This is a genomic window from Methylobacterium sp. UNCCL125 (genome assembly GCF_900116795.1).
GTDB classification, from domain to species: domain Bacteria; phylum Pseudomonadota; class Alphaproteobacteria; order Rhizobiales; family Beijerinckiaceae; genus Methylobacterium; species Methylobacterium fujisawaense.
In genome coordinates, this window is sequence record NZ_FPBW01000009.1 from 114,316 (window position 1) to 170,790 (window position 56,475).

Consider the following 56,475-nt stretch of genomic DNA (forward strand, 5'->3'; position numbering starts at 1 on the left):
CTCGCCAACGACGTGAATCTGCGCGACTTCGAAGGGCGATCGGCGCTGCTCCTCGGCAAAGCCAAGGACAACAACGCCTCCTGCGCCGTCGGCCCGTTCCTCCGCCTGTTCGACGACACGTTCGGTCTCGACGATGTCCGCCGGACCACGGTGACCCTCGAAGTCTCCGGGACGGATGGCTTCCGGCTTGAGGGCACCTCGCCGCTCGCCGAGATCAGCCGCGATCCGGAGGAACTCGCGGAGGCGCTCATGGGGCGCACGCACAATTACCCGGATGGGGCCCTGCTCCTCCTCGGCACGATGTTCGCGCCGATCCAGGACCGGCACGGGCCCGGCCTCGGCTTCACCCATGCCGAGGGCGACCGCGTCGTGGTGGCGAGCCCGGAGCTCGGCAGCCTCGTCAACCGCATGCGCCCCTGCGATGCCTGCGAGCCCTGGACGTTCGGCGCCCGCGCACTGATGCGAAACCTCGCGGCGCGGAAGATTCTATGAGAGAGCGTCGCGCGGAGTGCCGCCCGACGCGGCGACCAGACCAAGCCTGAGATGATGCCGATGACCGACGCCGCCTTCCTCGACCGCCTCGCCGCGATCGTCGGACCGTCCGGCCTCGTCACGGGCGCGGAGCTCCGCGGGCGCTCGGCCAACTGGACGCGCCCGGCCGAGCCTTGCGCCGCTCTGGCACTGGTTCGACCCCGCAGCACGCAGGAGACCAGCGCGGTCATGGCAGCGTGCCACGAATCCGGCGTCGCCGTGGTGCCCCGCGGCGGAGCCACCGGCCTCGTCGACGGGACGCTCTGCCAGCCTGACGAGATCACGCTGTCGACGGAGCGGATGACCGGCATCGAGCCGGTGGATCCGCTGGGCATGACGGTGGTGGTCGGGACCGGCGCCACCATCGAGAGCGTGCAGGACGCGGCGTCGGCGGCCGGGCTGTTCTTTCCCCTGGACCTCGGCGCCCGCGGCTCGGCGACCATCGGCGGCGCGATCTCGACCAATGCCGGGGGCCTGCGCGTCCTGCGCTACGGCATGATGCGGGAGATGGTGCTCGGCCTGGAGGCCGTGCTCGCCGACGGCACCGTGGTGTCGTCCATGCGCCCCCTCATCAAGAACAACACCGGGCTCGACCTGAAGCAGCTGTTCCTCGGCACCGAAGGCACGCTGGGCATCGTCACGCGGGCCGTCCTGCGCCTGCGCCCCGAGCCGGCCGGCTACGCGACGGCACTCATCGCCTGCCCAGGGGTGGATGACGGCGCGCGGGTGCTGCGGGCAGCCCAAAGCGCCTTTCAGGGACGCGTGTCCTCCTTCGAGGGGCTGTGGCCGGATTTCTACCGCCTGATGACGGCACCCGGACGGGCGACCCCGCCCCTCGGCCATGACTATCCGTTCTACGCGATCATCGAGATCGAGTGCGTCGCCGAGGAATCGGACCGTTTTCTGGGCCTCCTCGAAGGGCTGATGGGCGAAGGCACGATCCTCGACGCCGCCGTCGCCGCCTCGGAGGAGCAGCGCCGGGGCATGTGGCGCATCCGCGACCGCGTGGAGCATCTGAATGCCGACGGGATCGAACGCGCTTTCGACGTCAGCGTGCCGCTGTCGCGGATGGATGGCTACGTCCGCGGAGCGCTCGACCGGCTCGCGGCAATCCCGGGCTGCCGGGCCGTCGTCTATGGGCATATCGGCGACAACAACCTGCACTGGAACACGACCCGCCTCGACGTCGCCGGCAACGCCGCCATCGACGCGGCGATCTACGAGCCTCTCGCGGAGCTGAACGGCTCCGTCTCGGCAGAGCACGGGATCGGGCTGGAGAAGCGGAGCAAGCTGAAACTGTCGCGCTCGCCTGAGGAGATCGCCGTGATGCGGATGGTCAAGCGGGCGCTCGATCCGGACGGGCGGCTGAATCCGGGCAAGATCTTCTGAGAGATCGCCCGTGGTGACCCGGCTGGCTGTCCGCCTTACGCCGCGTGGCGGCCGCGACGTGGCGGAGGGCTGGGCACGGGACGAGAAGGGCCAGCCCTACCTGAAGGCGCGCGTCGCGGCGCCACCGGTGGAGGGTGCCGCCAACGAGGCCCTCGTGGCGATGATCGCCAAGGCGCTCAAGGTCGGACGCCGCTCGGTCCGCATCGTCGCCGGCGATCAGAGCCGGTTGAAGATCCTGGAGATCGACGGCGTCATCGAGGCGGATCTCGAACGGGTGTTCGGTCAGCCTTGAGAGGCTGCCGACCCGGCTTTTGCGCCGAGCGGGAACATCCAGCCGGGCACGCTCGCCGATGGCTCGCTCCGCTGAGCGGCTTTGCCCTGGTCGCCAGGAGGGCCCGGGATCGCGAAACCCCGCGGCGGGGCACAGTGCGCTTCGCCAATCGCGACGCACTGTCCCGATTCGCAGGACGCGCTGTCAGAACGCGACCTTGTCGCCGCCCTTCAGCGCCAGCATCTCGCGCGCCTCATCGGGCGACGCGACGGCGAGGCCGAGCCCCTCGATGATCGACCGGACGCGGCGCACCTGCGCGGCGTTGGTCTCGGCGAGCTTGCCGGGCCCGTCCCACAGGCTGTCCTCGAGGCCGACGCGGACGTTGCCGCCCATCGCGGCCGCCATGGCGGCGATGTTCATCTGGTTGCGGCCCGCCCCGAGCACCGACCAGCGGTACTGATCGCCGAACAGCCGATCGGCGGTGCGCTTCATGTGCATCACGTCGTCGGGATGCGCGCCGATCCCGCCCTGCAGTCCGAACACCGTCTGGATGAACAGCGGCGCCTGCACGAGGCCGCGGTCGAAAAAGTATTTCAGATTGTAGAGATGCGCGGTGTCGTAGCACTCGAACTCGAATTTCGTCCCGTTCGGACCGCAGGTCGTCAGGATGTGCTCGATCTGGCCGAAGGTGTTGCGGAAGATGATGTCCTTGTTGCCGAGATAGTCCCGCTCCCACTGATGCTTCAGGTCCTTGAAGCGGTCGAGCATCCCGAACAGGCCGAAATTCATCGAGCCGAGGTTCAGGGAGGCGACCTCCGGCTGAAAGGTCGCGGCCGGGCGCACCCGCTCCTCGATCGACATGGTCGGCGCGCCGCCGGTGGTGATGTTCACCACGCAGTTCGAGCGCTGCTTGATCACCGGCAGGAACTTGGCGAAGGCCTCGGGTGTCTGGTCGGGCTGGCCGTTCACCGGATTGCGGGCATGCAGATGCACGATGGCGGCGCCGGCCTCGGCGGCGCCGATGGCGGCGTCGGCGATCTCCTCAGGCGTCACGGGCAGGTGCGGCGACATGCTGGGCGTGTGGATCGCGCCCGTCACCGCGCAGGTGATGATGACTTTCCGCTGTGAGGCCATGCTCAGTCCTTCTGTGATGCCTTGTGGGCCCGGAGCGCCGCCAGCCGCGTGTCGCGGCGGTTCATGCGTGCGGGTAGATCGTCCGGCGGCTGCCACTTGGCCAGGATCGCCTCGGTGGCCGGCGCCTCGTAGACCGAAGGCGGCGCCGGATCGTCGGCCAGGTTCTTGTAGAAGCCGGTATAGCGGGCGCAGTAATCGGCGATACCGCCCGGCGCGTTCAGCTCGATCGTCTCGAACGGTCCCATGAAGCTCCAGCGCAGGCCGAGCCCGTCCGCGACGGTCTTGTCGAGATCCTGCGGGGTGACATAGCCCTCCGAGGCCAGACGGAACGCCTCCGCCAGCAGGGCGCCCTGAAGCCGGTTGAGGATGAAGCCCTCGATCTCCTTCAGCACCGTGATGGGGACCTGTCCGATGGCCTCGTACACCGCTCGCGCTCGTGCCAGAGCCGCCGGATCGGTCCAGGGCGCGCCGGAGATCTCCACGAGCGGGATCAGGTGCGGCGGATTCACCGGATGGCCGATGAGGCAGCGCGCCCGGCCCGGCAGATCCTCGGTGAACAGCGAGCAGCGGATGGCCGATGAGGACGACGCGATCACCGCGTCCCGCGGCGCGTGGGCATCGAGCTCGGCAAAGAGGGTCCGCTTGACGTCGAGCCGTTCGGGCCCGTTCTCCTGGACGAAGTCCACACCGTCGAGGGCGGCGGCGAGACTCCCCGCGCTCCGGATGCGCCCGGCAGCTCCCTCCGGATCGGTACAGAGCCCGTTGGCCGCCAGGGTGCGGAGGCCTTCGGCGCAGAGCGGGAGCGCGGCCTCGGCGACGCCTTCGGCGGAATCGAACAGCCGCACGTCCCAGCCGGCACGGGCGAAGATCATCGCCCAGGCCCGGCCGATCAGGCCGGCGCCGACGATTGCGACGCTTTCGGTCATAGCCACAGCACCTTCCGTCTCAACTCCTGATCTTCGCGCAAGAGGCGCGACTCGCCCGCCCACTGCACGCTGCCCCGCTCCAGCGCTACGGTCCGGTCGGACAGGGCCAGCGCCAGATCGAGGTGATGGTCCACCAGGATGATCGCGATCTCGCGGCGCAGCCGGTCGAAGGCCTCGAACAACTCCTCGGTCACGGCCGGCGACAGGCCTTCGAACGGCTCGTCGAGAAGCAGGAGCCGCGTATCGCCCGACAGCGCGCGCGCCACCGCCACCATCTGCTGCTCGCCGCCCGACAGGCGGGCGGCATCCACGGTCCAGCGCTCCTTGAGCCGCGGGAAGAACTCCAGAACCTTCTCCTCGTCCCAATGGATGCCGGCACCGGTGAGCCGCCGCAGACGACCGAGGCCCAGATTCTCGGCGACGCTCATCCCGGCAAACAGCGCCCGCCCCTGCGGCACGTAGCCGATGCCGAGCCGGGCGATCTTGTCGGGCGAGAGGCCCGCGATGTCCCGGTTGGCGAGCACGATCCGGCCGGCGGCCGGTGATGCTGTGCCGATCAACGTCTTGAGCAGGGTCGACTTGCCGGCGCCGTTGCGGCCGAGGAGCGCCACCACCTCACCCCGGTTCACCGTGAGGTTGACCCCGTTGAGGATGTGCGACTTGCCATAGAAGGTATCGACGCCCTCCATGGCGAGCAGCGTCTCGGCCTCGGCGGCGCTGGCGCGCGGCTTCGCGGCGATCGCCGCCGTGCCCGATCCGAGATAAACCGCCTGGACCCGGGCATCGTCCCGGGCATCCGCGACGGAGCCGTCGACCAGCACGGCGCCGTCGGCCATCACGGTGACGCGGTCGGCCAGACGGAACACGCGGTCGATGTCGTGCTCCACGAGCAGGACCGGGATGTCGGCCGAGAGCGCCTTGATCAGCTCGCCGACGCGCTCGCGCTCGGCGGCGGCCAAGCCGGCGAGCGGCTCGTCGAGAAGCAGCACGCGGGGTTGCGTGGCCAGCGCCAGCCCCATGTCGAGGAGCCGCTGGCCGCCGTAGGACAGGCTGCCGGCCTCGGCCCGCTCGATCCCGGCGAGGCCCGTCCAGCGCAGCAGCTCGGCGGTGTCGTCGGCGATCGCGCGGATCGAAAGGGCGTCCCGCCAGGGGCTGAAATGCGCCGCGTGGCGCGCCTGCACCGCCAGGCGGACGTTCTCCTCCACCGAGAGGCCCGGGAACAGGTTGGTGATCTGGAACGAGCGCCCGAGTCCGGCCCGGGTGATCGCGTGCGGTTCCAGGCCGGCGATCTCTTGGCCGTCGAGGCGGATGCTGCCGCCGCTCGGCCGGAACATGCCGGAGAGCAGATTGAACGCCGTGGTCTTGCCGGCACCGTTGGGGCCGATCAGGGCGTGAAGCGTCTTGTCCGCCACCGCGAAGGAGACGCCCCGCACCGCGTTCACCGGGCCGAAGTTCTTCCTGATGGCATCGGCGACGAGAACAGATCCCGTGCCGCGTCCCTCGGCGATGAAGCGCGCCGGGACGCGGCCCGAGGCGCCGGCGCGGCGGGCCGCCATGGCCGCACCTTCGGTCGGCACGCGCCGGAACGGCTTGAGCAGCCGCGCCGCGATGCCGACCAGCCCGTCCGGCGAGAACACGATGAAGGCGACGAACAGCAGCCCGAAATACAGCAGCCAGTCGGCGGTGTAGATCGACAGGAACTCCCGGAACAGGATGTAGAACAGCGCGCCGAGGGCCGGCCCGAGGAACGAGCGCATCCCGCCGATCACCACCATGGCGAGCAGTTCGCCCGAGAACGCGATGGAGATCGGGTCGGCCGAGGTGAAGCGATGACTGTAGGCCGAGAGCGCCCCGGCCAGCCCGGTGATCGTCGCCGAGATCACGAAGGCCGCGAGCTTGTAGCGGTTGGTGGCGTAGCCGAGGAAGCCGGCACGCTGCTCGTTCTCGCGGATCGCCACGAGTACCGTGCCCATCGGCGAGCGCCGGAACCGCCAGAGCGCGACCAGCACCGCGAAGGCGATACCCGACACCGCCGCGTAGTAGGCGCCGGGCTCCTGCAGCACCGCCCAGCGGTGCAGGTTGCCGATGCCGTTCTCGCCGCCGGTCAGGTCGGTCCAGCGGAACGCGATGGCGTAGAGCATCGCCGTGAAGGCGAGCGTCAGCAGCGAGAAGTAGACACCCCGCCGTCGCAGGATCAGGGCTCCGGCCGCCAGGGCCGCGACTCCGGTGATCGCCAGGGCGCCGAGGAGCGGCAGCGCCATGTCGCCGGGGACAAGCCGGGTCTGCAGGATCGCCACCGCGTAGGCGCCGATCCCGAACCACGCCCCGTGGCCGAAGGAGGTGAGCCCGGTCCAGCCGACCAGGATGTTGAGGCCGAGCACGGCCAGGGCGAAGATCACCACGTCTGTGGCGGTGATCAGCGTCAGGCCGATGGCGTCGAGGGCGAAGGGCAGGACGATGAGGGCGGCGAGCGCCGCCCAGAGCTGGCGGCTCTCGCGCAGGATCAGGCCGCGCTGCGGCAGGGCGAGCGGCAGCGGCTCGGCGGTTCCGGACATGGGACGCTCTCCGCTCACTCGAACCGGGCGATGTGCTCGCCGAACAGGCCGCGCGGGCGCAGCAGCAGGACGAGCACCATGAGGGCGTAGACGGCGGCCTCGGTGGCCGGCGGATAGGCGTAGGCGGTGAGGCCCCGGACCACGCCGACGATCAGCGCGGCGAGCACCACCCCCCAGAATGAACCGAGGCCGCCGATCACCACCACCACGAAGGCGAAGGTGAGGATCTCGGCGCCCATGGCGGGCTGGATCCCTGTGACCGGGGCCATCATGGTCCCGGCCAGCGCCGCGAGCCCCACCGCGATGGTGACAACGGCGGTCATGTAGGGCCGGAGCGAGATGCCGAGGGCCGCGACCATGTCGGGGTTCTGCACGCCGGCCCGGACCACGCGCCCGAAGCTGGTGCGGGTCAGGAGCAGCCAAAGGCCGGCCACGCAGGCCACAGCCACCACGAGGATCGAGAGCCGGTAGCGCGAGTAGATCAGGTCGCCGATGAAGACCTGACCGCGCAGCCATGTCGGAATCCCGAACGGCACCGGCGCCGCCCCGAAGGCCATGCGCAGGGCCTGCTCGGCCACCATGGCGAGTCCGAATGTGAGGAGCAGACCGAGGGTCGGATCGCCGCGATAGAAGCGCCGCAACAGGAAGCGCTCGATCACGAGCCCGAGCACCCCCACCGCCAGGGGAGATGCGATGAGGGCGCCGCCGAAACCGATCGAGGGCGTCAGCAGCACGGTCAGGTAGGCGCCGACGGCGTAGAAGGCACCGTGGGCGAGGTTCACGATGCCGCCGAGGCTGAAGATCAGCGACAGGCCGAGCGCGATCAGCAGATATTGCACGCCGATCAGCAGGCCGTTGAGCACCTGCTCCAGGATGAAGACGAGCTGCATGACGGCCTCACGCCGGGAAGGTGCAGGCGTTCTCGTCACGGGTGGTGGCGAGAACCTCCAGGCTCTCGCCGGGACCTGGGAGCGGCCCGGTCGAGGTGAAGATGTCGTAGGGGTTCTTGACCTGATCCGCCGGCAGGGCGGTGATCGCGAACATCTCCTGCATCAATTCGTGGTCCCAGGGGCGGAAATAGCCCTCGCGGACCTTGGCGATGTCGAACTTCGCGCCCGATTCCAAGTGCTCGACGACCTTGATCGACTCGGTCGCCTTCAGCTCGTTCATCGACTGCGCCACGATCTTGAGCGCGGTGTAGTCGCCCCAGCCCTGGTTCTCCGGCGGCTTCTTGTACTTGGCCTTGAAGGCGGCGACGAACGTCTTGGCCGAGGGCGAGTCGATCTGGTGATGCCAGATCACCGGCCAGGTTCCGAGGAAGTTGCCGGGCCCGGCACCCCAGGCGAGCGCCGTGTCGAAGCCGAAGCCGGCGACCGGGAACGGCAGGCCGAACTCGCTGTATTGCTTAAGGAAATTGGTGATCTGCGCGCCCGCGAGGTTGCAGATCACGAGGTCCGGCTTGGCCTGACGGAGCTTGAGCAGGAAGGGCGAGAAGTCCGTGAGCTCGGTGGGGATCAGATCCTCGCCGACGAGCGTCGCGTCGTTGGCCGCGAAGTATTTCTTGGCCTGCTTCAACAGGTCGTGGCCGAAGGCGTAGTCGGCCGTGAGCGCATAGACCTTGCGACCCTTGATCAGGCCCCGGTCGAGCAGCGCCCGCCCGCAGGCGCGCACCATCATGGTGTTCTGCGATTCGACGTGGAACATGAAGCGCTTGCAGTCGGAGCCGCGCAGCGCGTCCGAATTGGCGCCGGTGTTGATGAACAGGATCTTCTCCCGCTGAGCCACTTGGCTGATCGCCAGCGCCGAAGCCGAGTTGATCTCGCCGACGAGGCACGCCACGCGGTCCCGCTGGACCATGCGCTCGGCCTTGGCCGAGGCGGTCTGCGGGTTGACGCTGTCCTCGGAGAGAAGCTCGACCTTCCGACCCGCGATGCCGCCCGCGGCATTGATCTCCTCGACCGCGAGCTGCGCCGCCTGCACGGCGAACTCGCCGAGCGGTCCGAGGAAGCCGGTCCGCGGCGTCAGGTGCCCGATCCGGATCACGTCCGACTGACCCTGCGACAGGGCCGGGCTCGCAAGAGCCGGCGTGAGAAGCGCCGCGCCGCCGGCTTTCAGAAGGCTGCGGCGAGAAAGGGAATCCCCGAACCGGTCCGTCATCGTTCCGCTCCCGTGCGTTTCCTCCAGCCGGGTTGTTGTTGTGGGCTCTGGCGGCCCTCACCCAAACTGTGATCACAGATCACTAGCGCGATAGTGCCGGATCCGTCTAGGGTCGGCATATGAATTCCACATCGGTCCTTGCCGAACTGCCTCTGCTCGAACGGCGGACCCTGTCCGACACCGTCTACGAAGCGCTGTCGGACCTCCTGGCCTCGGGACGGCTGGCGCCGGGCGACCGGCTGTCCCTGCGCCAGAGCGCGGCGGCGCTCGGCGTCTCGGTCATGCCGGTCCGCGAGGCGGTGAGCCGTCTGGCGGCGGACGGCGTGCTGGAAGTGGCTCCGAACCGAGTGATCCGGGTGCCGGTCATGAGCGCGGACGCCTTCCGGGCCCTGGTCGAGACCCGCATCGCCGTGGAGGGCATCGCCGTGGCCCGTGCGGCCGAGCTAAGGACCGCCACGGAACTCGCAGCGATCCGGCGGACCGAGGCCGCGTTCCGGGCGGAAGCGGAGGCGGCAGAGCCCGACCGGGCGCGCGCGGTGCAACTCAACCGCGATCTGCATTTCGCGATCTACGGTGCCTGCGGACTCGGTCCCCTGCAGGAGATCATCGCCCGGCTCTGGCTGAAGGCGGGCCCGGTGATCAATCTGGATCTGCGCGCCCATCCGGAGCGGCTGCGCCAGGGTTTCGCGCTTCGGCGGCACGCCGAGGCCGTGGTGGCGATCGAGAACCGGGACGGCGCGGCCGCCGCCGCCGCGATCGCGGCCGACATCCGGGAAGCCGCGGAGTTCATCTTGACCCGCGGCGGATTGCGGGACGTTCAGGGAGAGGACTGATCATGGATCTGGGGATTGCCGGCCTGCGTGTCCTGGTGACGGCGGGTGCTGCCGGAATCGGCCGCGGGATCGTCGAGGCCTTCCTGGAGGAAGGGGCGCGTGTCTTCGCCTGCGACGTAGACAGCGAGGCCCTGGCCGGTCTGCCGGACGCGGTCGGCCGTATCCGGACCGATGTCGCCGACCGCGATGGCGTCGCCACGATGATGGACCGCGCGGTCGAGTTCCTCGGTGGCCTCGACGTGCTGATCAACAATGCCGGCATCGCCGGCCCGACCGGCCGGGTCGAGGAGATCGCCCCCGAAGAGTGGGACCGATGTCTCACCGTGTGCCTGACCAGCCAGTTCAACTGCGCGCGCCTCGCGGTGCCCCATCTGCGCCAAAGCCCGAATGCCTCGATCGTCAATCTGTCCTCGGCGGCCGGCAAGTTCGGCTTCGCCCTGCGCAGCCCCTACGCGGCGGCCAAATGGGGGGTCATCGGCTTCACCAAGTCTTTGGCGATCGAACTCGGCGGGTCCGGCATCCGGGTGAATGCGATCCTGCCGGGCTTGGTGGCCGGCGACCGGCAGCGCCGGGTGCTCGAATCGAAGGCCCAGCAGCAGGGCACGAGCTTCGCCGAGATGGAAGCCCGCGCCTTCTCGTTCGTTTCGGTCAAGGACTACGTCACCGCCCGGCAGCTCGCCGACCAGATCCTGCTGCTTTGCTCGCCCCGCGGCCGGACCATCTCGGGTCAGGCCATTTCCATCGACGGTGACACGCGGATGCTGTCCTGAAATCAATCCAGCGCCGATGAGGCTGCCCTGCCTGATGCGCCGGAGTATCCCAAGACCGAGTCCGGGGCGCCACGACCGCGGTCGCGCGTCCTGCAGCCGCTGCCGAAGACAGGAGCCGGACCGTCCGCGCCGGCCACAGGATGCGAGGAAGCGACCATGAGCGACAAACGCCGGATCACGCCATCTGACCTGCGCTCCAAGGCGTGGTTCGACAACCCGCACAATCCCGGCATGACCGCGCTCTATCTGGAGCGATACCTCAACTATGGACTGACGCCGGAGGAGTTGCGTTCGGGCAAACCTCTGATCGGCATCGCCCAGACGGGGTCCGACCTGTCTCCCTGCAACCGCCACCATCTCGAACTCGCCAAGCGGGTCCGGGAAGGCATCACGGCGGCCGGCGGCGTTGCCTTCGAATTCCCCTGCCATCCGATTCAGGAAACCGGCAAGCGTCCGACCGCGTCCCTCGACCGAAACCTCGCCTACCTGTCCCTGGTGGAGGTGCTGTACGGCTATCCCCTCGACGGCGTCGTCCTGCTCACCGGCTGCGACAAGACCATGCCGGCCTGTCTGATGGCGGCGGCCACGGTCAACATCCCGGCGATCTCGCTGAATGTCGGGCCGATGCTCAACGGCTACTTCCACAAGGAGCTGACCGGCTCGGGCACGATCGTCTGGAAGGCCCGGGAGCGGCACGCGGCGGGCGACATCGACTTCCAGCAGTTCATGGACATCGTCGGATCCTCGGCGCCGTCCACGGGCCACTGCAACACGATGGGCACGGCCTCCACGATGAACGCGCTCGCCGAGGCGCTCGGTCTCGCCCTGCCCGGCTCGGCGGCGATCCCGGCCCCCTACCGCGAGCGCGGGCAAGCCGCCTACGCCACCGGCCAACGCATCGTCGAGATGGTCTGGGAGGACCTCAAGCCCTCCGACATCCTCACCCGCGAAGCCTTCGAGAACGCCATCGTGGCCAACGCGGCGATCGGCGGCTCGACCAACGCGCCGATCCACATCAACGCGATCGCGAAGCATATCGGTGTATCGCTGACGTGCGACGACTGGGAGCGGGTCGGATTCGAGATCCCTCTCCTGGTGGACATGCAGCCCGCCGGACGCTGGCTCGGCGAGGAGTACTTTCGCGCCGGCGGCCTTCCGGCGGTCTTCGCGGAGCTGATCGACGCCGGGAAGGTCCACGAGGGCGCCCTGACCTGCAACGGCCGAACCGTGGGCGAGAACTACCGCGGCCGGCACAGCTGGAACCGCGACGTGATCCGTGCCTATGGCGCGCCGCTGATGGAGCGCGCGGGCTTCCTGAACCTCAAGGGTACCCTGTTCGATTCGGCGATCATGAAGACCTGCGTGATCTCCGAGGAGTTCGCGGCCCGCTACCTGCGCAATCCGAACGACCCGATGGCCTTCGAGGGGCGCGTCATCGTGTTCGACGGACCGGAGGACTACCACACACGGATCGACGACCCGGCGCTCGACATCGACGAGAACACGATCCTGATCATGCGCGGAGCCGGACCGATCGGCTATCCCGGCGCCGCCGAGGTGGTGAACATGCAGCCGCCGGGATCGCTGATCCGGCGCGGTGTCACCGCACTGCCCTGCATCGGCGACGGCCGGCAATCCGGCACCTCCGGGACGCCCGCCATCCTGAACGCCTCGCCCGAGGCGGCCGCCGGGGGCGGGCTGGCCCTGTTGCAGACCGGCGACCGTATCCGCATCGACCTCAATCGCCGGAGCGCCGACATCCTGCTCCCGGCCGAGGACCTCGCCCGCCGGCGCGCGGATCTGGAGGCGCGCGGCGGCTATCCCTACCCGGCGACCCAGACGCCGTGGCAGGAGATCTATCGCGATCAGGTCGATCAGCTCGATCAGGGCATGGTGCTCAAGGGCGCGGTGAAGTTCCAGAAGGTCGCGCAGGTCTCCGGAGTGCCGCGGGACAACCACTGAGGCCTGTTCCCCGGGTCGGCCGCGGGGTTGAAACATGCGGTGTCCTGAGCAACCCTTGCGACGGCCCTCCGGGCCTACGGCTGCACAGGGCATCGCGAGCCCGCTCTCCAGCGCGACAGCTCGGCCGGTTTGCTCTGCACTGAATTTTGAATACATTTCCCGTCAGGTGGGCATGTCCCATCACGGGAGGGATCGATCGTGACGGAAGCGAGGGCGCATGCCCCGGCGCCGCGGGCCGCGGCGCGCCTGGAAGCCGGATTGCCGCGCAGGCTGGCGGAGCAGCTCCAGGGCGAGGCGCGGTTCGACGCGTTCACGCGTGGACGCTACAGCACGGACGCGTCGATCTACCAGATCATGCCGGCCGGCGTGGTGCTGCCGCGCTCCGCGGCCGACATCGCCGCAACCCTGCGCATCGCCGCCGAATACGGCGCGCCGGTGATCCTGCGCGGCGGCGGCACGTCGCAGAACGGCCAGCCGATCGGGTCGGGCCTGGTGGTCGACTGCTCGCGGTACTTCAACGCCGTCCGGGCCTACGATCCGGAGGCGGGCACGATCACGGTCCAGCCCGGCATGGTGCTGGAGCGGCTGAACGCCCGGGTGAAGGCCGACGGATGGTTCTTCCCCGTCGAGCCCTCGACGGCGACCCGCTGCACCATCGGCGGTATGGCGGGCAACAATTCCTGCGGCGCCCGCTCCCTGCGCTACGGCAAGATGAGCGACAACGTCCTGGCGATGGAGGCGCTGTTCCACGACGGCGAGGCCTTCGGCTTCGGACTGACCGGTGACGTCCGGTCGGGCGTGAACGGCTCGGATCGGGCGGCGGCGCTGGCCGCGAGGATGCGCGGCCTCGCCGAGGATCACCGCGCCGAGATCGAGGCGCGCTTCCCGAAGGTCCAGCGCCGCGTCGGCGGCTACAACCTCGACGCGCTGATCGAAGCGCAGCCGAACCTCGCGCACCTGCTCGTCGGATCCGAGGGCACGCTGGCCGCGACCACGGCGGTGACGCTGAAGCTCTCGCGCCTGCCGACGCACCGGGTGATGGGCGTGTGCCACTTCCCATCCTTCCGGGCCGCCATGGAGACGACCCGGCACATCGTCGGCCTGAACCCGGTGGCGGTCGAGCTCGTCGACAACAACGTCCTCGTGCTCGGCGCCGATATCCCGCTGTTCCGCACAACGCTGGCCGACATCACCCGCGGACAGCCGAACTGCCTGCTGCTCACCGAATTCGCCGGCGACGACCTCGCCGCCGTGACGCGCGACCTGAAGCGCCTCGACGCCTGCATGGCCGATCACGGCTTCCCGGACGCCGTCGTGGAGGTGGTCGAGCCCGCCCGCCAGAAATCGGTGTGGGAGGTTCGCGAGGCCTGCCTCAACATCATGATGTCCATGAAGGGCGACGCCAAGCCGGTCTCCTTCATCGAGGATTGCGCCGTCCCGCTGGAGCACCTCGCCGATTACACAGACGCGGTCACGGCGGTCTTCGCCAAGCACGGCACCCGCGGCACGTGGTACGCCCACGCCTCGGTGGGCTGCCTGCACGTTCGCCCGATCCTCGACATGAAGGAGGCTGGCGACGTCCGCCGGATGCGCGCGATCGCGGAGGAGACCTCCGAGCTGGTGCGCCGCTACAAGGGCTCGTATTCCGGCGAGCATGGCGACGGCATCTCACGCTCGGAATACATCGAGCCGCTGTTCGGCTCGGTCCTGACGCGCGCCTTCGAGGACGTGAAGGACGCGTTCGATCCCGAGAACCGCCTCAACCCCGGCAAGATCGTGCGTCCGCTCGCGATGGATGACCGGTCTCTGTTCCGCTTCAAGCCCGACTACACGGTGACGGAGCCGATGAAGCCGGCGCTCGACTGGTCGGATTGGGGCGGCTTCGGCTCCGCCGTCGAGATGTGCAACAACAACGGCACCTGCCGGAAGCTCGCCGGCGGCGCCATGTGCCCGTCCTACCGGGTGACGGGGGAGGAACAGCACCTCACGCGCGGCCGCGCCAATTCCCTGCGGCTCGCCATCTCCGGCCAGCTCGGTAAGGAGGCCTTCACCAGCCCGGAGATGAAGCGGACTCTCGATCTCTGCGTCTCCTGCAAGGCCTGCCGCCGGGAATGCCCGACCGGCGTGGACATGGCCAAGATGAAGATCGAGTTCCTGCACCATTACCACGCCCGCCACGGGCTGCCGCTCCGCGAACGGCTCATCGCCATGATGCCGCTCTATGCCGGGGCGGCCGCGAAGCTCGCGCCGTTCCTCAACCTGCGCGACCGGTACCCGGCCCTCGCGGCCCTGTCGGAGCGCGTCGCCGGCCTGTCGGCTAGGCGCTCGTTGCCGCGCTGGCGTAGGCCCTGGAGCGAGCAGGGCGAACCCGCGCATACCCACGACGTCGCGGGGGATTTCCGCGACGTGATCCTCTTCGGCGACACCTTCAACCGTGCCTTCGAGCGGGAGAATCTCGAGGCGGCCGAGCGCGTGCTGCTGGCCGCGGGCTACCGGCTGCATCGGGTCTATCCGGCCCGCGGCCGGCGCCCGCTCTGCTGCGGCCGGACGTGGCTCTCCGCCGGCCAGACGGACCGGGCCCGGCTGGAGGCGCGCCGAACCCTCGACGCGCTTCTGCCCTTCGTCCGCGCGGGCGCGCGGGTCGTCGGCCTGGAACCATCCTGCCTGCTCACGTTCCGGGACGAGTTCACAGCGCTCCTCCCCGGTGCGGATTCGGCGCTTCTGGCGCGGCAGTCCGTCCTGTTCGAGGAGCTGCTGGCGGCAGACCTGACGGCGGGCCGGATCGCGCTACCGTTCGCGGATCAGGGCGGGCGCGTCGCGCACCTGCACGGCCATTGCCACCAGAAGTCGTTCGGCGTGATGGGCTCGGTGGAGACGGTGCTCCGGGCCGTGCCGGGGCTCGACCTACGGGTCGTCGAGTCGAGCTGCTGCGGCATGGCCGGCGCCTTCGGCTATCGGCCGGAATCCATCGAGACATCCTTCGCCATGGCAGAGCTGTCGCTGTTCCCGACCCTGCGCGCCGCCGGGCCGGACGATCTCGTGATCGCCGACGGGACGAGCTGCCGACATCAGATTCACGATGGCCTCGGTCTCGAGGCGGAACATGTGGCTCGCGTTCTCGATCGGGCCCTCGTGCCTCGACACTCCATTGCCGGAGACTTACACATACACAACAGGTCGCACTGATCTGGTTTGTGTCGGGGGACCATGAACAAGATCGAGCCCGGGATCGGCATCAGCCGCCGCTACCTCCACGACGAGGTCGCGGACCGGATGCGGGAGCTGATCCGGTCCGGGGAGATGGAGCCGAAGGCCCGGATCAACGAGAGCGAGCTGACGGAGCGCTTCGGGATCTCGCGGACCCCGCTCCGCGAGGCGATCAAGATCCTGGCGACGGAAGGGCTGCTCGAACTGCTTCCGAACCGCGGAGCGCGGGTCGCCAGCATCTCGGAGACCGAGCTCGAGGAAATGATGGAGGTGATCGCCGGGCTCGAGGCGACCGCCGGGGACCTGGCCTGCCGCACCATCACCGACGCCGAGATCGACGCCCTCGCGGTCGACCATAACGCGATGGTGGCGGCCTGGCAGTCGGGCGACGAGGCGGGCTACTTCAGCCATAACCGCCGGATCCACGAAGGCATCATGGCGGCCAGTCGCAACGTCATTCTGGCGAATATCTATGAGAGCCTGTCCGGCCGGATCCAAAGGTCGCGGTATTCCGCGCACCAGACCCCGGATCAGTGGGCCCGCGCGGTCTCCGAGCACGAACGGATGATCGAACTCCTCCGTGCCCGGGACGGCGCTGCCCTGGCCGTCCTGATGCGCGAGCATATCCGCGGGAAGAAGTCCGTCATCGCCGCCAATTACGGCGCGGCGGAGGTTGCCTGAAGGCTCAGCCCGGCATCCCCGTCATCTCGAACCAGAACGACGCGCCCGGGGTGCGGGAATCGTTCGCGTAGAGGAACGGAATGTCCGGTCCGGTCGCGCGGGCGGCAAAGACCGTCTTCACCCGGGCGCTCATCGCCGGGTCCTGACAGATATACATCACCGGCACGGTCACGCGGAACGGCGGAGCGCCGCACAGCAGCATCGCGGCCAGAAGATACTGCTCGTTGTACAGGCGGCAATTCCAGGCTGACGGATAATCGTCCGGAATGAAGATGTCGTGGATCTGTACGATCACGCCCGGCGCGAGGCGCGGCATCACCTCGAAGAAGAACACCGTGACGTCGGAGTTCGCGAAGGACCGATGCGATCCATCGAAGAACAGGATGTCCCCGGCCTTCAGTTCCTCGAAGATCTTCAGGTCGCAGGATTCCAGCGGGCTGCGGACGGTCCAGTCGCACAGGGCGTCGATCTCGTGGCGTGGCATCGGATCGATGGAGGTGATCCGCGTCGGCAGCTTCAGCGTGTCGATCGCGTGGCGCGCGAAGCACGTCGAGCACCCGGAGCCGATCTCGAAGTATCGTTCAGGGCGCTTCCAGGCCAGCATCGTCAGCAGGGCGGCGCCGTCGAGGGCGGTGAACCACGTGTTGTTCCAGTGCGGTGCAGCCGAACCCGCAGCGTGCGCGTCGTGCGGGACGCTGTGGAGCAGGTCGGCCTGCGCTTCCAGGGCGGTGAGGAACGCCTCGTAGGCCGCATGGTTCTGGCCGAGGACGGCTTTGAGCCGGCCGTGCGGCGCCTGGCCCGGCTTCCACCGCGCGGACGGCACGACCGGGTAGTAATCGTGGACCGTATGACTCCAGCGGAAGGCTTCGCCGCTCGCCCGGAAGATATCCACCCCCGCGCGTCGGCCGGCAGTCCTGACAACGTCCTTCAGCATGGTGCCTCCCGGGTTCCGGGTGAAGGATGCCGGGATCGCAACTTCTGGTCGAGTTCGGTGGACCACCTACGCAGTCCGACCTGATTTCACGGTTAGGAGGCGATGAAGACGCACCGGCTTCGCGGCCCGCTGCGGGCGGTCTGCGCCGCGGGATGATCGTCAGGCACCCGGAAAGGTCGAAGCTTTCAGGCCGCGCTCTGCGCCCGCAACCCCGCGACCAGATCGGTGAACCGGTCACCCTGGACGATGACGTGGCTCCGGAGCGCCTCGGCCGCCCCGACTTCGTCTCCGGCGATGATGGCAGCGACGATCGCTTCGTGTTCGGCGAGCGATTGCGGCAAGCGCTGGCGCACGCGCAGCTGCAGACGCCGATACGGCGCGAGACGGCGGTGCAGGGACAGCGCCTGCTCCGCCAGGAAGGCGTTGCGGCTGGCCCGATACACCACCGTATGGAACACGTAATTCTCGGCATAATAGGCCTCGGTATCCTCCGTCGACAGGGCCCCGCGGCAGCCTTCGAGGGCGGCGCGCAGCGCGGCGGCATCCTCGGCCACGAGGCGGCGTGCGGCGAGGCGACCGCACGCTGCCTCGATTTCCGCCATCGTCTCGAACATGGCCAGCAGCAAGTGTGGCTCGGGTGCGCTGACGATGGCGCCGCGCCGGGGCTTCGTCTGGACGAGTCCGGTCACGGCGAGCTGCAGCAGCGCCTCGCGGATCGGCGTGCGCGAGACCCCGAAACGGGCCGCGAGCTGATTCTCATCGAGCCGCGATCCCAGCGCGAGTTCGCCCGCCACGATCTCGTCCTCGATTCGCTGCCGTAGCCGTTGCGCGTGGCTCATGCGCCTGGTTCCTCCCCCGATCGTCGGGCCGCGCGTCGTCCCGCCCGTTGAGGCCGGCGGATGTCCAACGCACGCGAACATTATGCTGGAGCATTGACAAAATATACAAGGCGGTTTTCCATGCATACAACGAAGCGCCCCACTATTGCGGCGCACAAAACTTTACCGCGTTGTTTGCGGTGCGGGAGAAATCCATGACGCCAACTCGTCGCTCGCTGATCGCGGCCACGCTCGCGGCTCCGGCGGTCCTGCGGTTCGGGCTGGGCTCGGCCCAGGCCGCCACCACGCTGAAGCTGTCCCACCAGTTCCCGGGCGGCACCATCGACGAGGGCGACTTCCGCGACCGCATGTGCCGGAAGTTCGCCAAGATGGTCGGCGAGCGCTCGAAGGGCGCCCTGGACGTCCAAGTCTATCCCGGCTCCTCGCTGATGAAGACGAACGCCCAGTTCGGCGCGATGCGCAAGGGCGCCCTCGACATGTCGCTCTATCCGAGCCCCTATGCCGGCGGCGAGGTGCCGGAGCTGAATATCGGCCTGATGCCGGCGCTGGTGACGTCCTATGCCCAGGCGGTGGCCTGGAAGGCGGCGCCGGTCGGGCGCAAGCTCTCGGAAATCCTCGACGCCAAGGGGATCGTCTTGGTCTCGTGGGTCTGGCAGGCCGGCGGCGTCGCGAGCCGCGAGCGCGCCCTCGTTTCGCCGGCCGACGCCAAGGGCATGAAGGTCCGGGGCGGTTCGCGCGAGATGGACATGATGATGAAAGAGGCCGGCGCAGCCACCCTCTCCATCCCGTCGAACGAATCCTACGCGGCGATGCAGACCGGCGCCTGCGATGCGGTGATCACATCGTCCACCAGCCTGATCTCCTTCCGCCTGGAAGAGCTGTCCAAGGCCCTCACCTCGGGCCGCGAGCGCTCCTACTGGTTCATGCTCGAGCCGATCATGATGTCGAAGATCGTGTTCTCGGGCCTGCCGAAGGAGCAGCAGGACCTGATCATGGCAGTGGGCACCGAGCTGGAAGCCTTCGGCCAAGCTGGCGCCAAGGAGGATGACACCCGGGTCGAGGAGATCTTCTCCAAGGCCGGGGCCAAGGTCGTCCAGGTTGACGAGAAGTCGCTGGGTCAGTGGCGGGACCTCGCCCGCAACACGGCCTGGAAGGATTACGCCGCCAAGAACGCGAACTGCGCGGAACTGCTGAAGCTCGCGGAGCAGGTCGCGTGAGTCACGGCTTCGACGCGGCTACGGCCGCTCCGGAGGCGCGGGGCGCGGCCGAGCCGCGTCTACCCGGCCTGCTCGGCGCCTTCGACCGGACGATGCGCCTGCTGAATCAAGTGATCCTGGCGGTCGGCGGCCTCTGCCTGGTGGCGGCCTGCCTCGTCCTGACCCACAGCGTGGTCGTCCGCTATCTCCTGAAGGAACCGACGGAGTGGCAGGACGAGATGGCGGTGTTCCTGATCATCGGGGCCACCTTCCTGTCGGCCGCCGGCGTCCAGGCCAAGCGCGGCCACGTCGCGATCGAGGCCCTGACCGGTCTCCTGCCGCCGGCCGCCAACCGCGTGCGCCTTCTGCTGGCCGACATCGTCAGCCTCGCCTTCTGCCTGTTCTTCGCTTGGAAGAGCTGGTCGCTGGATCACGAGGCCTGGGTCGACGGGCAGGTCTCGCAATCGACCTGGGGGCCGCCCCTCTGGATCCCCTATACGCTGATGTCCGTCGGGATGAGCCTGCTGTGCATCCAGTTCGTCCTCCAGATTGCCGAGGGCCTGGCCTACGGGCCGCGGGCCGCCGGCTGGGCACAGCCCAAGATCGGGCTCGGGGCCGACGTCAACCGCGACATGCACGGGGCGCCCGAGGTTGCGCCTCGAGGACCGGATCCGATGGGTCAGACCGTTTCCGCGAAGGTTGAACGATGAGCACGGCCGCGATCGGCTTCCTGTACGCGGGCGCGACCCTGGGTGCGATGCTCTCGGGCATCCCCATCGCCTTCGCCCTCGGCTTCGTGGCGCTCGCCTTCATGGTGGCGTTCATGCCCGGCGCCTCTCTCGATACGGTGGCGCAGAACGTCTACGAGGAGATGGCCTCCATCACCCTGCTGTCGATCCCGCTCTTCATCCTGAAGGGTGCGGCCATCGGCCGGTCCAAGGCCGGGCAGGACCTCTACTCGGCCATGCACGCCTGGATGCACCGCATCCCGGGCGGTCTCGGCATCGCCAACGTGTTCGCCTGTGCGCTGTTCGCCGCTATGGCGGGCTCGAGCCCGGCAACCTGCTCGGCGATCGGCTCGGCCGGCATCCCGGAGATGCGCAAGCGCGGCTACTCGCCGGGTTTCGCCGCCGGGATCATCGCGGCGGGCGGCACGCTCGGAATCCTGCTGCCGCCTTCGATCACCATGATCCTGTACGCGGTGGCGGCCGAGCAGTCGCTCGGACGCCTGTTCCTCGCCGGCATCGGACCCGGGCTGCTGCTCGTGGCCCTGTTCGCGGCGTGGTCGATCGTGCGCTTCCGCTCGGAATACGCCGCGGCCAAGGCCGTGATGGAGCGTGGCGGACCGGCCTCGCCGATCCTGGCCGACGATCAGTACAGCATGGCGCAGCGCTTCTCGACGCTGCCGCGGGTCCTGCCCTTCGTGGTCCTGCTCACCGGCGTGATGGTGGCGCTCTACGGCGGCTACGCCACGCCCTCGGAAACCGCGGGTCTCGGCGGCCTGATGGCGCTGGCGCTCATCGCCGCGATCTACGGCGTCTGGCGGTTCCGCGACGTCACGCCGATCCTGACCGCGACCCTGCGGGAATCGACCATGCTGATGCTGATCATCGGCATGTCGCTGCTCTACGCCTACGTGATGAGCTACCTGCACATCTCGCAATCGGCCGCCGCAGCGATCGTCGCGATGCAGCTCTCGCCCTGGCTGCTGCTGCTGACCATCCTGGCATTGGTGATCGCCCTGGGCTTCTTCCTGCCGCCGGTCTCGATCATCCTGATGACGGCGCCGATCATCCTGCCGCCGCTCAAGGCCGCCGGCTTCGACCTCGTGTGGTTCGGCGTGGTGATGACCATCACCATGGAGATGGGCCTGATCCACCCGCCGGTGGGCCTGAACATCTTCGTCATCAAGAACATCGCCCCCGACATCCCGCTGTCGGACATCATCTGGGGGACGCTGCCCTTCGTGATCCTGATGGCGGTGGCGATCCTGATCCTGTGCCTCGTCCCGGGCATCGCCCTGTGGCTCCCGGACCTGCTGCTGGCGACCACACGGTAGGCGGACCGAAGCATCGATTCCTCAGGCAGGCCCTTCTCCGTCCGGGGAAGGGCCTGCCGCATGCCGGGGTGCAGCCGCGCGAGCGCCGCCTCCCACGCACCGGCGGGTCGCGTCCAGGCGATGGCTGAAGCGTGCCGGTGCGCCTATGGCAGCGGGCTTCCCGCACTGCCCTGATCGAAGCTTCGGAACGAATCATGAGTCTCGCATCCGTGCGCGCCTTCTTCGCCGAGAAGGCGCCCGACATCGCGGTCATCGAGCTCGAGGCCAGCACCGCGACCGTCGCCGAGGCGGCCGAGGGCCATGGCGTCGCCCCGGCGCAGATCGCCAAAACCCTGTCGATCCGCGTGGGCGATCATGTCGCTCTCGTCGTCACCCGTGGCGACGCGCGTCTCGACAACAGGAAGGCCAAGGCCGTCTTCGGCGGCAAGGTGAGGATGCTCGATCTCGGCGAGGTCGAAGCGGTCACCGGCCACCCGGTGGGCGGCGTCTGCCCGTTCGGCCTGGCCACGCCCCTGCCCGTCTACTGCGACGTCTCGCTCCAAGCGTTCGACGAGGTGGTGCCGGCCGCCGGCGGCACCCACAGCTCCGTGCGGATCGCGCCGACGCGGATGGCCGCGTTGACGGATGCCGCGTGGGTCGATGTCTGCGCGCTGCCGACCTGAGGGCTGCCCTCAGCGCCCGGTCCAGTTGGGCGAGCGCTTGCCCAGGAAGGCCTCCATGCCTTCGCGGAAATCCTGGCTCATGTAGCACATAAGGATCAGGTCATCGCCGGGATGTGGCGCGCCCTCGGCGACCGCCTCCTCCTCCGCCAGCCGCCGGAGCCCTTCCTTGGTCGCCTGCATGGTCAGCGGCGCGTGGTTGGCGAGGAGCTGCGCCAGGGTATCGACCCGCTCGGTGAGCGCGGCGCAATCGGCGACCACTTCGCCGACGAGGCCGATGGCCAGCGCCTCCTCGGCCCCGACCAGGCGGGCGGTGAAGATGATGTCCTTCACCCGCGCCGGCCCGATCAGACCGGAAAGCCGCTTCAGATTGCCCTGGCTCAGGCAATTGCCCAGCGTCCGGGCGATGGGGAAGCCGAAGCGGGCATCGCGGGTGGCGATGCGGAGGTCGCAGGCCGCCGCGATGGCCGCGCCGCCGCCCGTGCACGCACCCGCGATGGCCGCGATGGTCGGAACCCGCAGCCGCTCCAGGGAGCCCAGCACCTTGTCCATGAACCGCTCGTAGCCCAGCGCATCCTCCGCCGTGCTGAAGCTGCGGAACTGGGCGATGTCGGTGCCGGCCGCAAAAGCCTTCTCGCCGGCACCGGTGATGATCAGCGCCTTGATGGCCGGATTGCCGGCGATCGCCTCGCAGCAGGTGATCAGGCCCTGATACATCGCGAAGGTGAGCGCGTTGCGGGCCTGCGGCCGATTCAGGACGATGCGGGCGATGCCGGCCTCATCGGTCGTGAACAGCAGTTCGTCGGTGGCGGGCGTGGCACTCATGCGCGGGGTCTCCGGGTGGCGGGGTCAGGCCGCGGTCTCGCGGACCACGCCGCGCGCAATCAGCGCGTCGATCTCGGCCGAGGCGTATCCGGCCTCCGCCAGGATCGCCCGGGAATGCTCGCCAAGCAACGGGGCCGGCCCATGCACGCGCCCCGGGGTCTCCGAGAACTTGACCGGCAGGCCGAGGGTCTTCATGCGGCCGACCCGCGGGTGTTCGACCTCCACCACCATCTCGCGGGCGAGGGCCTGCGGATCCCGGTGCATGGCGTTGACGTCGAGCACCGGCCCGGCCGGGACGCCGCCGGCTTCGAGCCGGGCGAGCCATTCGGCCGAGCTGTGGGCCCGGAAGATCGGCGCGAGGGTACCGGCGAGGTCCTGCCGGTTGATCATCCGGTCGCGGTTGACGGCGAAGCGCGGATCATCGGCGAGGGCCTCGGCGCCGATCGCCTTCAGCAGGCGCAGCCAGTTGGTCTGGTTGGCCGCCCCGATCGTGATCCAGCCATCGGCGGTCTCGAAGGCCTCGTAGGGCGCGTTCAGCGGATGGGCCGAGCCCATCGGTCCCGGCGCGATCCCGGTCGCCATGGCGATGGCCGATTGCCAGTAGGTGTGGGTGATGCCGGCCTCGAACAGCGAGGTGTCGACAGCCTGGCCCTTTCCGGTCCGGAGCCGGTTCGAGTAGGCCGCCAGAACGCCCATGGCGGCCAGGATGCCGGCGGTGATGTCGGTGACCGGAGGTCCGCACTTCATCGGGGGGCGCCCCGGGCCCTCCCCCGTGATCGACATGAGCCCGCTCATGCCCTGCGCCACGAGGTCGAAGCCGGCCCGCTCCGCATAAGGACCGGTGCGGCCGAAGCCGGAGAGCGAGCAGTAGACGAGGGCCGGGAATTCCTCGCGCAGCGTCTCGTAGCCGATCCCGAGGCGCTCCATCGTGCCGCCGCGGTAGTTCTCGATCAGCGCGTCGGCCCCCTTGAGCAGGCGGCGCAGGACCGCGACACCGTCCGGATCCTTCAGGTCGAGACTGATGCCGCGCTTGCCGCGGTTCATCATCATGTAGGCGGCGCTCTCGCCTTCCAGGGCCGGCGGAACGGTGCGACGCGTGTCGTCGCCGTCCATCTTCTCGACCTTGATCACCTCCGCGCCCATGTCGGCGAGCATCAGCCCGCAGACCGGACCGGCCATGATGTGGGCGAGTTCGATCACCCGCATCCCGGCGAGCGGACCGGACCGTTTCATCGCTTCCGCCATCGCGCGCTACTCCCCGGCCGCCACGGAGCCCACGCGACCATCGAGTGGCGGGGCGGGATCCACGAATTCCCGCTCGGGGTGCATCGTGAAGGCCAGCGCCGCACCGAGCAGGCACAGGCCGATCGAACCGACGAAGGGCAGCGTCCAGCTCCCCGTCATGTCGACGATCACGCCGAAGACGATCGGCGAGACGATCGCGGCCACGGCCGAGCCGGTATTCATCAACCCGCTGGCGGTGCCGGCATATTTCGGCGCGATATCCATCGGCACGGACCAGATCGGCCCGATGACCAGCTCGGCGAAGAAGAAACCTGAGGACAGGAGCAGCGCCACCAGGGTCAGATCCCGCGTCATGAAAACGCCGGCGAGGCTCGCAGCGGCGCCGAGGAACCCGACGACGATCACCGACAGGCGGGCGAGCTTCACCTTGCCGGTCCGGTGCAGGATGGCGTCGCTCATCATGCCGCCAACCGTGTCGCCCACCACGCCGGCGAAGAACACGCCCGAAGCGAACAGCGCCGAGTTCTTCAGGTCGAGGCTGTAGTTCTCCTTGAAGAAGCTCGGCAGCCAGCCGAGGAACAGCCACAGGGTCCAGCCGTAGCAGAAATACGTGATGGTGACCGGCAGCATGCGGCGGGTCAGAGCGCCCCACGGGACGCTCTGCTTCGCCCCGACCTTGCGGGGCGGCGGCAGCGTGTCGAGTTCGGCCCGGGTGATCGCCGGATGGTCGGAGGGATCGTCGCGGAAATACAGCCACCAGATCGCCACCCAGATAAAGCTCACGGCGCCGAGGATCACGAAGCTGGTCCGCCACCCGAAATGGAAGATCAGGAAGGCGACGATCGGCGGCGCCACCGCGTTGCCGAGGCGCGCGAAGGCGTGGGTGATGCCCTGGGCGAAGCCGCGGCGGCCGGGCGCGGTCCAGTTCTGCATCGCGCGGGTGGCGGTGGGGAAGGTCGCGCCTTCGCCGAAGCCGAGCAGGACCCGGGCCAGGAACAGGCTCACTAAGCCGCCGACCATTCCGGTCAGGATCGTCGCGGCGGCCCAGATCACGCCGCAGGCCAGCAGCGTGCGTCGGGCGCCGAACTTGTCGCCGACCGACCCGCCGATCACTTGGAAGATCGCGTAGGGATACGCGAAGGCAGACAGAATCAGACCGAAATCGGTCTTCGACATCCCGAAATCGCGCATGATCTCTGCGCCGGCGGTCGCGATGTTCACCCGGTCCAGATAGGTGATGAAATACATCACGCAGAGCAGGCCGAGCACGCCGTTCGTGGCGCTGATGCGCTTCGACATCGACCGTTCCTCCCATCGGGGCGCCGCCGCTGGCGGTCGCCGGGCGCCTCGGCTGATGGACCGGACGCTCTTTCATAATGCATTATTCAAACGCGTCGCGCGGCAGAACGCAACCGCCGACTTGTATCCGGCGCGCGATCGATCCGGTCGCCCCAACGGAAAACGGGGGCCGCCCGGGCCCCCGTTCTGGGTGATCGCGTTCGCGACGCGGGCTGTCAGGCCGTGACGGGCTGCAGCTGGTTCTGTTCGGCTTCGGTCGCTGTGCCCAGGGCCTTGCCGCGAGGCCCGACCCAGCTTCCGACCCACTTCCGCTGCCAGAGGGCGAGGCAGCCGAGCACGACCGCCGTGAAGGCGGCGTAGCCGATGAAGCCGATGGAGAACGACCCGGTATACTGCTTGGACAGGCCCATGACGTTCGGAAGGATGGCGCCTCCGAGGGCCCCGATCTCGCCGATCATCGAGCCGGCGACGGCGGTGTTGTTGGGCCACCGCAGGGGAACGAGCTGGAAGAGGGCGCCGTTGCCGGCCCCAAGCGCCGCGAAGCACAGCATGAACAGGATCGTGGTCAATGCCAGCGACGGGGTCGCCGTCAGGGACAGGAGCGTGGCGATCGCCGCGAGCAGCACCACCGACAGCACGGCGATCCCGCCCATCCGATCGGCGAAGTAGCCGCCGACGATCCGAATCCCCGAGCCCATGAAGGCCGCCAGCATGGTCAGGCGCCCGGCCTCGACCTTCGTCACGGCGAACTGCTCGTAGAAGAAGGTCGGCAGGAAGTTCGACAGGCCGATGAAGCCGCCGAAGGTGATGACGTAAATCAGCGAGAACGCCCAGCCGTCCTTGGTGAAGAGGCAGGAGACGTGTTCCTTGAACGACTGGTGCTCGCAATCCGGCGGCTCCTTGGCGAGCACGATCATGATCGCCAGCGGCAGGAGCATGACGATGCCGGCGAAGGCGTAGGTGGTCTGCCAGCCATAGGCCTGCGCCAGCGGCGGGGCGAACAGCACGGCCAGCACGGTGCCGGAATTGCCGGCGCCCGCGATGCCCATCGCCAAGCCCTTGTGCTCCGGTGGGAACCATCCGGATCCGAGGGACAGTGCAACGCCGAAGGACGCGCCGGCGATGCCCAGCAGGACGCCCATGGCGAGCACGTCGTTGTAGGACGAGACGAAGAGATATCCGTAGGCCATCGCCAGCATGATCACGCTCATCTCGGTGATCGCGGCATTCTTGCGGCCGATATACTGGGCCAGAATTCCAAGCGGGAAGCGCATCAGCGCCCCGGCGAGGATCGGAAGGGAGATCATGAAGCCGGTCTGGGCCGGCGTGAGCTTGAAGGTCTCGGTGATGAACGGGCCCATGGCGCCGTTCAGGACCCAGATGGCGAAGCAGAAATCGAAATAGAGGAATGCCGCGAACAGCGTCGGGGGGTGACCCGACTTCATCACCGTTTTGAAGCTGGCCATAGCTGGTGCTCGTCGAAAGGAGGCGAACCGCTGCGCGGTCGCTCATGCCGGGGATCCGGACTCACACCGTCCGCTGTTTGGAGCGCCGTTGCTCCGCCGCCGCAGCAGGCGCGGCTGATCCGGCAATGCAGCATGCGTGCCACGTTGTGTTTGATGCGCGACGCGCCGATCGCCCCAAACGGTCGGACCCGGGATCGGTTCGGAATCGATCCAACCGCTGCCGTTCATCGAGGCAGGCCTGCCGAGTAAACGGGCGGCCGGACGGCGCCATCACGGATCGGTGAGCGCCGCAGCCGTAATGGTTGCTGCATGCGGGCAACACAGGGGCGGAGAAACGGTCCGGAAGACCCTGTAAATTGCCTTCGATCACGGTCGGCAACTTGGCGGCAAAGCGTGAGTTTTGCTAAGCCCCGGGACGAGCTCCGCCGCGACTTCGTGCAGGCCCGCTCGATTGCGCGCCGCGGCAAGTCCCGGTGTCGCCTCCCGAGGAATTTCGATCCATGTCCGCCTCGATCCGTCGCCTTCTCCTGGCCGGCTTCACAGTCCTCGCCTTCGCCTCGACCGTTCACGCCCAGGGCCGCGGCCCGGTCGGCGATGCCGGCATCGACGGGTTCGGCGATGACGGCCAGCTCTATCAGGATCAGAGCGGTGCGCTCTATGTGCGTCGCGGCGGCCGCTACCTGCCCTATACGGGCCGCACGGATTTGGTGCGCCCCGCCCCGGCGGTCCAGGCGCCCGTCGCGCCGCCAGCCGCCAGCTTCGATCCCGACGCGACCGTCCCGGCCCGTCCGGGCGGGGCACCGCCCGCCGAAGGTCTTTCGCCCCTGGAGGCCGCGAAGGCGAAGGCCATCCTGCGCGCGCCCGACAACGAGCCGATCGATTACGCCAAGATCTATGGCCCGATCACCGACGACGTGTTCCCGGTGCAGGCGTTCAACTACAAGAAAATGAACCCGGCCTTCTTGCGCCAGGAGATCGCCTATCACGGGCCCTACGAGCCGGGGACGATCATCGTCGACCCGCGGGCCCACCAACTGACCCTGGTGGAGGGCAACGGCCGGGCCCGCCGCTACGGCGTCGGTGTCGGCAAGCAAGGCTTCTCGTGGTCGGGCACCGCGACGGTCAATTCCAAGCAGGCCTGGCCGGATTGGTATCCGCCCAAGGAGATGATCGCCCGCAGCCCGAAGCTCGCGAGCGAGGTCGACAAGCTGCAGAGCGGCCTCGGCGTCTCGGGCGGCCTGCGCAATCCCCTCGGCGCCCGGGCCATGTACCTCTGGCAGGGCAACAAGGACACGCTGTTCCGCATCCACGGGACTCTGGAGCCCTTCTCCATCGGCAAGAGCGTGTCGTCGGGCTGCATCCGCATGATCAACCAAGACGCGATCGACCTGTTCAGCCGCGTCAATGTCGGCACCAAGGTGGTCGTGCTGAATTGATGCCCGGCTGAACCGCGATCAGCCGCGCCGCCGGTAGAACCGGCGGCAGCGGCCTGCGGCTTCAGGTCAAGCCGCGGCGGTGCTCGCCGAGGATTCGCCGGACCGTGCCGGCCTCGGAACGGTAGACCAGCGTCTCGGTCTGGATCCGGTCCGGTCGAAATCGGACGCCCCGCAGAAGCGCCCCGTCCGTGATGCCCGTGGCGGCCACGATGACGTCGCCGCTCGCGAGGTCGGTCAGATCGTATTTCCGGTCGAGATCCTCGATGCCCATCTCGGCGGCCCGGCGCCGCCGGTCGGGGGTGTCGAGGATCAGGCGTCCCTGCATCTGGCCGCCGATGCAGCGCATCGCCGCGGCGGCCAGGACGCCTTCGGGAGCCGCCCCGGTTCCGAGATAGATGTCGATGCCCGTCTCTTCGGGGCTCGCGGTGAAGATGATCCCCGCGATGTCGCCGTCCGAGATCAGGCGGACCGCCGCGCCGGCCGCCCGCACCTCGGCCACGAGGGCGGCGTGCCGGGGCCGGTCGAGGATCAGGGCCGTGATCTGCTTCGGCTCGACCCCCTTGGCCCGGGCCAGGGCAGCGATGTTGTCGGTGGGACTGGCGTCGAGATCGACGAGACCCGGCGGATAGCCCGGCCCGATGGCGATCTTCTGCATGTAGACGTCGGGGGCCGCGAGGAGCGAGCCGCGCTCGGCCATCGCCATGACCGCGATCGCCCCGGGCATGTCCTTGGCGCAGAGGGTCGTTCCCTCCAGCGGATCCACCGCGATGTCGACCTCCGGCCCCTCGCCGAGACCGAGCTGCTCCCCGATGAACAACATCGGCGCCTGGTCGCGCTCCCCCTCGCCGATCACCACGGTTCCGCGGATGGGCAGGCTGTTCAGCTCGTCGCGCATCGCGTCGACCGCCGCCTGGTCCGCCGCCTTCTCGTCGCCCTGACCGCGCAATCGCGCGGCGGCGATGGCGGCGCGCTCCGTGACCCGGGCGAGTTCGAGGGCGAGCGTGCGCGGGACGCCGCGCGATGCCGACTTGGGGGCCTCAGCCATGGTTTCCTGCCTTTGTCCGAGCCCGATCTTGAGGTCGGATCCCGGGTGGACGCCGTCGAGTGACGGCCGCCAAGCCTATACCCCTGTTCGCGGGCGCCCACTATCCTGCATCAAGGCCTCGCGGATCACCGTCCGGCATGCACTGTTATTCGCGCTCGATCCGGATCACCTGCGGCGGCTCCGACAGCAGGCCGTCGGCGCCGATCGCGTCGAGGGCGTCCCGGATGTTACCCTCGGTCGCGGCATAGGTGATCAGCACCAGCGGCACGGGCCGTCCGGAGCGGCCGTGCGGATCCGTCTCCGCGCCCTCGATGCGGCGTTGCAGGATGCTCTCCAGGGATATCTCCCGCTCGGCCATCCGCTGAGCGACACCCGCCGCGACGCCCGGGCGATCATGGACGGTGAGGCGGATGTAGTAGCCGCCCTCGTGCCGCTGCATCTCCACGCGCTCACTGGGGCGCATCGCGGCGGCCGGAATGCCGAAGGTCGGGCGGATCACGCCGCGCGCCACGTCGGCGATGTCGGCCACGACCGCGGAGGCCGTCGCCTCGCCGCCGGCACCGGGACCGATCAGCGTCAGTTCGCCCACCGCATCCGCGTCGATCGTCACGGCGTTGGTCACGCCCATGACCTGCGCGATGGCGGAGGATTTCGGCACCATCGTCGGGTGGACCCGCTGCTCGATGCCCGCCTCGGCCGCCTGCGCGACGCCGAGGAGCTTGATCCGGTAGCCGAGCTCGTCCGCCATGCGCAGGTCGAGAGGCTGCACCCGGGAGATGCCCTCCACCGACACGCCCTCGGCGTCGACTGCGGTCCCGAAGGCCAGGCTCGTCAGAATCGCGAGCTTGTGGGCCGTGTCGAAACCTTCGACGTCGAAGGTTGGATCGGCCTCGGCGTAGCCCAGGGCCTGCGCATCCTTCAGGCAGGCCTCGAAGGTCAGGCCCTCGCGCTCCATGCGGCTGAGGATGTAGTTGCAGGTGCCGTTGAGAATTCCGTAGACGCGGGAGATCGTGTTGCCCGGCAGGCCCTCGCGGAGGGTCTTGATCACCGGGATGCCGCCGGCCACCGCCGCCTCGAAGGCGAGGGCTACGCCCTTGTCCTCGGCGCGCGTGGCGAGGGCGGCACCGTGGCGGGCAAGCAGCGCCTTGTTGGCGGTCACCACCGGCTTGCCGGCATCCAGCGCCGCCTCGACCACCGCCTTGGCCGGTCCTTCGGCGCCGCCGATCAGCTCGACCACGCAGTCCACGGAACCGGACCGGGCGAGCGCCACCGGATCGTCGAACCATTCGATGCCGGCGAGGTCGAGGCCGCGGTCCCGGGTGCGGTCGCGCGAGGACACCGCCGTGACGCGGAGATCGAGGCCCGCGGCGGTGAAGGCGGCGCGGCGGCGCTCGACCATCCGGACCACGGACGCACCGACGGTCCCGAGTCCGGCGATCCCGAGGCGAAAGCTCACTGTCATGACCCCTTCCGTACCCGGGCGACCATGATGGGCCGGGCGCCCGATGCGGCGCACTTCTGCAAGAATTCCGCACCGCCCGCAAGGAAACGGCCCCGGATCGCCGGACGGCTCACCCGGCGGACTCGCGGTGCCGCACCGCCGTCGCCACCAGGGCGTAGAGGATGACGGCGTTCAGCACGTGCCAGAGCGGATGGGTGCCGGTCGGCAGAAGCGTGCAGGCGGCCTGATCGGCGGTCCGCGCGGCGAGCGAGATCAGGAACAGGAGGCCGATCCCGGCGAGTCGCCGCCCGGTCCCGAGAAAGCGCTCCTCCGGCCGACGCGTGACCGCGCCCGCAATCCCGAACAGCGCCAGTAGGGCGGGCAGGTAGTCGACCGATCCGTTGGTGAGCCGCGCGACGTCGAGGCCGGTAAGCCCGTCGAGCACGGGCGTGAGGGCGAAGCCGAGGAGCGCGAAGCCCCCCGTCGCCGCAGCGACCCGGATCGGCGCCAGCCTCAGGAATCGCCGCAGGGCGAGCGCGAGATACGCGTAGATGAACAGGGCGATCGGGATCACGTCGGCCAGCATCGACCAGTAGACCGCCAGCGTGTGAAACAGGAACGAGCCGATGCCCACCACCGCGACCAGGGCGGATAGGGCGAGGCCGGCTCGGTCCGGCGGTTCGGCTGCGGAGGCGCATCGTGCAGCAGCGGCAGCCGCCGCGAGGAAAGCCGCGTTCGACAGGGCGTTGGCCGGCTCGGCCCAGAATTGCGGACCGCCGCGCTCGCAATAGGCTCTCACCGGCTCGAACCAGTCCATCCGCCGACCCTAGATCCCCGTCCTTGCGCCGGGATGGCCTTGTCAGCGCGACGCGAAGCGCGGATGACGGCCCGGCGGCGACCGGAAGCGAGGCGATGCGGATCACCACCTGGAACGTCAATTCGATCAAGCAGCGGCTCCCGCATCTTCTCGCCTTCCTCGAGGAAGCGCGGCCCGACGTGATCTGCCTGCAGGAACTCAAGTGCCAGGACGAGGCCTTTCCGCGGGCCGACATCGAGGCGGCGGGCTACGCGGTCGAGACGCTGGGCCAGAAGGCCTATAACGGCGTGGCGCTCCTCGTCCGGGAACCGCTCACCCTCTCCGAGATCCGGCGCGGGCTTCCGGGCGATGCGTCGGACGAGCAGGCCCGCTACATCGAGGCGCTCATTTCCGGCGCGGAGACGCGCCCGGTCCGCGTGGCGTCGATCTATCTGCCGAACGGCAATCCGGTGGACAGCCCGAAATACGCCTACAAGCTCGCCTTCATGGAGCGGCTGCGGCTCCACGCCCGGGCACTCCTGCGGGACGAGATCGCGGTGGTGCTGGCGGGCGACTACAACGTCATCCCGGAACCTGCCGACGCGGCCGATCCGGAGGCTTGGCGCTCCGACGCGCTCTTTCTCGGAACGACCCGCGCGGCGTTCCGGGCGCTTCTCGCCGAGGGCTATACCGATGCGCTGCGCGCCTGCGACCCGCGCGATGGGCTCTACACCTTCTGGGATTACCAGGCCGGCTGCTGGCAGCGAAATGCCGGGATCCGCATCGATCACGTGCTGCTGTCGCCCCAGGCCGGCGACCGCCTGGTCTCGGCCTCGGTCCAGAAGCATCTGCGCGGGCTCGACAAGCCGTCGGATCATGTGCCGGTGACGGTGGAACTGACGGCCGGCTGAAAAGATAACCCATGTTGGCGGGCGCAGCGACCAGACCGGTCGCCGCCCGTCTTTCAGCTCAGGAGCCACGCTTGATCGTCTACGGTACCGGCTATTCGCCCTACGTCCGCAAGGTCCTGGTCTCGCTTGCCGAGAAGGGCATCGCCTACGAGCACAGGCCTGTGATGTTCCACGCGCCGGATGCCGACTTCCAGGCGGCCAGCCCGCTCGGGAAGATCCCAGCCATCGAGGACGACGGTTTCCGCCTTGCCGATTCCTCGGCGATCCTCTGGTATCTGGAGCGGAAGCACCCGACGCCGGCCCTCGTTCCGACCGAACCGAAGGCGCTCGGCCGCGCCGTCTGGTTCGACAAGTTCGGCGACACCGAACTGTTCGCGAAGCTGATCGTGCCTTTCGTCCAGCGGGTGCTGAAACCCAACATGATGAAGCAGCCGACCGACGAAGGTGCGGTCGCCCAGGCGCTCGACACGGACCTGCCGCCGCTGTTCGACTATCTGGAGCGCGAGATCTCGGGCCCGTATCTGGTCGGTGACGCGTTCAGCATCGCCGACATTTCCATCGCGACCAGCTTCTACAATCTGCACTTGGCGCAGGCGAAGGTCGATGCCGACCGCTGGCCCAAGCTTGCGGCCTATGTCGACGCCACGCTGGCGCGGCCGTCGTTCAAGGCCGCACTCGAGGCCAAGAAGGGCTGAACCAGCCGGGCGATCCGGCGGCGGCGCTCAGCGCCGCCGCCGGATCGAGCCCACGGTTTGCAGTTGCGTTTGCGCCTCGGCGCGGTCGTCCTCGCTCGCGGCCGCCCAGTTCTTGTCGTAGAGCGCGACGATCCAATCGTCCTTCCGCGCTTCGGCCCCTTCCCGCGCGAGGGAGAGCCACATCAGGCCCCTCACCCGCTGGATCGGGATCCCGCCGAGACCGTTGACCAGCATGTCCCCGAGCAGTGCCTGCGCCGGATGGTGGCCCTTCTCGGCCGCGAGGTTGAACCAGCGCGCCGCCTGCTTCGGATCGGCCTCGACGCCCGTGCCGTCGAGGTAGAGCCGGGCGAGATTGTACTGCGCGTTGGGATCTCCGTAGTACGACGCGGCGTAGTTGAACATGTCGTAAGCACGTTCGGGATTCGGGCGCACGTAGGTGCCCTTGATCCCTTCCAGGAAGTAGGTGCCCAGAGCCGTGAAGGCGCTCCCCAGAACCGCCGAGTTCTGCGGGTCGGGGCCGTCATCGGTGCTGGCATCGGCGATCCGGGAGAAGAACTCGAACGCCTTCAAGTCGTCATGGGGCACGCCGTCGCCGTCGGCATACATCCGGCCGAGCTTCCACAGAGCCAGGGCGTGGCCCTGGCCGGCCGCGTATTCGAGGGCGCGGGCCGCGCCCTGCTTGTCGCCGGCATTGTACTCCCGCATGCCGGCCCGGAGCGCGTCCTTGGCCGAGCGATAGCTCTTGTCGGCGACCGGCACCTGAACGGGCGTGCGGACATTGGCGTCGAGCGCACGCGAGGTCTCGACCGGGAGCGCAAGCAAAGCGAGCGCCCAGGTCGCGACGGCGAGGCCGCGGGCGAACCGGAACCGACCGGGATCGGCCCCGACCGGCGCCCTGCGCCGGCTGAGGTCAGTCCTAGACGTCCGCATAGCTCTGCGTCTCCTTGGCACCTCCCGGATGGGTCACGGCGCCGTAAAGCGCCGGGCCGACGCCTTGCGCGTATTTCCAGAGGTAGCCGGAGGTCGCGGAGTTCGGACGCGGCGTCCAGGCCTTCCGCCGCTCGGCGAGTTCCTCGTCCGAGAGAGCGACGCTGAGCGTGCCCTGGATGGCATCGAGGGTGATGACGTCGCCGTCGCGGATCAGGCCGATCGGACCGCCCACGGCGGCTTCGGGTCCCACATGGCCGACGCAGAAGCCGCGTGTCGCGCCCGAGAAACGCCCGTCGGTGATCAGCGCCACCTTGTCGCCCATGCCCTGCCCGTAGAGCGCCGCGGTGGTCGACAGCATCTCGCGCATGCCGGGACCGCCCCGGGGCCCCTCGTAGCGGATGACGAGAACCTCACCCTCCTTGTAGCCGCGCGACTGCACGGCGGCGAAGCAGGCCTCCTCGCCGTCGAACACCCGGGCCGGGCCGGTGAAGACCTGCTTCTCGGCCGGGATGCCCGCGACCTTCACGATCGCGCCCTCGGGGGCGAGGTTGCCCTTGAGGCCCACGACGCCCCCGGTCGGGGTGATCGGCCGGTTGGCCGGGTAGACGACGTCCTGGTCCGGGTTCCAGGTCACCCGGTCCATGTTCTCGGCGATGGTGCGGCCGGTGACCGTCATGCAGTCGCCGTGCATGAAGCCGTGGTCGAGGAGCGTCTTCATCAGCAGCGGGATGCCGCCGACCTCGAACATGTCCTTCGCGACGTATCGGCCACCGGGCTTCAGGTCGGCGATGTAGGGCGTGCGGCGGAAGATCTCCGCCACGTCGAACAGCGTGAATTCGATGCCGCATTCATGCGCGATGGCCGGCAGGTGCAGGGCGGCGTTCGTGGAGCCGCCGGAGGCGGCCACCACGGTGGCGGCGTTCTCCAGCGCCTTGCGGGTGACGATGTCCCGCGGGCGGATCCGATTCGCGAGAAGCTCCATCACCTTCTCGCCGGCGGTGGCGCAGAACTTGTCGCGGATCTCGTAGGGGGCCGGGGCGCCGGCCGAGTAAGGCAGCGCGAGGCCGATCGCCTCGGAGACGGTTGCCATCGTGTTGGCGGTGAACTGCGCGCCGCAGGCGCCGGCCGACGGACAGGCGACCTGCTCCAGCTCGTCCAGATCCTCCAGGCTCATGTCGCCGACGGCGACCTTGCCGACAGCCTCGAACAGATCCTGGACGGTCACGGGCTTGCCGCGGAACGAGCCCGGCAGGATCGAGCCGCCGTAGATGAAGATCGAGGGGACGTTGAGGCGCACCATGGCCATCATCATCCCCGGCAGGGACTTGTCGCAGCCGGCAAGTCCCACCAGGGCATCGTAGGCATGGCCCCGCATGGTCAGCTCGACCGAATCGGCGATGACCTCGCGGGACGGCAGCGACGCGCGCATGCCGCCATGGCCCATGGCGATCCCGTCGGTCACCGTGATGGTGCAGAATTCGCGCGGCGTGCCGTTGGCGGCGGCGACGCCCTTCTTCACCGCCTGCGCTTGGCGCATCAGCGAGATGTTGCAGGGCGCGGCCTCGTTCCAGCAGGAGGCGACGCCGACCAGCGGCTGGTGGATCTGCTCGCGCGTCAGACCCATGGCATAGAGATAGGAGCGGTGCGGGGCGCGGTCGGGCCCCTCTGTGACGTGGCGGCTCGGCAGCTTCGACTTGTCGTTCAAACGCGTCACCATGACTTCAGACCAAGCCTTCGCACAGCCGATCCCGAGGGTGCGCTGAACCGCGGCGCGTCGCCGTTCGCGAAGCGCCGGGATATTCATCCGCGTGCTCGGGAAGTCCTCGTTTCCGATCGGTAAATCGTTGTCGAGATTGCCGTTTACCGCGGATCTTGAGGTGGGCCCGGACTATGGCGGGATCGCGGCGTTTACAGGCAGGTCTCGGGGCGGAGCCGGGATCGTTTTACGGTGTTGCGACCCCGCCACAGCCACGCTTGCAGCCATTTCGCTCGCCAGGACCAAAGAAAGGACAATCGCGACGGCACCGCCCGGTGATCCGCCTCGATCCGTCTAGTCTTCAGGATCAGCGCGGATCTCCGCAGAGGAATCCACCCGCGCCGCGGCAAAACCGGCCGGAGATCGTCGGCGCAGCATTATCGCCGTGCGCGGTCTGCGCCGGAAAGACCTGAGCGGATCGGGAAATAACCCGTGGGACCGGATCCGCGGCTCGCTCGGGCGCGGGCCCTGCAGGACCGCACTATAGCCCGCCCGGGACAGGGCGTATGTCCAGGCGCCCCCCCCCCGGTGGGCACGCTTTCCGATGCGGGAAGACGATCCCGTGACGGCGTCCGCGGGCGGCCGGCCGGACGGGATCACAGGATCACGGGATGGCCTGATCCCAGGCGGGTCGCGGCTCAGGCCGCCCCGCTCTGCGGCGCCGGGATCTCGGTGGAGATGGCGTCGACCGTGCGCGGCATCGGGCTGCCCTGCCCGTCTGCGCGCTGAATCCGCACCTGCTGGTTGACCGGCTGCATGTTGCCGAAGGGCGTCGAGAAGGCGATCTCGGCGGCATCGCGTCCGACGCCGATCCGCACCAGCCCGTCGAGGTCGGCTTGCCGTGTGGCGTCGAACAGCCACCAGCGGCCGTCGAGATAGGCTTCGAACACGGCGTGGAAGTCGCTCGGAACGAGCCCGTGGGCGTAGCAGCTCACGAACCGGGCCGGGATGCCGAGAGCCCGGCAGAAGGCGGCGCCGAGATGCGCGAAATCGCGGCATACGCCGGCGCGCTTGAGCAGCGACTCATGCGCGGTGGTCTCGCCGTCGCTGGAGCCCGGCTGATAGGCGATGTGGTCGTGGATCCAGTTGCAGATCTGGTTCACGCGGGCATAGCCCTTGGGCAGCGCGCCGAATTCGGCCAGAGCGAACGGCGTCAGCCGGTCCGAGGACACGAACCGGCTCGGCAGCAGGAAGGGCAGGATGTCGAGGGGCAATTGCCCGATCGGCGTCTCGTTGATCGTCGCGGGATCGGCCCGATGCACCGTGAGATCGACCTCGGCATTGTACTCCAGCGCGAACTGGCCGGTCGGCACGTTGACCGCGAGATAGCGGTTCTGGTGGTCGGGCGTGGTGTAGAGGTCGCGCTTGAGGTTCGGCGTCAGGACCAAGCTCTCGGTCAGGATCTCGACGCTCTTCAGCTTCGCCACCTCCAGATTGAAGATGAAGGTGGTGTCCGACAGGATATTGTAGGACAGGCTGCAACCGAGGATGTAGCGCATCGGATCTCCTTGCCGGATGACGGCCTATCCGCCGCCCAAGCAAGGGGCGCGCCCGATCGTGGGTTCCGGATCAGGCGCGCCGCGGCAGCATCAGCACCGTGAGCGAGCGCACGCCCTGCGCGCCGTGGATCAGCACGCCCTCGATGTCGGCGGTCGCCGACGGTCCGGTGTGCAGAACCGCGTAGGCCGAGCGGCCGAATTCCGGCCGGCGATAGGCGGCCTGCACGTTGGGCACGATATCGGCGGGATCGAGCAGAACGACGAGGTGCTGCGCGAGATAGGCGACCGCGTTGACGATCAGCTGATCCTCCGTGAACAGCACCGATCCCGTCTCGGCGATGCCGAACACAGCGCGCACCACCGCCACGTCCACGTCCTCGACCTCCTGCGGGGCGCGAACGCTCCGAAGGTCCCGGTTGCCGGTCAGTTCCGGTACCGCGGAGGCAATCACCTTGGCCGCATCGAGTCGCTCGCGGACCCCCGCGAAGACATCACTGGCGCCGGGCTCCGCCACCCGGCCGCCCATCCGCTTCAGCCGCTCGCCGAACTCGGCCACATGGTCGTCGCCGACGAGGGGCGTGAACAGCGGCACCTCCGGCAGCGGGAAATCGCCGGCTGGCCGGTTCCTGCGGATGCCGTCCAGGATCGCGTCGCGGGCGCTCATCGACGCGTGTCCTTCATGCGGTTCTGCTTGTACCAGGCGTGGAAGGTCTGGCGCGGTGCGTCGGGCATCTCGCGCTTCTTCCCCCAGGTGTTGAGCGGATTGTAGACGGCGAAACGCGGCAGGACCTTCAGGGCGGAGTCCGCCGCGCCGATCGCGGCCCGGTAGGCGGCCGGGCGCGACAGGACCGCGCCGGCGGCCTTCATCATGCCCTGCTTGAGCGCCGGGATCTGGTGCTCCTCGACCAGCACCTTGCGCCACGCGAAGATCTGCTCGTGGATGTTGATCTTCACCGGGCAGACGTTGGTGCACGAGCCGTTCATCGTCGAGGAGAACGGCAGCGTCGAGTATTTGCGCTTGTTGAAGGTCGGATCGATGATCAGCCCGATCGGCCCCGAATAGGTCGCCCCGTAGGAGAGGCCGCCCGAGCGCCGGTAGACCGGGCAGGTGTTCATGCAGGCGCCGCAGCGGATGCATTTCAGGGAGGTCCAGAACTCCTCCATGCCGAGGCGCTCGGAGCGGCCGTTGTCGACCAGCACCATGTGCATCTCGGTGCCCGCCCGCGGTGCGCGGAAATGCGAGGTGTACTGGGTGATCGGCGAGCCGAGCGCCGAGCGCGACAGCAGGCGGATGAAGACGCCGAGATGCTCGACCTTCGGGATGATCTTCTCGATGCCGATGGAGTGGATCTGCAGCGGCGGCACGTTGCCGGAGAGGTCGGCATTGCCCTCGTTGGTGCAGGTGACGACCGAGCCGGTCTCCGCGATCGCGAAGTTGCAGCCGGTCATGCCGGCATCGGCCTTCAGGATATAGGGGCGGGTCGTCTCCCGCTGGCTCTCGGCGAGATAGTGGGCGTCGTCGTTGTCCGGGTCCGTCCCGAGCGTCTTGGCGAAGACCTCGGCCACGTCCATCCGGGTCTTGTGGACCGCCGGCGCGACGACGTGGCTCGGCTCCTCGTTGTCGAGCTGCTGGATCCGCTCGCCGAGGTCGGTCTCGATCACCTCGATCCCGTTCGCCGCCATGTGGTGGCGGAAGCCGCACTCCTCGGTGAGCATCGACTTCGACTTCACCAGCGTCTTGGCGCCGTGGCTCCGCAGGATCTCCAGGACGATCCGGTTGTGGTCGGCCCCGTCCTTGGCCCAGTGGACATGGACGCCGTTGGCTTTCGCGGCTGCCTCGAACTGCTCGAGATAGCGGTCGAGATGGCTCAGCGTGTGCGTCTTGATCTGCGAGGCGAGCTCGCGGAGCTCCTCCCATTCGGGAATGCCGTGGGCCGAGACGTCGCGCTTCTTGCGCAGGTCCCACAGCCGCTCGTCGTGGGCGGCCTGGTGCAGCGGCGCGGCGAGGAAGCGCTCGGCGGCCTCGGACTGATTGATCGGACGGTCACCCCGGATCTTCGCGCCGCGGGGCTGCGGCTCACGGACCTGGGGCGCGCGGATCGGCTTCGAGGCCGCCTCGGCGTGCTGGAGGCGCCGTCCGTCCTGCGCGCGTTCACTCTCGTCGTGGCTGGCGCGCACCTCCGGGTGGATGACGCCGTCGCGCTCGCGGGGATTCAGATCCTCGGCGCTCATGCGGTGGCTCCGTTCAGCACCTGGGCGATGTGGATGTACTTGAGGGGCAGGCCCAGGCGCTCGGCGCAGCCCTTCTGATGCATGAGACAGGAGGAATCCGCCGAGACGACATATTGGGCGCCGGCGCGGTTCTGGTCGGCCACCTTGTCGTAGCCCATCTTGGCCGAGACGGCGGGCTCGAACACCGAAAAGGTCCCGCCGAAGCCGCAGCACTCGTCCGGCCGGGCGAGATCGACGAGCTCGACACCCTTGACGAGGCGCAGCAGGTCGAGGGGCTTCGAATAGTAGGGCTTCACCAACTCGGATGGTCGCGCGTGATGGATGCCGCGCAAGGCGTTGCAGTTGGTGTGATAGGCGACCTTGTGGGGGAAGTTCGTCCAGGGCAGGTCCTCGACCTTCAGCACGTCGTGCAGGAATTCCACCAGCTCGTAGGTGCTGGCACGGACGTGGCGCACCGCGTCGGTCTGGGGGATCGCGGTGAGATGCTCGCGGACTTGGTGGACGCAGGATCCCGACGGCGCGACGACATAGTCGAAGCCGGAAAAGTTCTTCACGAACAGCGCTTCGGTGGCGGCGGCTTCGGCGTGGCAACCGGTATTGGCCATCGGCTGACCACAGCACGTCTGGTCGTAAGGGTATTCCACCGTGCAGCCGAGCCGCTCCAGCAGCTCGAGGGTGGCGATCCCCACCTCGGGCTCGAAGGCGTCGACGTAGCACGGCACGAACAGGCCGACCCGCATGGTGCGACAACTCCCTGAAGATCGGCCGCGCGGCGATCTGGAACGGTTCAAGATTGGTGGTGGGTCTACCGGATGTCGCTGATCTTGGCGAGATCGGACACTGCGTCACCGGGCCCGATGTAACGCAGCGCGCCGTTGATGCGGGGTCCGCCGCCCCTCCGTCTTCCAGGCCGTGGATCCGCGGTCAGGGGACGTCGTTCCCGGGGCTTGGCGGTCGGCGTCCTCGATCCGGTCGAGGGGTGACGCTCCTCCGTGCGCAGCCGGAGAGTTTCCCGAGGATGCTGGGCCGCGCGCTTGATTTCCGACGCCTCAGAGTCGAATGACGTCTGGAAGCGTTCCGAAGAGATCATCACCATGGAAGAACTGCTCGCCCGCGTCACCACCCGCACCGGGCTCGACGCCGCGACCGCTCAGACCGCCATCGGGCACATCCTGGCCTTCCTGCAGAAGGAAGGGCCGGCGACCGAGGTCGGTCAACTCCTGGCTGCCCTGCCGGGCTCCGAGTCCCTGATCGCCGAGTCGAATGCCGGCGAGAGCGGCGGCGGCGGTCTGATGGGCATGCTCGGCGGCATGATGGGCGGCGGCGGCGTCATGGCTTTGGGTCAGAAGCTGATGGCCGCCGGTGTCCCGATGGGTCAGATGCAGCCCCTCGGCCAGGAGCTGTTCGCTTTCGGTCGCGAGAAGGTGGGCGAGGACGCGATGGGCCCGATCATCGGCTCGATCCCCGGCTTGAACCAATTCGTCTGACGCCCATCGATGTGCGCGGTCGCACTGCATTCGGGTGCCGCCTGGACGAAGGTAAAAAAGTGGTTTCGAGGCGAAAGCTTGACGGAACCTGTCCACGCGATCCCCGTTATTAGGGATGCGGGCTGGATCGACGCCTTTGGCAGTGTCCAGTTCCGCTCTCAAGCAGGCCGGCCATGCCCGTCTTCGAAGCCAAAAACCTGGACAGCGAGTTTGAAGGGCAGACCCTGCTCGCTGCCATCCTGCATCCGACCCGCGCGGCGCAGACCCGCGCTCTGAGGCACGGGCGCCAACGGGCGGAGCGCGCGGCGGCCTTGGCCGATCCGATGACGATCGAGCCGCGTTTCCCGATTGCGCCCGGCGAACTGGCCCCGACCGGCTGTCCCAGCCGCTGAGGTTGTTCGGATTCGGTCAGCCTACCAGGGCTGCGACGTGACGAGACCCTGGCGCGTCACGACCACCCATTCCCGTCCATGTCGCTCGACGCCTTCCACGCGACCGACGCCCGGAAGGATGTCGCCGGGCGAGACCTCGACCAGGCGGCGACGGCGATTCTCCAAAACCGCCGTGCCCTCGTAGACGTCCCGCAGAGCCCAACCTTCGATCACCGGGGGCCTGTCGAAGGCCGCCGGTTTCGGCTTGGTCTCGCCAATCTTGGCCTCGCCAGTCTTAGCCTCGCCTGCCTTGGCCTCGCCTGCCTTGGCGTCCGCCACCTTGACCTCGGGCTTCCCCTCGCTGGCGCGGGCGGGCTCGCCGATGCTTCCCGTCTGGGTCGGCTCTGCCTTCGCGGCGACCGGTGTCGCGGCTGTCCGGCGCTCCAGCTGCGCGGCAAGGCCGGTGAGCCGGGCGGTGTGCTCGCGCTCGACCTGCTCGAGGCGCTCGCCGAGAGCCGCGACCTTGGCATTGAGACTCTTGTCGACCTGCGCCAGACGCTCGCCGAGGGCGCTGCTGCGGGTCGCGGCCTCCTTCCGCGCGGCGTCCGTTGAGGCGCGAAGGTCGGCGAGGACGGTGTGGAGCTGCGCGATGTCGCCGGCCAGCCGAACGGTTTCGGTCCGACCGGCATCGAGCGTGGTTTCGAGAGCCGCAATCGCATCGGGCCGCACGGCTGCCGGGCGGGAGAGCACCATCACGCTCCCGCCCAGAATTGCGCCGACGGCCAAAGCCGCGCCCGGGAATGCGAGCCGCTTATGATCGAGGCGCGACAGGAACGGACGAGCGAAGCCCTTGCCCGCGGCAGGCTCCACGGACGCGGTCGCCGCCGGGGCAACTTCCGCCTTTCCGGTCACCACAGCTTTGAGCAGATCCGCCGGCGAGATGCCCTCGGAAACGGCCTGCTTGGCTTGGATCTTCGTCATCGCCCCGAACTCCGCACGCGGCCTCGCGCTGCAAGCGTTCGTTAAGGACGTTTGTTTACGAAACCCTTACCGCGGGCGCGCGGCTCAGGCTGCCAGACCACGCTTCTTCAAAAGCGGCTCGATGCTGGGCATCCGCCCGCGGAAGGCCGTGTAGGCCTCGCGCGGATCGCGCAGGTTGCCGGCACCGTACACGAAGGTCCGCAGCCGCTTGGCCGTCTCCGGATCGAAGATGTCGCCCGCTTCGCGGAACGCGTCGAACGCGTCCGCATCGAGCACCTCCGACCAGAGATAGCTGTAGTACCCGGCCGCGTAGCCATCCCCCGAGAAGATGTGGGCGAAGTGCGGTGTCCGGTGCCGCATGCTGATCTCGGCGGGCATGCTGATCCGCCGCAACGCTTCGGACTCGAAGACGGGGACGTCGAGCCCGGCCTCGCCCTCCGCCGAGAGGTGCAGCGTCATGTCGACGATGGCCGAGGCGGTGTACTCCACCGTGGCGAAACCCTGGTTGAAGGTCCGTGCCGCCAGCAGCTTCTGCAGCAGGGCGTCGGGCATGGGCTCGCCGGTCCGATGATGCCGCGCGTGGGCGCGTAGGACCTCCGGCTGCTCCAGCCAATGTTCGTAGAGCTGCGAGGGCAGTTCGACGAAGTCCCGCGACACGGCCGTCCCGGACAGGAGCGGGTAGGTCACGTCCGATAGCAGACCATGCAGGGCGTGGCCGAATTCGTGGAACAGGGTGCGTGCGTCGTCGAAGGACAGCAGCGTGCTCTCGCCGTTCGGGGCCTTGGCGAAGTTCATCACGTTGACGATGATCGGCGTGATCGGGCCGTTCAGGCGCTCCTGCGAGCGGAAGGCGCTCATCCAGGCGCCGGACCGCTTCGAGGCCCGGGCGAAATAATCGCCGAGGAAGAGGCCCACCTCGGACCCGTCGGGATTGCCGACCCGCCAGACCCGGACATCGGGATGATACCGGGGGACGTCGGAGAGTTCCGTGAAGGTCAGGCCGAACAGCCGCGAGGCCGTGTCGAACGCCGCCTCGATCATCCGCTCCAACGGCAGGTAGGCCTTGATCTCACTCTCGTCGAGGTCGTGCTCGGCCCGACGCACCTTCTCGGCGTAGTGCCGCCAATCGTGCGCCTGGAGCGCGAAGTTGTGGCCTTCGGCCTGGATCGTCGCCTGGAGGCGGTCCCGCTCTTCGGCCGCCCGCGCCCGGGCGGGCGTCCAGACGTCGCGCAAGAGCCCGGTCGCCGCTTCGGGACTCGCCGCCATCGTGTCGTCGAGGGCGAAATGGGCGAAGCTCGCGAACCCGAGAAGCCGCGCCCGCTCCGCGCGCAACCGGATGATCTCGGCGAGAATCGCACGGTTGTCGGTCTCGCCGCCGTTCTCGCCGCGCCGGGTCCAGGCCGCATAGGCGCGCTCGCGCAGGTCGCGCCGGGTCGAGAAGACCAGGAAAGGCTCGATCAGCGAGCGCGACAGAGTGATGACGTGCCCGTCGAGGCCGCGCTCCTTGGCGGCGTTCTCGGCGGCGGCCCGCAGGAACGGCGGCAGGCCGGCCAGATCCTCCTCGCCCCGAAGCGGCAGGATGAAGCTGCTCTCGTCGGCCAGGAGATTCTGGCTGAACCGCGTGCCGAGTTCCGACAGGCGTGCCGCGATCTCCGCCATGCGGGCCTTGTCCTGGGGCCCGAGATCGGCCCCCGACCGACGGAAGCGGATCCGGTATCGGTCGAGGACCCGGCGCTCCTCCGGCTCCAGACCCTCGGGGGCGATCGCCGAGATCCGGGCCCAAAGCTCGGGATTCAGGTAGATGGCGCTTCCATGCCGGGCGAGCTTGGGGCCGATCTCGCGCTCGATGGCCTGAAGCTCCGGGTTCGTATGGCTGCCGGTCAGATTGTAGAAGACGCCGGCGACGCGCTCGAGGGCGAGGCCGGCCCGCTCCATGGCCTCCACGGTGTTGCCGAAGGTGGCCGGAGCGTCCTGGCTCGCGATCACGCGGATCTCGGAAGCGTGGGCCTCTAGCGCCGCTGCGAAGGCCGGCCCGTAGTGCTCCGGTCGGATCCGCTCGAACGGCGGAAGGCCGTGCGGGGTGCTCCAATGCGCCTCGCGGAAGGGATTGTCCTGCGGCAGGCTCGGGAGCCCGGCATCAGCTGCGTCCGACATGCGGTCCTCAACGATACGTCCACGCGACGCCGCGTCTGTCCGCGCCGCCGGTGCGCCGACATGGGGTCTGCCGGCGCGATCGGAAAGACAGTGGCCCGTTCGACGGGTCCGTCAACCACATGGGCGCGATCCGAATGGCGTCTCGTCCGTTGTAGAGGCCAACGCCCACGCTTCGAGGCCCCATGCCGGGACGCACTCTGTCGATCCGCCCTCCGTCCGTCATGCGCGCCGGGGTGGCCCTTGCATTGGCGCTCGGCCTGCTCGCCGCCGATCCGGTCGGGGCTGCCGAAACGCCCGCCGCCTCGGTGCCGACGCCCCCGCCCCTGCCGCCCGAACGCCCTGAGACGCTGAAGCCACCCGTTGCGGAGCCGGCACCCCCGACCCCGCCGGCCCGGCCTCCGGAACTCAAGCCTGCCGTCGCGGAGCCGGCGAAGGAGCCGGTCAAGGATCCCGGCCGGGAAAAGGCCTCCGAATCCGCGAAGGAAGGCTCGAAGGAATCCGCGAAGGAGGCGTCCAAACCCGAGATCCCGACGCCGCCACCCGCGCCGCCCGAGCGCCCGCCGGAACTGTCCGGCGGGGCGGCCCTGGCCCTTAAGGTCTCGCCGCCGGACGATACGGCCTGCCGGACGCGCCTGAAGCGACTCGGCGTCGATTTCGAGCCGCTGGCGCCCATCGCGGAAGGGCAATGCACCGCTCCGCTGCCGCTCAAGGTGACGAAATTCGCCGACGGCGTGGCGCTGCCGCAGGGCGCGACCTTGACCTGCCGGGCCGCCGAAGCCCTGGCGCGCTGGGTCACCGAGGTGCAGGTCGAGGCCGAGCGGACGTTGAAGCATCCCCTGACCGCCCTTGAACTGGGCGGCTCCTATGTCTGCCGAGGCCAGAATCACGACATCGATGCCAAGCTGAGCGAACATGCCTTCGCCAATGCCGCCGACATCATGGGCTTCGCCTTCGCCGGACGCGCAAGCATCTCCGTGAAGGCAATGCCGGACGGCTCCGAGGAGGCGCAGTTCCTGGGCGCGGTGCGCACGAAGGCCTGCGGCTTCTTCCGCACGGTCCTGGGGCCGGGTTCGAACGCCGCCCACGCCAACCATCTTCATGTGGACCAGCGGGAGCGCAATGCCGGCCACCGGCTGTGCGAGTAGCCTCGCGTGGAACGTTCCGGCCGGCTCGGCGCTTTTTGGCACGGGAGCGCCTCCGCTCTCCGGAATTGCGACGTCGATGATCCCAAAATCCTGGCGGCCCGTTGGCGCGGCTCTCGTGGCGAGCTGTCTCGTCGTGCAAGGCGCGGCGGCCAAGCCCGAGAAAGACCGGAAGACCGAAGCGGCGCAGCCGCCGGCGCTCACCGCCGACACCGTGAACGCCGCCGCCCTGGCGCCCCCGGAAGCGGGCAAGGATCGGGATGCCAAGCCGAACACGAAGGCGCGCCGGGCCGCTGCGTCCGCGGAGAAGCCCGACCCGCTGGTCGTCAAGGCGCAGGTGCTGCTCGACCGGGCGCATTTCTATCCCGGCGCGATCGACGGCCGGACCGGCGAAAATTATAAACGCGCGCTCTCCGCCTTCGCTGTGGCGCAGGGGCTTCCGGCGACGCAGAGCCTGAATCCTGAGGTTTGGGACAAGCTCCAGGCGACGAGCGATAAGCCCGTCGTCACGGACTATACGATCACCGAATCCGACGCCTCGGGGCCCTATGTCGAGCGGATCCCGCCCAAGATGGAGCAGCAGGCCGATCTCAAGACGTTGGGGTACACCAATGCCCGGGAGATGCTCGCAGAGCGCTTCCACATGGGCCGTGACCTCGTCAGCGCGCTCAATCCCGGCAAGTCCCTGGACAAGGCCGGCACGGTCATCGCCGTGGCGGCCGTCGAGCCGATGGGGACCGACAAGCCGAAGGCCAAGGACCTCCCCGAAAGTCCGAAGGTCGAGCGCATCGAGGTCGGCAAGGCGAGCCGCGACGTCCGGGCCTTCGGCGCCGACGGAAAGCTGCTGGCCTACTACCCCGCCTCGATCGGCAGCTCCGAGAAGCCAGCGCCGAGCGGCGACACCAAGGTGAAGGGCGTCGCGTTCGATCCCGACTACACGTACAATCCGAAATACGCATTCAAGGGCGTGAAAGCGCAGCACAAGTTCACCATCCAATCCGGTCCCAACAACCCGGTCGGTCTGGTCTGGATCGATCTGGCGATCCCGAGCTACGGCATCCACGGAACGCCTGAGCCCGAGAAGGTCGGCAAGACCGAATCCCATGGGTGCATCCGGCTGACCAATTGGAATGCCCGCGACCTTGCCGCGCATGTCACGCGCGGTGCTGAGGTCGTCTTCAAGGAAGACTGATCACCCGGCTTCGATCCGCCCGGCTGCCGGGCGGACAAAAATGTATCAGGCGTTAACATAGCGCGCGGTCGTGCCATCGGAACGGGCCGGGAACGCTTGACACGTTGCGGAATACGGGCGACGCCACAGGTTGTCTCGCGGGCCATCCTTCGGGCCGCGCTCGTTCATACGAGCGCTGCTGTCGCGGTGCGCGGGGCTCGACCGACCGCACGGCATAATCCCCGGAAACGGGGCGTTCGAAGGGAAGACGGCCCGGCGTGATTGCTGACTCCAACGACGACGTTCTCAACGGTGTCCGCGTTCTCGTCGTCGAGGACGAGGCCGCGATCTCCATGCTTCTGGAGGACATGCTCCTCGATTTCGGCTGTGCCGTAGTCGGGCCGGCCGCACGGCTCTCCTCCGCGCTGGAAATGGCGTCGCAGGAAGCGTTCGAGGTCGCCATCCTCGACGTGAACGTGGCGGGCGAGCCGATCTATCCCGTGGCCGAGGCCATCGCCAAGCGCGACCTGCCGCTGGTCTTCTCCACCGGGTACGGCGGCGCGGGCATCCGCGAGCCGTTCCGCGACCGGCCCGTCGTTCAGAAGCCCTTCAGCCAAGCCGATCTCAAGCGCACGCTGATCGGCGCGATCCGGGCCGCCCGCGCCTGACGCACGCCGGGTAACCGGCGCGTCCCCAGCACGGCGGCTGTCGGGTGAGGCGAGACGCCGCGGTTCCTGACCGCGGCTTCAGAGCCCTTCGATCGTGAAGACCTGCTCGACATGGGCCGGCCACCCGCGGGCCCCGACGAAAACGGCGTCGGCACGGAACGTCGCACCGGCACACCACGCGTTGCGCCCGATCCACGCCCTGACCGCGCGGGAGAAGCGCCGCCGCTTGGCGGCATCGATCGCTTCCCGCGCGTCGTCACGCTTGGCACGCGCCTTCACCTCCACGAACACGATGGTGTTCCAGCGCTGGACGACGAGGTCGATCTCGCCCCCGGCCATGCTCACGCGCCGGCCGATCGGCCAGTAGCCCTTGAGCATCAGTGCGGCCAGCGCCAGCCATTCGGCGTGGTGGCCGCGCCGATAGGCGGCGCGGCGCCGGCCGGTCCGGTCCGGCACAGCCCCGTTCATCCCTGGCCCCGCGCCAAAGCCAGCGCCCGCGAATAGACCTGACGCCGCGGCTGTCCGGTCTCGTCAGCGACGAGGCTGGCGGCATCCTTGATCGAGTGCCGCTCCAGCGCCGACAGGATCAGCGCGTCGAGGGCGGCATCCGCATCAATCGTTCGCTCCGGCGTCGTCGCCGCACCGATGATCACCACGATCTCACCCTTGGGCGGTCCTTCCTGGGCGAAGCGCTCGCTCAGGCTGCCCAAGGTATCGCGTCGGATGGTTTCGTAGAGCTTGGTCAATTCCCGTGTCACGGCGGCCGGGCGCTCCGGGCCGAGCACCGCAGCGGCATCGGCCAGCATGTCGGGCAGGCGATGCGGCGATTCGAACAGGACCAGCGTGCCGGGAACCTGAACCAGTGCCTCCAGGCGGTTGCGCCGGGCGCCGGCCTTCTGCGGAAGGAAGCCCTCAAAGAAGAAACGATCGGTCGGCAGACCTGCCGCGACCAAGGCCGTCATCACCGCCGACGGGCCCGGAACCGGCGTGATGGCGATCCCCGCCTCGATCGCGGCCTGGACCAACTTGTAGCCGGGATCCGAGACCAGCGGCGTCCCGGCATCCGAGACGAGAGCCAGGGCTTCGCCGGCGCGCAGCCGCGCGATCATCCGCTCCCGCACGGCATCGTTTGAATGCTCGTGATAGGCGAGCAGCGGTGTCGTGATCCCGTAATGCGCCAGCAGGTTCCGGGTGACGCGGGTGTCCTCGGCCAGGACCGCATCCGCGGCCGCCAGGGTGGACAGGGCCCGGATGGTGATGTCGCGCAGGTTCCCGATGGGAGTCGCCACAATGTGCAGGCCCGGCGACAGGGGCTCGGTCTCGCTCGCCAGACCGAAGGCCGTGAAGGTGGTGTTGCGCGGCCGATCGGGGGCGAGCTTCGGGGACGGAGCTCGGGGCGGGGCGGCGGGCCCCGGGGCATCGAATCGGCGTGTCATCATCGGTGATCTTGCCACACCGGCCGTCTCCCGTCGCGGTGAAGGCGTCCGACCGGGGGCAACTCTGCCGCTCCGCGTTTACAATTCGGATTCCGATCGTCAGGCTGCGGTGCCTGCCGAGAGGAGTCCGCGCGATGGCGCGCCCGACGAGCATGCGGGACCGTCTCGTGCGCGTCACCGCCCCGACCGCTGCGCTGTGCGCCGTCCTGCTGTCACTGGGCGGCTGCCTCGGCACCGACATCGCTCGGCGCGCGACGGCGCCACAGGCCGAGCTGACGCCGCCAGCGGCCGTTCCCGGGGCACCGCTGCCCGCACCCGCAGGGCCGCCGATGCCGGCGGCGGGTGGCACCGGGCGCATCGGCTCCGGAGCCGTCAAGGTCGCCCTCGTGCTGCCGCTGACCGGCCAGGGGGCAACGGTGGGTGCCGCCATGCGCAACGCGGCACAACTCGCCTACGACGAGGCAGAGCAACCCGACCTGACGCTCCTGGTGGAAGATGACCGAGGCAGCCCGGACGGCGCCCGGGACGCGACGCAGGAGGCGCTGCGCCAGGGGGCCGAGATCGTGCTCGGTCCGCTCTTCGCCGGCAATGTTCAGACGGCTGCGGCCGCGGCCAGAGCGGCGGGCAAGCCGGTGGTCGGCTTCTCGACCGACGTGACCGTGGCCAGCCGGGGCGTCTACCTCCTGAGCTTCCTGCCGCAACCGGAGGTGGACCGCGTGGTCGAGGATTCCGTCGCCGGCGGAAAACGCTCCTTCGCGGCTCTGATCCCCGAGACGGCCTACGGCAATGCCGTGGAGGCGGAGTTCCGGGAGGCCGTTGCCCGGAAGGGCGCGCGGGTCGCCGCCGTCGAACGCTACCCGGCCGGCGCGCCGGGTCCGGCGGTGGAACGGCTGACCCGGGTCATCGCAGGGCCGGGCGCCACCGCCGACGCGCTGTTCATCCCCGAAACCGCCGATGCGCTGCCGGGCGTGGCCGCGGCGCTGACCAAGGCGGGGTTCTCGCCCGCCCGGATACGCCCCATCGGCACCGCCCTCTGGAACGAGCCGTCGCTCTTCGCCCTTCCCGCCTTGCAGGGCGGCCGCTTCGCCTCGCCGGACCGCACCGGGTTCTCGAATTTCAGCGGCCGCTACCAAGCCCGGTTCGGCGCCGTTCCGCCGCGCGTCGCATCCCTGGCCTATGATGCGGTGATGCTCGCGGCCGCCCTGTCCCGACGCTACGGCTCGCAGCGCTTCGCGGAGACCACCCTCACGAATGGCTCCGGCTTCGCCGGCATCGACGGGACCTTCCGCTTCCGGCCGGATGGGCAGAGCGAGCGGTCCCTGGCGGTCTATGAGATCCGCAACAATGCCGCGATACCCGTCAGCCCCGCGCCGCGGGTGCTGGCAAAGCCCGGGATCTGATCAGGCCGCAAGTTCGGCAACCAGGGCATTGAGCACCGGCGCCCCCTTGGCGGTCGCGGCGATGCGGCCGCCGGGAAGCCGCTCCAGCACGCCATCGCCGATCAGCATGCCGATGCGGTTGCCGTTCAGCGGCCGGCCCTTGAGGGCAGCGTAGCGATCCGGATCGATGCCCTCGCGAAGGCGAAGCCCCATCACCAAGAACTCGTCGGCCTGGTCGGCGGCCGTGAGCGTTTCGGTCTCGACGACGGCATGTCCTTCGCGCTCGACCCGGGCCAGCCAGGCTTCCGGCGACCGCTCGGTGACGGTCCCGATCCGTCCCCCCGCCGTCACGAGCCGCCCGTGCGCGCCGGGACCGATGCCGGCATACTCGCCGTAGCGCCAATAGAGCAGGTTGTGCCGCGACTCCGCCCCGGGCCGGGCGTGGTTCGAGATTTCATAAGCCGGCAGGCCGGCCTCTGCACAAAGTTCCTGGGTGACGTCGTAGAGGGCGCGTCCGACCTCGTCGTCCGGCGTCACCAGTTTGCCGGCGGCGGCGAGGCCGTAGAACGGCGTCCCCGGCTCGATGGTGAGCTGGTAGAGCGAGAGATGCTCTGCGGCCCGCGCCAGCGCCGCTTTCAGCTCCGCCCGCCACAGCGCCGGAGTCTGTCCGGGCCGGGCATAGATCAGGTCGAAGGAGGTCCGCTCGAAGGCCGACTGCGCCAGCGTGATCGCCTCCAGGGCCTGTGCGGCGTCGTGCAGGCGCCCGAGGGTCCGAAGCGACGCGTCGTCGAGGGCCTGGATGCCGAGGGAAACCCGGTTGACCCCGGCGGCGCGGTAACCCCGGAAGCGCCCGGCCTCGACACTCGACGGATTGGCCTCGAGGGTGACCTCGGCGCCTTGAGCCACCGGCCAGTGTTCCGCGACGGCGTCGAGCAGGCCCGCCACGGTCGCGGGCTGCATCAGCGAGGGTGTCCCGCCGCCGAGGAAGATGCTGGTGACGGTCCGCCCCGGGGTGCGGGCGGCCGTGTGGGCGATCTCGGCCCGGAATGCCGCGAGGAAGCGCGGCTCGTCCACGCCCGCGTGGCGGACGTGGCTGTTGAAGTCGCAATACGGGCACTTCGCCGCGCAGAAGGGCCAGTGCAGGTAGATTCCGAAACCCACGTCGCGGGTCGGATGGTCCGGGCCGGTCGATACCATGATGACCGGGATGTGAGCGCGACCGCGCCGTTTGGCAATCAGGAACCGGAGGCCAGACAGGCCCGGCTCAACGCCACGAAGGCCCGGGCCCGGTGCGAGAGCCCCTGACCCTTCTGCCAGTCGACGCCGTGCTTCTCCTCGGCGCTCATCTCGCCGAAGGTGCGCGCGTGCCCGTCCGGCCGGAAGATCGGGTCGTAACCGAAGCCGGCGGTGCCCCGCCCCGCCACGAGGTCGCCGAACACCCGCCCTTCGAACAGCTCGGTATGGCCGTCCGGCCAAGCCAGGACCAGGGCCGAGACGAAATGGGCCCGGCGGTCGGCCGCGCCACGGTCGTCGAGCTCGGCGAAGATCCGCGCCATCGCGGCGGCGAAATCCTTGTTCGGGCCGGCCCAGCGGGCCGAGAAGATGCCCGGCGCTCCGTCGAGGGCGTCGACGCACAGGCCGGAATCGTCCGCGAAGGCGGGCAGTCCGGTGGCGTCGGCCGCCGCCTTCGCCTTGATGGCGGCATTCTCGGCGAACATCGTGCCGGTTTCCTCGGGCTCGGGCAGCCCGAGTTCGCCGGCCGACACCGCCTCGACCCCGAACGGCGCGAGCAGCTCGCGCATCTCGGTGAGCTTGCCGGCATTGTGCGTGGCGATGACCACCTTCCCGGTCAGGCGGCGGCTCACGCGATGGCCTCCTTCTGCAGGGCGACCAGCCGCTCGGTGCCGGCGCGGGCGAGGCCGAGAAGTTCGAGAAGCTGCTCCTGGGTGAAGGGCTCCATCTCGGCGGTGCCCTGCACCTCCACGATGCCGCCGCGCCCGGTGAGCACGAAATTGGCGTCGGTCTCGGCGGCGGAATCCTCGGCGTAATCGAGATCGAGGACCGGCATGCCCTTGTACAGGCCGCACGAGACGGCAGCGACATGGTCGCGCAGGGGATCGACCGAGATGATCGAGCGCGTCCGCATCCATGCGAAGCAATCGTGCAGCGCAACCCAGGCGCCGGTGATGGCGGCCGTCCGGGTGCCGCCATCGGCCTGGATGACGTCGCAATCGATCGTCACCTGACGCTCGCCCATGGCCGGCAGGTTCGTGACGGCCCGGAGGGACCGGCCGATCAGCCGCTGGATTTCCTGCGTTCGACCCGACGGCTTCCCGGAACCAACCTCGCGGCGGGTGCGTTCGTGCGTCGCACGCGGGAGCATGGCGTACTCCGCCGTGACCCAGCCCTTGCCCGAGCCGCGCAGCCACGGGGGCGAACGCTCTTCGAGCGACGCGGTGCAGAGCACCCGGGTATTTCCGAAGCTGACGAGGCACGAGCCCTCTGCGTAGCGCGAGACCGCGCGCTCCAGGCTCACGGGCCGCAACTCGTCGGCGGCACGCTTGGAAGGCCGCATCGCGGGCCCCTTCTGTCGAGAGTGTCGAGGGCCGGGCTCTTAGGCCGCCGCGACATCACGGGCAAGCATCGCCGTACGGATTGATCCGCGCGGGTCGGTTGCGCATGATCGGACCACAGGATGACCGCGTGACACACCCCAGTCCCAACTTTGCCAACGGCCAATCCATGCAGGCCCTCGCCGCCCTCAATGAGCGCGCCCGCGAGATCTTCCGGCAGATCGTCGAGAGCTATCTCACGACCGGCGAGCCGGTGGGCTCCCGGAATCTCGCTCGGATCCTCCCGATGGCGCTGTCGCCGGCCTCGATCCGGAACGTGATGGCGGATCTGGAGCATTCCGGCCTGATCTTCGCGCCGCATACCTCGGCCGGACGCCTCCCGACCGAACTCGGGCTGCGGTTCTTCGTCGACGCGATGCTGGAACTCGGCGACGTCAGCCAGGACGAGCAGGCGCGCATCGAGGCACAGATGCGGGCCGCAGCCTCGGGCCACACGTTCGATTCCGCCTTGGCCGAGGCCTCGACCATGCTGTCGGGCGTCTCGCGGGGGGCCGGCGTGGTGCTGACTACGAAGGCCAACGTCAATCTGAAGCACATCGAGTTCGTACGACTCGATCCGGCCCGCGCCCTCGTCATCCTCGTCTCGGATGACGGCTCCGTCGAGAACCGCATCGTTGATCTGCCGCCCGGACTTCCGGCGGGTGCGCTTCAGGAGGCCACGAACTTCCTCAACGCGCGCCTGCAGGGCCGCACCCTGGGGTCGCTGCGCGCCGAGATCGAGGCCGGCCGCAAGGCCATGAAGCGCGAGCTCGACGCGATCACCGAACGCCTCGTCGATGCGGGGCTCGCAACGCCGGTGGGGCCGACGGAAGCGCGCCAATTGATCGTTCGCGGCCAGGCCAACCTGCTCGACGACCTGCGCGCGGTCGAGGATCTGGAGCGGATCCGCCTGCTGTTCAACGACCTGGAGACCCAGAAGGACGTCATCGACCTGCTGGCCCGTGCCGAGGGCGGCGAGGGCGTGCGTATCTTCATCGGCTCCGAGAACAAGCTGTTCTCCCTCTCGGGGTCATCGCTGATCGCGGCGCCGTTCCGCGACGGATCGCAGAAGATCGTCGGCGTGGTCGGGGTCATCGGTCCGACCCGCCTCAACTACGCGCGAATCGTGCCGATGGTGGATTATACGGCGCGGGTGGTGTCGAAGCTTCTGGACGGCGGCCGGTAGGTCCTGTCGGGCCTCAGGCCGCCCGAACCGAATCCAGGAATCGTGCGACCTCGACACCGAGGCGCGCGGAGTGCTGCGACAGATCCGATGCGGAGCCCAGGACCTGTCGCGCGGCCTCGCCCGTTTGCGCGGCGGCTCCGGCCACCCCGGCGATATTCACCGTCACGTCCGCGGTCCCGTCTGACGCCTGGGTCACGTTGCGGACGATCTCCTGCGTGGCCGCCCCCTGCTCCTCGATCGAGGCGGCGACGGCCGCAGCGACCGCGTTGATGTCCCGGATCCGCGTGACGATACCGTCGAGTGCCCGGGTGGCTTCGCCGGTGGAGCCCTGGACGCGCGCGATATGATCGTTGATCTCCTCGGTGGCGCGGGCGGTCTGCGCAGCCAGATCCTTCACTTCGGCCGCCACCACGGCGAAGCCGAGCCCGGCCTCGCCGGCCCGCGCGGCCTCGATGGTGGCGTTGAGGGCCAGCAGGTTGGTCTGCGCGGCGATCGAGGCGATCAACCCGGCGGCGTCGCTGATCCGGGATACCGCCTCCGACAGCGCCTGCACGCGGTGTCCCGTCTCGTCGGCCTCGTCCACGGCCGTCCGGGCGAGGCGTGACGAGCCTGCGACCTGCCCGGCGATCTCGCGCACGCTCGCGCCGAGCTCCTCGGCCGCAACCGCGACGGTGCGGACGCTGGTCGAGGCTTGGTCGGCGGCCGCAGCGACGCTGCTGGATCGTGCCGCGGCCTGCGTGGCGGTGTTTGTCAGGGCTTGGGCGGTGGCGTGAAGCTCGGACGCCGCGGACGACACCGAACCGACGATCGTGCCCACGGCCTCTTCGAAACCATCGGCGAGCGCCGTCATGGCCCGCTTGCGCTCCGCTGCGGCCGCCGCCTCGGCCGAGCGCCGAGTCTCTTCCTGCTCACGTGCCTTCTGCGCCACAACGGCCTTGATACCCTCGACCGCCCGCCCGACCATCCCGATCTCGTCCCGGCGCCTGGCCTCGGCGATCTCGGTATCGAGGTCGCCGAGGCTCATGCGCTGAAGGACTTCCACAAGTCGGTCTAGGGGATGTGCGACAGTCGCGGCCATCATCCGGCTGACAGTGACGGCCAGCAGAAGCAGCGTGATCGCGGTTGCGATGGCCAAGTTCTGCGCGAGATGCGTGATGGGTGCGAACGCGGTGGCGTGGTCGACCGAAAGCGCGATGTACCAGTCGAGCGCCGGCGGCAGGTTTGGGACGCGCGCGAAGACCGTGCGGACGGACCGTCCCGCCTCGCGCGTGTCCACCGCCCGACCGGCGGCGATGCCGGGAACCGGACGGTCGATCAGCTCCGACAGGGGCTTGCCGATGAACGCGGCCCGCGGGTGGATCAGGATCGTGCCCGCGCCCGACACCAGATAGGCATAACCGCCGTCACCCGGCGCGACCTCGGTGATCATCCGGGCAAGAACCGAGACGTCGAAATCGCTTCCGACCACGCCGCCGAGACCGTGCGCCGCATCCTTCACCGGCGCCGCCGCCGTGATGATGAAGGTGCCGCGACTGGCGGAGATGTACGGCTCGGTCAGGATCGGGCCGTCCGTCGCGGCGGCCTCCTTGTACCACGGACGCTGACGCGGATCGTAACCCGGCGGAATCTCGGCCTTGGGCATCTTGGTGTAGAACCCGTCCGGACGCCCGAAGAAGCTGACGTAAAACGAGTCGCGGATGATGGGCGCGTCGAGCACCCGATCCGTGTCCGACTCGCGGCCGCCAGCGGTGATCTGCTGAGCCATCATCTGCGTCAGATCGAGCTTGCCGCGCAGCCAGTTGCCGACACTACGGGCGGCAGATCCGCTCAGGCTCGACATGCTGGCGTCGACGTCGCCCTGCAGGGTGCTGGACTGGGACAGGTACAGATAGGACGAACAGGCGACGAGGGCCGCCGATACGATCGCGAGAATCAGGAGTGTCGCGCGACCCGATATCCCGACGCGTCCACGGCGTGCCGCTCCAGAAAAGCCACCGATTTCAATCGACATGCACACCCCGATCTTCTGGAGTCGCGCCTGACGAGGCCTAATTCAAACCTAAACCGCGACCTGTGGCGTCTGTGTTCTTTTTATCAGATCGTGGATGGCATGGATCAGGACGTCGATCGGGCGCGACACCATTTCCCGCGCAAAGCCGGTCCGCGCCTTGTCGGGCGCGGACCGGATCGACGGTGATGATCGTGTGCT

50 protein-coding genes (1 of these 50 only partly in view) are annotated in these 56,475 nt (G+C 68.9%); 22 read left to right on the forward strand and 28 right to left on the reverse strand.

Annotated elements, in window-relative coordinates; all coding sequences use genetic code 11:
- The 3 genes in view from BM396_RS10970 to BM396_RS10980 are tightly spaced (at most 60 nt apart) and all read left to right on the forward strand, a layout consistent with a single transcriptional unit that may run on beyond the window.
- Positions 1-492, forward strand: the 3' end of a protein-coding gene (locus tag BM396_RS10970) for a fumarylacetoacetate hydrolase family protein (RefSeq protein ID WP_043380021.1). 702 nt of this gene lie to the left of the window's left edge; the window shows 492 of its 1,194 coding nt (coding positions 703-1,194); its start codon lies off the left edge, out of view; it ends in the stop codon at positions 490-492.
- Positions 493-552: 60 nt separating this feature from the next.
- Positions 553-1,920 (forward strand): FAD-binding oxidoreductase, encoded by a 1,368-nt coding sequence (locus BM396_RS10975; RefSeq protein ID WP_244538859.1) that lies wholly within the window; start codon positions 553-555, stop codon positions 1,918-1,920.
- 10 nt (positions 1,921-1,930) lie between these two features.
- Positions 1,931-2,212 (forward strand): DUF167 family protein, encoded by a 282-nt coding sequence (locus BM396_RS10980; protein ID WP_043380025.1) that lies wholly within the window; start codon positions 1,931-1,933, stop codon positions 2,210-2,212.
- A gap of 183 nt (positions 2,213-2,395) precedes the next feature.
- Here BM396_RS10980 and BM396_RS10985 read toward each other — a convergent pair whose 3' ends face one another.
- Genes BM396_RS10985 through BM396_RS11005 form a run of 5 tightly spaced genes read right to left on the reverse strand, consistent with a single transcriptional unit; the run spans position 2,396 to position 8,963 of the window.
- Positions 2,396-3,325 (reverse strand): 3,5-dioxohexanoate:acetyl-CoA acetone transferase, encoded by a 930-nt coding sequence (locus tag BM396_RS10985; protein ID WP_043380028.1) that lies wholly within the window; start codon positions 3,323-3,325, stop codon positions 2,396-2,398.
- A gap of 2 nt (positions 3,326-3,327) precedes the next feature.
- Positions 3,328-4,251: a 3-hydroxyacyl-CoA dehydrogenase gene (locus BM396_RS10990; RefSeq protein WP_043380030.1), complete on the reverse strand. Its 924-nt coding sequence runs from the start codon at positions 4,249-4,251 to the stop codon at positions 3,328-3,330.
- On the reverse strand, positions 4,248-6,806 hold the full coding sequence (locus BM396_RS10995; protein WP_043380032.1) for a branched-chain amino acid ABC transporter ATP-binding protein/permease: 2,559 nt from the start codon (positions 6,804-6,806) through the stop codon (positions 4,248-4,250). Before BM396_RS10995 ends, BM396_RS10990 begins: the two co-directional genes overlap by 4 nt.
- A gap of 14 nt (positions 6,807-6,820) precedes the next feature.
- Positions 6,821-7,696, reverse strand: a complete 876-nt coding sequence (locus BM396_RS11000) for a branched-chain amino acid ABC transporter permease (protein ID WP_043380033.1) — start codon at positions 7,694-7,696, stop codon at positions 6,821-6,823.
- Positions 7,697-7,703: 7 nt separating this feature from the next.
- Positions 7,704-8,963 (reverse strand): ABC transporter substrate-binding protein, encoded by a 1,260-nt coding sequence (locus BM396_RS11005; protein WP_043380036.1) that lies wholly within the window; start codon positions 8,961-8,963, stop codon positions 7,704-7,706.
- A 119-nt stretch (positions 8,964-9,082) separates the two neighbouring features.
- Between BM396_RS11005 and BM396_RS11010 the strand changes: the two genes are divergently transcribed.
- The 5 genes from BM396_RS11010 (at position 9,083) to BM396_RS11030 (ending at position 16,416) form a co-directional block, all read left to right on the forward strand.
- Positions 9,083-9,796, forward strand: coding sequence for a GntR family transcriptional regulator (locus tag BM396_RS11010; RefSeq protein WP_043353275.1), 714 nt, complete (start codon positions 9,083-9,085; stop codon positions 9,794-9,796).
- 2 nt (positions 9,797-9,798) lie between these two features.
- On the forward strand, positions 9,799-10,566 hold the full coding sequence (locus BM396_RS11015; protein ID WP_043380039.1) for an SDR family oxidoreductase: 768 nt from the start codon (positions 9,799-9,801) through the stop codon (positions 10,564-10,566).
- Between the two features lie 156 nt (positions 10,567-10,722).
- A complete protein-coding gene (locus BM396_RS11020) occupies positions 10,723-12,528 on the forward strand; it encodes an IlvD/Edd family dehydratase (protein ID WP_043380041.1) in 1,806 nt (601 codons plus the stop codon).
- Between the two features lie 198 nt (positions 12,529-12,726).
- Positions 12,727-15,714: an FAD-binding and (Fe-S)-binding domain-containing protein gene (locus tag BM396_RS11025; protein WP_043380043.1), complete on the forward strand. Its 2,988-nt coding sequence runs from the start codon at positions 12,727-12,729 to the stop codon at positions 15,712-15,714.
- 21 nt (positions 15,715-15,735) lie between these two features.
- Positions 15,736-16,416, forward strand: coding sequence for a GntR family transcriptional regulator (locus tag BM396_RS11030; protein WP_043380046.1), 681 nt, complete (start codon positions 15,736-15,738; stop codon positions 16,414-16,416).
- Between the two features lie 4 nt (positions 16,417-16,420).
- Here BM396_RS11030 and BM396_RS11035 read toward each other — a convergent pair whose 3' ends face one another.
- Positions 16,421-17,350 (reverse strand): class I SAM-dependent methyltransferase, encoded by a 930-nt coding sequence (locus BM396_RS11035; protein ID WP_043380048.1) that lies wholly within the window; start codon positions 17,348-17,350, stop codon positions 16,421-16,423.
- 185 nt (positions 17,351-17,535) lie between these two features.
- Positions 17,536-18,189: a GntR family transcriptional regulator gene (locus BM396_RS11040; RefSeq protein WP_043353293.1), complete on the reverse strand. Its 654-nt coding sequence runs from the start codon at positions 18,187-18,189 to the stop codon at positions 17,536-17,538.
- Positions 18,190-18,383: 194 nt separating this feature from the next.
- Here BM396_RS11040 and dctP point away from each other — a divergent pair, with 194 nt between their 5' ends.
- From dctP to BM396_RS11060, 4 genes are all read left to right on the forward strand, one after another.
- A complete protein-coding gene (gene dctP / locus BM396_RS11045; RefSeq protein WP_043353295.1) occupies positions 18,384-19,406 on the forward strand; it encodes a TRAP transporter substrate-binding protein DctP in 1,023 nt (340 codons plus the stop codon).
- Complete coding sequence (locus tag BM396_RS11050; protein WP_043380051.1) at positions 19,403-20,095, forward strand: TRAP transporter small permease; 693 nt, start codon at positions 19,403-19,405, stop codon at positions 20,093-20,095. Before dctP ends, BM396_RS11050 begins: the two co-directional genes overlap by 4 nt.
- Positions 20,092-21,444, forward strand: coding sequence for a TRAP transporter large permease (locus BM396_RS11055; protein WP_043356157.1), 1,353 nt, complete (start codon positions 20,092-20,094; stop codon positions 21,442-21,444). Before BM396_RS11050 ends, BM396_RS11055 begins: the two co-directional genes overlap by 4 nt.
- Before the next feature lie 194 nt (positions 21,445-21,638).
- Positions 21,639-22,106, forward strand: a complete 468-nt coding sequence (locus BM396_RS11060) for a YbaK/EbsC family protein (protein WP_043356159.1) — start codon at positions 21,639-21,641, stop codon at positions 22,104-22,106.
- Between the two features lie 9 nt (positions 22,107-22,115).
- Here the strand turns inward: BM396_RS11060 and BM396_RS11065 are convergent, their stop codons facing one another.
- From BM396_RS11065 to BM396_RS11080, 4 genes are all read right to left on the reverse strand, one after another.
- Entirely contained in the window at positions 22,116-22,928 is an 813-nt protein-coding gene (locus tag BM396_RS11065) for an enoyl-CoA hydratase/isomerase family protein (protein WP_043380052.1), read from the reverse strand.
- Between the two features lie 24 nt (positions 22,929-22,952).
- Entirely contained in the window at positions 22,953-24,173 is a 1,221-nt protein-coding gene (locus BM396_RS11070; RefSeq protein WP_043356163.1) for a CaiB/BaiF CoA transferase family protein, read from the reverse strand.
- 6 nt (positions 24,174-24,179) lie between these two features.
- Positions 24,180-25,472 carry an MFS transporter gene (locus tag BM396_RS11075; RefSeq protein ID WP_043380055.1) on the reverse strand — a complete coding sequence of 431 codons (1,293 nt, stop codon included), beginning with the start codon at positions 25,470-25,472 and terminating at the stop codon, positions 24,180-24,182.
- Between the two features lie 215 nt (positions 25,473-25,687).
- On the reverse strand, positions 25,688-26,938 hold the full coding sequence (locus BM396_RS11080) for a nitrate/nitrite transporter (RefSeq protein ID WP_043380057.1): 1,251 nt from the start codon (positions 26,936-26,938) through the stop codon (positions 25,688-25,690).
- A gap of 500 nt (positions 26,939-27,438) precedes the next feature.
- Between BM396_RS11080 and BM396_RS11085 the strand changes: the two genes are divergently transcribed.
- Positions 27,439-28,374 carry a L,D-transpeptidase gene (locus BM396_RS11085; protein ID WP_043380059.1) on the forward strand — a complete coding sequence of 312 codons (936 nt, stop codon included), beginning with the start codon at positions 27,439-27,441 and terminating at the stop codon, positions 28,372-28,374.
- Between the two features lie 61 nt (positions 28,375-28,435).
- Here BM396_RS11085 and glpX read toward each other — a convergent pair whose 3' ends face one another.
- The 3 genes from glpX to BM396_RS11100 all read right to left on the reverse strand — a co-directional run bounded on the left by glpX (position 28,436) and on the right by BM396_RS11100 (position 31,677).
- Entirely contained in the window at positions 28,436-29,419 is a 984-nt protein-coding gene (gene glpX, locus BM396_RS11090; protein WP_043345791.1) for a class II fructose-bisphosphatase, read from the reverse strand.
- A 145-nt stretch (positions 29,420-29,564) separates the two neighbouring features.
- Positions 29,565-30,881: a homoserine dehydrogenase gene (locus tag BM396_RS11095; RefSeq protein ID WP_043380061.1), complete on the reverse strand. Its 1,317-nt coding sequence runs from the start codon at positions 30,879-30,881 to the stop codon at positions 29,565-29,567.
- Positions 30,882-30,990: 109 nt separating this feature from the next.
- A complete protein-coding gene (locus tag BM396_RS11100; RefSeq protein ID WP_043380063.1) occupies positions 30,991-31,677 on the reverse strand; it encodes a ceramidase domain-containing protein in 687 nt (228 codons plus the stop codon).
- A gap of 95 nt (positions 31,678-31,772) precedes the next feature.
- Here BM396_RS11100 and xth point away from each other — a divergent pair, with 95 nt between their 5' ends.
- Together xth and BM396_RS11110 are read left to right on the forward strand one after the other, a co-directional pair.
- On the forward strand, positions 31,773-32,567 hold the full coding sequence (gene xth, locus BM396_RS11105; protein ID WP_043380066.1) for an exodeoxyribonuclease III: 795 nt from the start codon (positions 31,773-31,775) through the stop codon (positions 32,565-32,567).
- A gap of 71 nt (positions 32,568-32,638) precedes the next feature.
- Positions 32,639-33,262 carry a glutathione S-transferase family protein gene (locus BM396_RS11110; protein ID WP_043380068.1) on the forward strand — a complete coding sequence of 208 codons (624 nt, stop codon included), beginning with the start codon at positions 32,639-32,641 and terminating at the stop codon, positions 33,260-33,262.
- Between the two features lie 27 nt (positions 33,263-33,289).
- Here BM396_RS11110 and BM396_RS11115 read toward each other — a convergent pair whose 3' ends face one another.
- The 6 genes from BM396_RS11115 to BM396_RS11140 all read right to left on the reverse strand — a co-directional run bounded on the left by BM396_RS11115 (position 33,290) and on the right by BM396_RS11140 (position 40,419).
- The gene (locus BM396_RS11115) at positions 33,290-34,192 is read right to left on the reverse strand and encodes a tetratricopeptide repeat protein (RefSeq protein ID WP_043345803.1); all 903 of its coding nucleotides are present in this window, start codon (positions 34,190-34,192) and stop codon (positions 33,290-33,292) included.
- A complete protein-coding gene (ilvD, locus tag BM396_RS11120) occupies positions 34,179-35,909 on the reverse strand; it encodes a dihydroxy-acid dehydratase (protein WP_043380071.1) in 1,731 nt (576 codons plus the stop codon). Before ilvD ends, BM396_RS11115 begins: the two co-directional genes overlap by 14 nt.
- 677 nt (positions 35,910-36,586) lie before the next feature.
- The gene (locus BM396_RS11125; protein WP_043345809.1) at positions 36,587-37,447 is read right to left on the reverse strand and encodes a transglutaminase-like domain-containing protein; all 861 of its coding nucleotides are present in this window, start codon (positions 37,445-37,447) and stop codon (positions 36,587-36,589) included.
- Positions 37,448-37,517: 70 nt separating this feature from the next.
- A complete protein-coding gene (locus BM396_RS11130) occupies positions 37,518-38,111 on the reverse strand; it encodes a LutC/YkgG family protein (RefSeq protein ID WP_043380072.1) in 594 nt (197 codons plus the stop codon).
- A complete protein-coding gene (locus BM396_RS11135) occupies positions 38,108-39,679 on the reverse strand; it encodes a lactate utilization protein B (protein ID WP_043380074.1) in 1,572 nt (523 codons plus the stop codon). The genes BM396_RS11130 and BM396_RS11135 overlap by 4 nt, the downstream gene beginning before the upstream one ends.
- Entirely contained in the window at positions 39,676-40,419 is a 744-nt protein-coding gene (locus BM396_RS11140) for a (Fe-S)-binding protein (protein WP_043380077.1), read from the reverse strand. The genes BM396_RS11135 and BM396_RS11140 overlap by 4 nt, the downstream gene beginning before the upstream one ends.
- A 354-nt stretch (positions 40,420-40,773) precedes the next feature.
- Between BM396_RS11140 and BM396_RS11145 the strand changes: the two genes are divergently transcribed.
- Positions 40,774-41,166, forward strand: a complete 393-nt coding sequence (locus BM396_RS11145; protein WP_043345824.1) for a DUF2267 domain-containing protein — start codon at positions 40,774-40,776, stop codon at positions 41,164-41,166.
- A 173-nt stretch (positions 41,167-41,339) separates the two neighbouring features.
- Positions 41,340-41,558, forward strand: coding sequence for a hypothetical protein (locus BM396_RS11150; protein ID WP_043345819.1), 219 nt, complete (start codon positions 41,340-41,342; stop codon positions 41,556-41,558).
- A gap of 21 nt (positions 41,559-41,579) precedes the next feature.
- Here BM396_RS11150 and BM396_RS11155 read toward each other — a convergent pair whose 3' ends face one another.
- Positions 41,580-42,518, reverse strand: a complete 939-nt coding sequence (locus BM396_RS11155; protein ID WP_043380078.1) for a hypothetical protein — start codon at positions 42,516-42,518, stop codon at positions 41,580-41,582.
- 84 nt (positions 42,519-42,602) lie between these two features.
- Positions 42,603-44,672 (reverse strand): M3 family metallopeptidase, encoded by a 2,070-nt coding sequence (locus BM396_RS11160; protein ID WP_043380081.1) that lies wholly within the window; start codon positions 44,670-44,672, stop codon positions 42,603-42,605.
- A gap of 182 nt (positions 44,673-44,854) precedes the next feature.
- On the opposite strand from BM396_RS11160, the gene BM396_RS11165 reads away from it, so the two are divergent.
- The 3 genes from BM396_RS11165 (at position 44,855) to BM396_RS11175 (ending at position 47,653) form a co-directional block, all read left to right on the forward strand.
- On the forward strand, positions 44,855-45,817 hold the full coding sequence (locus BM396_RS11165) for an extensin family protein (protein ID WP_043380083.1): 963 nt from the start codon (positions 44,855-44,857) through the stop codon (positions 45,815-45,817).
- A gap of 76 nt (positions 45,818-45,893) precedes the next feature.
- Positions 45,894-47,006 (forward strand): L,D-transpeptidase family protein, encoded by a 1,113-nt coding sequence (locus BM396_RS11170; protein WP_043380085.1) that lies wholly within the window; start codon positions 45,894-45,896, stop codon positions 47,004-47,006.
- A gap of 257 nt (positions 47,007-47,263) precedes the next feature.
- Positions 47,264-47,653: a response regulator gene (locus tag BM396_RS11175; protein ID WP_043345829.1), complete on the forward strand. Its 390-nt coding sequence runs from the start codon at positions 47,264-47,266 to the stop codon at positions 47,651-47,653.
- 78 nt (positions 47,654-47,731) lie between these two features.
- Here BM396_RS11175 and BM396_RS11180 read toward each other — a convergent pair whose 3' ends face one another.
- Positions 47,732-48,121 (reverse strand): YraN family protein, encoded by a 390-nt coding sequence (locus BM396_RS11180; RefSeq protein ID WP_043345830.1) that lies wholly within the window; start codon positions 48,119-48,121, stop codon positions 47,732-47,734.
- Positions 48,118-49,089 carry a 16S rRNA (cytidine(1402)-2'-O)-methyltransferase gene (rsmI, locus tag BM396_RS11185; RefSeq protein WP_043380193.1) on the reverse strand — a complete coding sequence of 324 codons (972 nt, stop codon included), beginning with the start codon at positions 49,087-49,089 and terminating at the stop codon, positions 48,118-48,120. The genes BM396_RS11180 and rsmI overlap by 4 nt, the downstream gene beginning before the upstream one ends.
- Positions 49,090-49,223: 134 nt before the next feature.
- Here rsmI and BM396_RS11190 point away from each other — a divergent pair, with 134 nt between their 5' ends.
- Positions 49,224-50,489 (forward strand): penicillin-binding protein activator, encoded by a 1,266-nt coding sequence (locus BM396_RS11190; RefSeq protein WP_081948578.1) that lies wholly within the window; start codon positions 49,224-49,226, stop codon positions 50,487-50,489.
- Here BM396_RS11190 and hemW read toward each other — a convergent pair whose 3' ends face one another.
- The 3 genes from hemW to rph are packed head-to-tail and all read right to left on the reverse strand — an operon-like array spanning position 50,490 to position 53,043.
- The gene (hemW, locus tag BM396_RS11195; protein WP_043380088.1) at positions 50,490-51,665 is read right to left on the reverse strand and encodes a radical SAM family heme chaperone HemW; all 1,176 of its coding nucleotides are present in this window, start codon (positions 51,663-51,665) and stop codon (positions 50,490-50,492) included. It lies immediately after the preceding gene.
- Positions 51,666-51,703: 38 nt separating this feature from the next.
- Positions 51,704-52,333, reverse strand: coding sequence for an RdgB/HAM1 family non-canonical purine NTP pyrophosphatase (rdgB, locus tag BM396_RS11200; protein ID WP_043380090.1), 630 nt, complete (start codon positions 52,331-52,333; stop codon positions 51,704-51,706).
- Complete coding sequence (gene rph, locus BM396_RS11205; RefSeq protein ID WP_043380092.1) at positions 52,330-53,043, reverse strand: ribonuclease PH; 714 nt, start codon at positions 53,041-53,043, stop codon at positions 52,330-52,332. Before rph ends, rdgB begins: the two co-directional genes overlap by 4 nt.
- Before the next feature lie 167 nt (positions 53,044-53,210).
- On the opposite strand from rph, the gene hrcA reads away from it, so the two are divergent.
- Positions 53,211-54,266: a heat-inducible transcriptional repressor HrcA gene (gene hrcA, locus BM396_RS11210; protein WP_085987606.1), complete on the forward strand. Its 1,056-nt coding sequence runs from the start codon at positions 53,211-53,213 to the stop codon at positions 54,264-54,266.
- Positions 54,267-54,279: 13 nt separating this feature from the next.
- On the opposite strand, the gene BM396_RS11215 is transcribed toward hrcA, so the two are convergent.
- Positions 54,280-56,277 (reverse strand): methyl-accepting chemotaxis protein, encoded by a 1,998-nt coding sequence (locus BM396_RS11215; protein WP_051975956.1) that lies wholly within the window; start codon positions 56,275-56,277, stop codon positions 54,280-54,282.
- Positions 56,278-56,475 lie beyond the last annotated feature (198 nt).

Excerpts from the sequence above, each read along its gene's own strand:
- BM396_RS11135 (WP_043380074.1), bottom strand. The coding sequence starts at position 39,679 with ATGAGCGCCGAGGATCTGAATCCCCGCGAGCGCGACGGCGTCATCCAC.
- BM396_RS11085 (WP_043380059.1), top strand. The coding sequence starts at position 27,439 with ATGTCCGCCTCGATCCGTCGCCTTCTCCTGGCCGGCTTCACAGTCCTC.
- BM396_RS11155 (WP_043380078.1), bottom strand. The coding sequence starts at position 42,518 with ATGACGAAGATCCAAGCCAAGCAGGCCGTTTCCGAGGGCATCTCGCCG.
- BM396_RS11165 (WP_043380083.1), top strand. The coding sequence starts at position 44,855 with ATGCCGGGACGCACTCTGTCGATCCGCCCTCCGTCCGTCATGCGCGCC.
- BM396_RS11010 (WP_043353275.1), top strand. The coding sequence starts at position 9,083 with ATGAATTCCACATCGGTCCTTGCCGAACTGCCTCTGCTCGAACGGCGG.
- BM396_RS11150 (WP_043345819.1), top strand. The coding sequence starts at position 41,340 with ATGCCCGTCTTCGAAGCCAAAAACCTGGACAGCGAGTTTGAAGGGCAG.
- BM396_RS11055 (WP_043356157.1), top strand. The coding sequence starts at position 20,092 with ATGAGCACGGCCGCGATCGGCTTCCTGTACGCGGGCGCGACCCTGGGT.
- BM396_RS11180 (WP_043345830.1), bottom strand. The coding sequence starts at position 48,121 with ATGAACGGGGCTGTGCCGGACCGGACCGGCCGGCGCCGCGCCGCCTAT.
- BM396_RS11115 (WP_043345803.1), bottom strand. The coding sequence starts at position 34,192 with ATGCGGACGTCTAGGACTGACCTCAGCCGGCGCAGGGCGCCGGTCGGG.
- hrcA (WP_085987606.1), top strand. The coding sequence starts at position 53,211 with ATGCAGGCCCTCGCCGCCCTCAATGAGCGCGCCCGCGAGATCTTCCGG.
- BM396_RS10985 (WP_043380028.1), bottom strand. The coding sequence starts at position 3,325 with ATGGCCTCACAGCGGAAAGTCATCATCACCTGCGCGGTGACGGGCGCG.
- BM396_RS11215 (WP_051975956.1), bottom strand. The coding sequence starts at position 56,277 with ATGTCGATTGAAATCGGTGGCTTTTCTGGAGCGGCACGCCGTGGACGC.
- BM396_RS11070 (WP_043356163.1), bottom strand. The coding sequence starts at position 24,173 with ATGGCGGAAGCGATGAAACGGTCCGGTCCGCTCGCCGGGATGCGGGTG.
- BM396_RS11030 (WP_043380046.1), top strand. The coding sequence starts at position 15,736 with ATGAACAAGATCGAGCCCGGGATCGGCATCAGCCGCCGCTACCTCCAC.
- BM396_RS11170 (WP_043380085.1), top strand. The coding sequence starts at position 45,894 with ATGATCCCAAAATCCTGGCGGCCCGTTGGCGCGGCTCTCGTGGCGAGC.
- BM396_RS11130 (WP_043380072.1), bottom strand. The coding sequence starts at position 38,111 with ATGAGCGCCCGCGACGCGATCCTGGACGGCATCCGCAGGAACCGGCCA.
- BM396_RS11005 (WP_043380036.1), bottom strand. The coding sequence starts at position 8,963 with ATGACGGACCGGTTCGGGGATTCCCTTTCTCGCCGCAGCCTTCTGAAA.
- BM396_RS11075 (WP_043380055.1), bottom strand. The coding sequence starts at position 25,472 with ATGTCGAAGCGCATCAGCGCCACGAACGGCGTGCTCGGCCTGCTCTGC.
- BM396_RS11095 (WP_043380061.1), bottom strand. The coding sequence starts at position 30,881 with ATGACAGTGAGCTTTCGCCTCGGGATCGCCGGACTCGGGACCGTCGGT.
- ilvD (WP_043380071.1), bottom strand. The coding sequence starts at position 35,909 with ATGGTGACGCGTTTGAACGACAAGTCGAAGCTGCCGAGCCGCCACGTC.
- BM396_RS11145 (WP_043345824.1), top strand. The coding sequence starts at position 40,774 with ATGGAAGAACTGCTCGCCCGCGTCACCACCCGCACCGGGCTCGACGCC.
- dctP (WP_043353295.1), top strand. The coding sequence starts at position 18,384 with ATGACGCCAACTCGTCGCTCGCTGATCGCGGCCACGCTCGCGGCTCCG.
- BM396_RS10995 (WP_043380032.1), bottom strand. The coding sequence starts at position 6,806 with ATGTCCGGAACCGCCGAGCCGCTGCCGCTCGCCCTGCCGCAGCGCGGC.
- BM396_RS11080 (WP_043380057.1), bottom strand. The coding sequence starts at position 26,938 with ATGGCCAGCTTCAAAACGGTGATGAAGTCGGGTCACCCCCCGACGCTG.
- BM396_RS11020 (WP_043380041.1), top strand. The coding sequence starts at position 10,723 with ATGAGCGACAAACGCCGGATCACGCCATCTGACCTGCGCTCCAAGGCG.
- hemW (WP_043380088.1), bottom strand. The coding sequence starts at position 51,665 with ATGGTATCGACCGGCCCGGACCATCCGACCCGCGACGTGGGTTTCGGA.
- BM396_RS11190 (WP_081948578.1), top strand. The coding sequence starts at position 49,224 with ATGGCGCGCCCGACGAGCATGCGGGACCGTCTCGTGCGCGTCACCGCC.
- BM396_RS11035 (WP_043380048.1), bottom strand. The coding sequence starts at position 17,350 with ATGCTGAAGGACGTTGTCAGGACTGCCGGCCGACGCGCGGGGGTGGAT.
- BM396_RS11100 (WP_043380063.1), bottom strand. The coding sequence starts at position 31,677 with ATGGACTGGTTCGAGCCGGTGAGAGCCTATTGCGAGCGCGGCGGTCCG.
- BM396_RS10990 (WP_043380030.1), bottom strand. The coding sequence starts at position 4,251 with ATGACCGAAAGCGTCGCAATCGTCGGCGCCGGCCTGATCGGCCGGGCC.
- BM396_RS10975 (WP_244538859.1), top strand. The coding sequence starts at position 553 with ATGACCGACGCCGCCTTCCTCGACCGCCTCGCCGCGATCGTCGGACCG.
- BM396_RS11125 (WP_043345809.1), bottom strand. The coding sequence starts at position 37,447 with ATGCGCTACATCCTCGGTTGCAGCCTGTCCTACAATATCCTGTCGGAC.
- rph (WP_043380092.1), bottom strand. The coding sequence starts at position 53,043 with ATGCGGCCTTCCAAGCGTGCCGCCGACGAGTTGCGGCCCGTGAGCCTG.
- glpX (WP_043345791.1), bottom strand. The coding sequence starts at position 29,419 with ATGGCTGAGGCCCCCAAGTCGGCATCGCGCGGCGTCCCGCGCACGCTC.
- BM396_RS11140 (WP_043380077.1), bottom strand. The coding sequence starts at position 40,419 with ATGCGGGTCGGCCTGTTCGTGCCGTGCTACGTCGACGCCTTCGAGCCC.
- BM396_RS11065 (WP_043380052.1), bottom strand. The coding sequence starts at position 22,928 with ATGAGTGCCACGCCCGCCACCGACGAACTGCTGTTCACGACCGATGAG.
- xth (WP_043380066.1), top strand. The coding sequence starts at position 31,773 with ATGCGGATCACCACCTGGAACGTCAATTCGATCAAGCAGCGGCTCCCG.
- BM396_RS11000 (WP_043380033.1), bottom strand. The coding sequence starts at position 7,696 with ATGCAGCTCGTCTTCATCCTGGAGCAGGTGCTCAACGGCCTGCTGATC.
- BM396_RS11015 (WP_043380039.1), top strand. The coding sequence starts at position 9,799 with ATGGATCTGGGGATTGCCGGCCTGCGTGTCCTGGTGACGGCGGGTGCT.
- BM396_RS11160 (WP_043380081.1), bottom strand. The coding sequence starts at position 44,672 with ATGTCGGACGCAGCTGATGCCGGGCTCCCGAGCCTGCCGCAGGACAAT.
- rsmI (WP_043380193.1), bottom strand. The coding sequence starts at position 49,089 with ATGACACGCCGATTCGATGCCCCGGGGCCCGCCGCCCCGCCCCGAGCT.
- BM396_RS11060 (WP_043356159.1), top strand. The coding sequence starts at position 21,639 with ATGAGTCTCGCATCCGTGCGCGCCTTCTTCGCCGAGAAGGCGCCCGAC.
- BM396_RS11040 (WP_043353293.1), bottom strand. The coding sequence starts at position 18,189 with ATGAGCCACGCGCAACGGCTACGGCAGCGAATCGAGGACGAGATCGTG.